The 41,646-nt window shown below is 68.4% G+C and carries 29 protein-coding genes and 6 pseudogenes (1 of these 35 only partly in view); 19 read left to right on the top strand and 16 right to left on the bottom strand.

Going from position 1 to position 41,646, the window contains the following annotated elements; translation table 11 throughout:
- Nucleotides 1-487 precede the first annotated feature (487 nt).
- The 3 genes from ACIQJT_RS33005 to ACIQJT_RS32995 all read left to right on the top strand — a co-directional run bounded on the left by ACIQJT_RS33005 (nucleotide 488) and on the right by ACIQJT_RS32995 (nucleotide 4,447).
- Entirely contained in the window at nucleotides 488-733 is a 246-nt protein-coding gene (locus tag ACIQJT_RS33005) for a hypothetical protein (RefSeq protein WP_402649474.1), read from the top strand.
- Nucleotides 734-1,050: 317 nt separating this feature from the next.
- The gene (locus ACIQJT_RS33000) at nucleotides 1,051-3,717 is read left to right on the top strand and encodes a Helicase associated domain protein (protein WP_402649473.1); all 2,667 of its coding nucleotides are present in this window, start codon (nucleotides 1,051-1,053) and stop codon (nucleotides 3,715-3,717) included.
- Between the two features lie 16 nt (nucleotides 3,718-3,733).
- Nucleotides 3,734-4,447: a hypothetical protein gene (locus tag ACIQJT_RS32995; RefSeq protein ID WP_402649472.1), complete on the top strand. Its 714-nt coding sequence runs from the start codon at nucleotides 3,734-3,736 to the stop codon at nucleotides 4,445-4,447.
- A 25-nt stretch (nucleotides 4,448-4,472) separates the two neighbouring features.
- Here the strand turns inward: ACIQJT_RS32995 and ACIQJT_RS32990 are convergent.
- Both ACIQJT_RS32990 and ACIQJT_RS32985 read right to left on the bottom strand, forming a co-directional pair.
- Nucleotides 4,473-4,984: pseudogene (locus tag ACIQJT_RS32990) on the bottom strand (transposase family protein); the annotation flags it as partial.
- 293 nt (nucleotides 4,985-5,277) lie between these two features.
- Nucleotides 5,278-6,459, bottom strand: coding sequence for a hypothetical protein (locus ACIQJT_RS32985; protein WP_365465617.1), 1,182 nt, complete (start codon nucleotides 6,457-6,459; stop codon nucleotides 5,278-5,280).
- Nucleotides 6,460-6,671: 212 nt separating this feature from the next.
- On the opposite strand from ACIQJT_RS32985, the pseudogene ACIQJT_RS32980 reads away from it, so the two are divergent.
- A pseudogene (locus tag ACIQJT_RS32980) lies at nucleotides 6,672-7,428 on the top strand (transposase family protein).
- A gap of 91 nt (nucleotides 7,429-7,519) precedes the next feature.
- Here ACIQJT_RS32980 and tpg read toward each other — a convergent pair.
- The 4 genes from tpg to ACIQJT_RS32960 form a co-directional block, all read right to left on the bottom strand.
- Nucleotides 7,520-8,077, bottom strand: a complete 558-nt coding sequence (tpg, locus tag ACIQJT_RS32975) for a telomere-protecting terminal protein Tpg (protein WP_365465620.1) — start codon at nucleotides 8,075-8,077, stop codon at nucleotides 7,520-7,522.
- Nucleotides 8,078-8,087: 10 nt separating this feature from the next.
- A complete protein-coding gene (gene tap / locus ACIQJT_RS32970; RefSeq protein WP_402649471.1) occupies nucleotides 8,088-10,301 on the bottom strand; it encodes a telomere-associated protein Tap in 2,214 nt (737 codons plus the stop codon).
- Nucleotides 10,302-11,418: 1,117 nt separating this feature from the next.
- Nucleotides 11,419-13,617, bottom strand: a complete 2,199-nt coding sequence (locus tag ACIQJT_RS32965) for a 2Fe-2S iron-sulfur cluster-binding protein (RefSeq protein ID WP_402649470.1) — start codon at nucleotides 13,615-13,617, stop codon at nucleotides 11,419-11,421.
- 404 nt (nucleotides 13,618-14,021) lie between these two features.
- Nucleotides 14,022-14,267 carry a hypothetical protein gene (locus ACIQJT_RS32960; RefSeq protein ID WP_402649469.1) on the bottom strand — a complete coding sequence of 82 codons (246 nt, stop codon included), beginning with the start codon at nucleotides 14,265-14,267 and terminating at the stop codon, nucleotides 14,022-14,024.
- A gap of 380 nt (nucleotides 14,268-14,647) precedes the next feature.
- On the opposite strand from ACIQJT_RS32960, the gene ACIQJT_RS32955 reads away from it, so the two are divergent.
- Nucleotides 14,648-15,268 carry a TetR/AcrR family transcriptional regulator gene (locus tag ACIQJT_RS32955; protein ID WP_402649468.1) on the top strand — a complete coding sequence of 207 codons (621 nt, stop codon included), beginning with the start codon at nucleotides 14,648-14,650 and terminating at the stop codon, nucleotides 15,266-15,268.
- Nucleotides 15,269-15,742: 474 nt separating this feature from the next.
- Here the strand turns inward: ACIQJT_RS32955 and ACIQJT_RS32950 are convergent.
- Nucleotides 15,743-16,495: pseudogene (locus ACIQJT_RS32950) on the bottom strand (transposase family protein).
- Between the two features lie 408 nt (nucleotides 16,496-16,903).
- Between ACIQJT_RS32950 and ACIQJT_RS32945 the strand changes: the two are divergent.
- The 5 genes and pseudogenes from ACIQJT_RS32945 to ACIQJT_RS32925 form a co-directional block, all read left to right on the top strand.
- Nucleotides 16,904-17,086: a hypothetical protein gene (locus ACIQJT_RS32945; RefSeq protein WP_402649467.1), complete on the top strand. Its 183-nt coding sequence runs from the start codon at nucleotides 16,904-16,906 to the stop codon at nucleotides 17,084-17,086.
- A gap of 30 nt (nucleotides 17,087-17,116) precedes the next feature.
- Complete coding sequence (locus ACIQJT_RS32940) at nucleotides 17,117-17,413, top strand: hypothetical protein (protein WP_402649466.1); 297 nt, start codon at nucleotides 17,117-17,119, stop codon at nucleotides 17,411-17,413.
- A 19-nt stretch (nucleotides 17,414-17,432) separates the two neighbouring features.
- Nucleotides 17,433-18,260, top strand: a complete 828-nt coding sequence (locus ACIQJT_RS32935) for a hypothetical protein (RefSeq protein ID WP_402649465.1) — start codon at nucleotides 17,433-17,435, stop codon at nucleotides 18,258-18,260.
- 100 nt (nucleotides 18,261-18,360) lie between these two features.
- Complete coding sequence (locus ACIQJT_RS32930; RefSeq protein ID WP_402649464.1) at nucleotides 18,361-18,762, top strand: hypothetical protein; 402 nt, start codon at nucleotides 18,361-18,363, stop codon at nucleotides 18,760-18,762.
- Nucleotides 18,763-19,018: 256 nt separating this feature from the next.
- Nucleotides 19,019-19,114, top strand: a pseudogene (locus ACIQJT_RS32925) (transposase); the annotation flags it as partial.
- Here the strand turns inward: ACIQJT_RS32925 and ACIQJT_RS32920 are convergent.
- Nucleotides 19,098-19,247, bottom strand: a complete 150-nt coding sequence (locus ACIQJT_RS32920) for a hypothetical protein (RefSeq protein WP_402649490.1) — start codon at nucleotides 19,245-19,247, stop codon at nucleotides 19,098-19,100. The pseudogene ACIQJT_RS32925 and the gene ACIQJT_RS32920 overlap by 17 nt on opposite strands.
- 26 nt (nucleotides 19,248-19,273) lie before the next feature.
- Here ACIQJT_RS32920 and ACIQJT_RS32915 point away from each other — a divergent pair.
- Together ACIQJT_RS32915 and ACIQJT_RS32910 are read left to right on the top strand one after the other, a co-directional pair.
- A pseudogene (locus ACIQJT_RS32915) lies at nucleotides 19,274-19,600 on the top strand (transposase family protein); the annotation flags it as partial.
- Nucleotides 19,601-19,880: 280 nt separating this feature from the next.
- Nucleotides 19,881-20,045, top strand: a complete 165-nt coding sequence (locus tag ACIQJT_RS32910; protein WP_402649463.1) for a hypothetical protein — start codon at nucleotides 19,881-19,883, stop codon at nucleotides 20,043-20,045.
- A gap of 263 nt (nucleotides 20,046-20,308) precedes the next feature.
- Here the strand turns inward: ACIQJT_RS32910 and ACIQJT_RS32905 are convergent, their stop codons facing one another.
- From ACIQJT_RS32905 to ACIQJT_RS32890, 4 genes are all read right to left on the bottom strand, one after another.
- On the bottom strand, nucleotides 20,309-21,124 hold the full coding sequence (locus ACIQJT_RS32905; protein WP_402649462.1) for a sulfite exporter TauE/SafE family protein: 816 nt from the start codon (nucleotides 21,122-21,124) through the stop codon (nucleotides 20,309-20,311).
- A gap of 1,158 nt (nucleotides 21,125-22,282) precedes the next feature.
- Nucleotides 22,283-25,735: a carboxylic acid reductase gene (gene car, locus ACIQJT_RS32900; RefSeq protein ID WP_402649461.1), complete on the bottom strand. Its 3,453-nt coding sequence runs from the start codon at nucleotides 25,733-25,735 to the stop codon at nucleotides 22,283-22,285.
- 1,040 nt (nucleotides 25,736-26,775) lie between these two features.
- Nucleotides 26,776-27,660, bottom strand: a complete 885-nt coding sequence (locus ACIQJT_RS32895) for a helix-turn-helix transcriptional regulator (RefSeq protein WP_402649489.1) — start codon at nucleotides 27,658-27,660, stop codon at nucleotides 26,776-26,778.
- A 41-nt stretch (nucleotides 27,661-27,701) separates the two neighbouring features.
- Complete coding sequence (locus ACIQJT_RS32890) at nucleotides 27,702-28,523, bottom strand: SDR family oxidoreductase (RefSeq protein WP_327579319.1); 822 nt, start codon at nucleotides 28,521-28,523, stop codon at nucleotides 27,702-27,704.
- A gap of 532 nt (nucleotides 28,524-29,055) precedes the next feature.
- On the opposite strand from ACIQJT_RS32890, the gene ACIQJT_RS32885 reads away from it, so the two are divergent.
- Nucleotides 29,056-30,246: an IS1380 family transposase gene (locus tag ACIQJT_RS32885; protein WP_402649460.1), complete on the top strand. Its 1,191-nt coding sequence runs from the start codon at nucleotides 29,056-29,058 to the stop codon at nucleotides 30,244-30,246.
- A gap of 201 nt (nucleotides 30,247-30,447) precedes the next feature.
- Here the strand turns inward: ACIQJT_RS32885 and ACIQJT_RS32880 are convergent, their stop codons facing one another.
- Nucleotides 30,448-31,368 (bottom strand): LysR family transcriptional regulator, encoded by a 921-nt coding sequence (locus tag ACIQJT_RS32880; RefSeq protein ID WP_402649459.1) that lies wholly within the window; start codon nucleotides 31,366-31,368, stop codon nucleotides 30,448-30,450.
- A gap of 179 nt (nucleotides 31,369-31,547) precedes the next feature.
- Between ACIQJT_RS32880 and ACIQJT_RS32875 the strand changes: the two genes are divergently transcribed.
- Genes ACIQJT_RS32875 through ACIQJT_RS32860 form a run of 4 tightly spaced genes read left to right on the top strand, consistent with a single transcriptional unit; the run spans nucleotide 31,548 to nucleotide 36,425 of the window.
- A complete protein-coding gene (locus ACIQJT_RS32875; RefSeq protein ID WP_402649458.1) occupies nucleotides 31,548-32,150 on the top strand; it encodes a (2Fe-2S)-binding protein in 603 nt (200 codons plus the stop codon).
- Nucleotides 32,147-33,133 carry an FAD binding domain-containing protein gene (locus tag ACIQJT_RS32870; protein ID WP_402649457.1) on the top strand — a complete coding sequence of 329 codons (987 nt, stop codon included), beginning with the start codon at nucleotides 32,147-32,149 and terminating at the stop codon, nucleotides 33,131-33,133. Before ACIQJT_RS32875 ends, ACIQJT_RS32870 begins: the two co-directional genes overlap by 4 nt.
- Nucleotides 33,130-35,310, top strand: coding sequence for a xanthine dehydrogenase family protein molybdopterin-binding subunit (locus tag ACIQJT_RS32865; RefSeq protein ID WP_402649456.1), 2,181 nt, complete (start codon nucleotides 33,130-33,132; stop codon nucleotides 35,308-35,310). Before ACIQJT_RS32870 ends, ACIQJT_RS32865 begins: the two co-directional genes overlap by 4 nt.
- Nucleotides 35,307-36,425, top strand: coding sequence for an XdhC family protein (locus ACIQJT_RS32860; RefSeq protein WP_402649455.1), 1,119 nt, complete (start codon nucleotides 35,307-35,309; stop codon nucleotides 36,423-36,425). The genes ACIQJT_RS32865 and ACIQJT_RS32860 overlap by 4 nt, the downstream gene beginning before the upstream one ends.
- 67 nt (nucleotides 36,426-36,492) lie before the next feature.
- Here ACIQJT_RS32860 and ACIQJT_RS32855 read toward each other — a convergent pair whose 3' ends face one another.
- The 3 genes and pseudogenes from ACIQJT_RS32855 to ACIQJT_RS32845 form a co-directional block, all read right to left on the bottom strand.
- On the bottom strand, nucleotides 36,493-37,677 hold the full coding sequence (locus tag ACIQJT_RS32855; protein WP_402649488.1) for a sensor histidine kinase: 1,185 nt from the start codon (nucleotides 37,675-37,677) through the stop codon (nucleotides 36,493-36,495).
- Nucleotides 37,674-38,336 carry a response regulator transcription factor gene (locus ACIQJT_RS32850; protein ID WP_365461422.1) on the bottom strand — a complete coding sequence of 221 codons (663 nt, stop codon included), beginning with the start codon at nucleotides 38,334-38,336 and terminating at the stop codon, nucleotides 37,674-37,676. Before ACIQJT_RS32850 ends, ACIQJT_RS32855 begins: the two co-directional genes overlap by 4 nt.
- Nucleotides 38,337-38,383: 47 nt before the next feature.
- Nucleotides 38,384-39,043: pseudogene (locus tag ACIQJT_RS32845) on the bottom strand (IS5 family transposase); the annotation flags it as partial.
- Nucleotides 39,044-39,272: 229 nt separating this feature from the next.
- On the opposite strand from ACIQJT_RS32845, the gene ACIQJT_RS32840 reads away from it, so the two are divergent.
- Together ACIQJT_RS32840 and ACIQJT_RS32835 are read left to right on the top strand one after the other, a co-directional pair.
- Nucleotides 39,273-40,544: an FtsX-like permease family protein gene (locus ACIQJT_RS32840; protein WP_402649454.1), complete on the top strand. Its 1,272-nt coding sequence runs from the start codon at nucleotides 39,273-39,275 to the stop codon at nucleotides 40,542-40,544.
- A 41-nt stretch (nucleotides 40,545-40,585) separates the two neighbouring features.
- On the top strand, nucleotides 40,586-41,646 hold the 5' portion of the coding sequence (locus tag ACIQJT_RS32835) for an ABC transporter permease (RefSeq protein ID WP_402649453.1). Its footprint extends 319 nt past the window's final position; only the first 1,061 of its 1,380 coding nucleotides appear in the window; the start codon lies at nucleotides 40,586-40,588; its stop codon lies off the right edge, out of view.

Raw genomic sequence — 41,646 nt, 5'->3', positions numbered from 1 at the left:
CCCGCGGAGCGGGTACCACATCGCTGCGCGATGTGCAAGCGAACACCCGTGCTGCGCACGGGTGTTGCGCTCCCGCTCCGCGTGAGCGCTGGCGGATGGCTGCGCCACCCGCGTCACCTTGCTTGCTGCGCAAGCAAGGTGACGGTCCGTCCGCTGCGCTCCCGGACCAGCGAGTCCTGCCCCGCTGGCCAGGCTTCCGCTTCGCTCCAGTCTGGCCGGCGGGTCCGCTGCGCTCCCCCGCCTGACGGTCCTTCCGGCTGCGCCTCCAGAACCGTTGGGGCCTGCTAGCGCGGGCCGGGCTGGCTACTGAGGTGGGGGGGCTCGTACGTGTCGGAATTTAGTGAAGTGGCTGCCTCAGATTGATGCAGCATGTACCATTAGTGAAAAAAGGAGACACCCCTTAGGCCTTTAAGGCCCTCGTATTCCGAAGCCAGGGCATCTAGGGCATAATTCAGGCATGGATTTTCGAATCGAGTGGCCTGCGCCCATGGACAAGTCTGACTGGGCGATGCAGGAGATGAAGGGATGGATCGGTGGCGTGACCGTCGTGTGGGACGGTGGCACCCGCGTCTTCGAGGTCTACGACCCAGTTCGACTTGCACAGACAGTAGCTTTGGAGATCGAGCAGATCGGGCGCTTCATGGCTAGGGACCTACTGGTGGTCTCAAGCGTTACACGCGAGAACATCGAAACAGTCATATCGGCAATCGCGGACGGGGGCTTTTCCGCTTAGATACGCGCAGTGAGAGGCGCCGAAGCCGTCGTCTCACTGGCCCTGCCCGGGAAGCCCGGGCCAAGCCAACTGGCCTCGATACCGTCCCCCTTCACCCGGCGGCGTGCAGCGCAGCAGTCCCCGCGGGGCGGGCAGATCGGTACAGGCGCTGACAGCCGGTCTGTCGTCAATACCGTTTTCTCCAGGGTGGCGCGGATGCAGGTTATGGGTGGTGCCAGCTCCCCCCATAAAGGTGTGTAGAGCCTTCCGAAGGTGAGAGAATCGTTGATGCAAATTCGAGAGGCGTGGCTCTCTCGCGTATCTAAAGGGGGTGGGGAATGAGCAGGGTTTCACTTAAGGAACATCAGATCGGCCAGATTTTGGCTTTCCGTAACTGGGTCGGGTTCCCTGCTAGATCATCTGTTCCCCCGCAGGGTGCCCGGGGCACGATCGTGTCAGCGACCGGCTCAGGCAAGACGATCACGGCCGCCGCGTGCGCGCTGGAGTCGTTCACGGGCGGTCGGATCCTCGTCACGGTCCCGACCCTGGACCTGCTCGTGCAGACCGCCCAGGCGTGGCGTCTGGTGGGTCACCGGGCCCCGATGGTCGCGGTGTGCTCGCTGGAGAACGATGCAGTGCTGAACGAGCTGGGGGTACGCACCACCACGAACCCGATCCAGCTCGCTCTGTGGGCCGGGAGGGGGCCCGTGGTCGTGTTCGCCACGTACGCCTCCCTGGTGGACCGTGAGGACATCGACGCACCGGACGGTCAGCGGAAGGTTCGCGGGCCGCTGGAGGCCGCTCTGGCGGGCGGAGAACGGCTCTACGGCCAGCGCATGGCGGGGTTCGACCTCGCGATCGTGGATGAGGCGCACGGAACCGCTGGTGATCTTGGGCGGCCGTGGGCGGCGATCCATGACAACGCCCGCATCCCGGCGGACTTCCGGCTCTACCTGACCGCCACGCCGCGCATCCTCGCCGCGGCCCGCCCGCAGAAGGGCGCGGAGGCCCAGGAGTTGGAGATTGCGTCCATGGCCGACGACCCGAACGGGACGTTCGGCGCGTGGCTCGCCGAGCTCGGGCTGTCGGAGGCGATCGAGCGGGAGATCCTCGCTGGGTTCGAGATCGACGTGTTGGAGATCCGCGACCCCTCCCCCGTTCTTGGGGAGTCGGAGGAGGCGCAGCGTGGTCGGCGCTTGGCGCTCCTGCAGGCCGCGCTCCTGGAGCACGCCGCCGCGTACAACCTGCGTACGGTCATGACGTTCCACCAGAAGGTCGAGGAAGCCGCTGCGTTCGCGGAGAAGCTGCCGGAGACTGCTGCCGAGTTGTACGTCAACGATGCCTCAGACGAGGACCTGGCCGCCGCCGGCGAGCTGTCGAAGTCTTCGATCGACGCGGAGTTCTACGAGCTGGAGGCCGGCCGCCATGTCCCGCCGGACCGGGTGTGGTCGGCGTGGCTGTGCGGTGAACACCTCGTGGCCGAGCGGCGAGAGGTGCTGCGGCAGTTCGCCAACGGCATCGACGCGGTCGGCCGCCGGGTGCACCGCGCCTTCCTCGCCAGCGTTCGCGTGCTCGGGGAGGGTGTGGACATCACCGGCGAGCGGGGCGTGGAAGCCGTTTGCTTCGCCGACGCCCGCGGCTCGCAGGTGGAGATCGTGCAGAACATCGGCCGTGCACTCAGGCTGAACCGCGATGGCAGCACGAAGGTCGCGCGGATCATCGTGCCGGTGTTCCTAGAGCCCAGCGAGGATCGGGCCGACATGGTCGCCTCTGCCAGTTTCAAGCCGCTTGTGGCCGTCCTCCAGGGCCTGCGCTCGCACGATGAGCGCCTGGTCGAGCAGCTCGCCTCCCGCGCCCTCAGCAGCGGAAAGCGCAAGGTTCATGTTCGGCGCGACGAGGACGGGCGGATCGTCGAGGCCGGCGGCGAGGTTGGCGGGGACCAGGAGCAGGACGACAATGACGGTGCGGTGGAGGCTGCCCTGCTGCACTTCTCCTCTCCCCGCGACGCGTCGACCATCGCGGCTTTCCTGCGCACCCGCGTCTACCGGCCGGAGAGCCTGGTGTGGCTCGAGGGCTACCAGGCCCTGCTGCGCTGGCGCAAGGAGAACATGATCACCGGCCTCTACGCCGTGCCCTACGACGTCGAGGTCGAAGTCGGGGCGACCAAGGCGTTTCCGCTGGGCCGGTGGGTGCACCAGCAGCGCAAGGCGCTGCGGGCGGGTGAGCTGGAGGACCGGCGCAAGGTCCTCCTGGACGCGCCGGAGGCCGGGATGGTGTGGGAGCCGGGTGAGGAGGCGTGGGAGGCCAAGCTCGCCGCGCTGCGGTCGTACCGGCGGGCCACCGGGCACCTCGCGCCGCGGCAGGACGCGGTGTGGGGCGAGGGCGAGGCGATGGTGCCCATCGGGCAGCATATGGCCAACCTCCGGCGGAAGGGCGCGAAGAACGGCCTGGGCAAGGACCCGGAGCGGGCGGCACAGCGCGTGAAGCAGCTGGCTGCAATCGACGCGGACTGGGACTGCCCGTGGCCGCTGGACTGGCAGCGGCACTACCGCGTCCTCGCGGATCTGGTTGACGCCGACGGCAGCCTGCCGGCCATCGAACCCGGAGTACTGTTCGAGGGCGACGACCTGGGCAAGTGGCTGAAACGGCAGAAGAATCCGGGCGCCTGGAAGCTGCTGTCGAGCGAGCAGCAGGAACGACTGTCCGCGTTGGGCGTACAGCCGCTTGAGGCGCCGTCTCCCGCCCCGGCGGCCACGCCTACGGGTCCGGGCAAGGCGCAGCGGGCGTTCCAGCGTGGCCTGGCGGCGCTCACGCAATGGGTCGAACGGGAAGGTGCAGGCCGACCCGTGCCACGTGGACACACCGAACACATCACGGTCGATAGGGAGACCGAACCGGTCGGTGTGAAGCTCGGCGTATGGCTCTCGAACACCCGTGCCAGGCGCGACAGGCTCAGCGCCGAACAGCTCGCCGCCCTCCGAGAACTGGGCGTGGAATGGGCGTAGACGAAGAGGGTGATGCATGGGAAACCGTGAAGAATCGCAAGATGAAGAGCAGCCGAAGCGCGGATTACAACGGATCCCATGGGTCAACATTGCAACCATGATCACGGTGATCATTGGTATCGGGAGCCTGGCGTTCACGGGCATTGCTACGTACTACGGGGCGGAAGTATCAAAGGATCAACTGGATCAGTCACGCGAAGACGCTGACCGGGAAACCCGGAACCAAGCCATGCGTGTGACCTACTGGGTCGATGCGGCAAGCAAACATCCAGGCGTGCATCTGATGAATAGGTCACCTGATCCCGTGTCCCGCGTGTCGCTAGCCTTCACCGCATCTTTGAGCGCGGAGCAAGGCCTCGTCTTCCCGATCTGGCTGAGTGAGCTTCCCCCATGCTCCGAACTGGTGATCTACAAAGAGTCGATGCGCTACCAAGATCGCGTTTCGTGGGATCGAGCACGTTGGTATTCCCCTGTGGCTGCAGATGTTGGCGGCCCCAAGTTCATGTCTTCACAGAAGCTGCCTGCCAGCGCGTTGATTACGGGAGTCAGTTTCGTGAGTTTCGCGGACCGCGACGGCCAGGACTGGAAACGAGAATCCGGCGTCCTGAGCATGGACGAGCCATCTGCCGTAGGGGGATTTACAGCGAAAGCATCGCCGAAGAACTGGCTCGGGCACGTCACACAGATCGACATGAAGTCTGCACCATTGTGTGGCGATTCAACGGGCTAAGGCACTCACTGAGCCTTTTCCAACCTCACGCTGACGCGTGGTGAAGGACAAGAACGGCCTGGACGATCGCGGTGATGCGGTTGGTGCTGCAGCGGAGCTTCCGCAGAAGGCGCCAGCCCTTCAGAGTGGCCATGGCCTGCTCGCCGAGGCAGCGGATCTTGGCGTGCATGCTGTTGTGCCGACGCTGCCACCGCTTGAGGCGACGGCCTCGGAACGGGACGCGGACGGGGTGGCCGGCTCCCTGGTACGCCTTGTCCGCCCACCACTTCAGCTCGGCCGCGGCGAGCGCGTCGATGATCCCGTGGGGCCGTGCGGCGGTCCGTCGTGAACGGACCCACGCAGGGCGGGTGACGTCCACAGCAGCCGTCCGAACGAATCGGTGAGGACCTGGACGTTCATGCCATGGCGCTTGTGTTTCCCTCAGTAGTACGCGGTGTCGGCGGCGATCTGGTCGATCGGCAGGAGGGTGCCGTCCAGGATCACGAACGCCTTGGTCCGAATGGTATTCATCGCCTCGGTCAGGGTCGGGGCGAGACTTCGGCGGGCTCGACGTCCTGGCCGGCGACCAGGGCCAGGATGCCCACCGCGTTCGCGGCTTTCTCGCCGAGTTGCTGGTCGGGCAGGTGGCATGTCCGCGAACATCTCAGCCGGGAACAACTCGCCACGGTGCTCGGCCAGGAACGCGACACTCTCCGCCGGGATCAGTTCCCGGCAGGTCTCCCACACGTCCGGACCGACGGTCTCACCGACCCATTCGCCCATCGCCACACAACGAGTCTGGCCCTGCTGCTGACGCGGCAGGGCCAGAACTCAAGATCTTCATGAGCCTTCTAGGACGAGTTTCCGCCCGTCAGCACCCGTTGTTCGCCCGCCGGAATCGCGCACGGTGTGCCGCCCGCGTTGGTGAGGCCTTCCGGGCTGAGGGACCAGGTCGAGATCTGGCCGCCGGAGTAGCCGCTGTGGATAGTGTTGTTGAAGAAGCGGTCGTGGTACGAGGCGCACTGCCGGGAGATCTTGTTGTCGATCGCGCACTGCGTGTCGCAGAACTCGCCACGATAGTACGACGCCCGCCCCGCGCGCGTGATGTCGTTGTACTCAATCGAGTTGTAGTTGCTCATGTTCCGTGACTTCACCACATAGCCGCTGACGTAGGAGAACTTGTTCCGCACCACCTGGTTGTTCGAGCTGAAGTGCGTGATGTACAGGCCGTGGATGTTCCCCTGATACGGGGCGGCGTTCTCGATGTTGATGAAGTGGCTGTTCTCCACCCGGTTGTTGGACGAGTTCGTGAGGACGATACCGCCGTAGCCGAAGGTGGAGCCGCCGCTCCACTCGCTGCCCAGGTTGCGGAACTGCATCCCAAAGAACGTGTTGTGGTTCAGGCCCTTACTGCCTCGCACCTGGAGTGGCGGGTTGTAGTTCTCGTCGGTGACGTCACGCTCGGAGTCGCCGTAGACCGAGACGCCGCCCGCTGAGTAGTACTCCACCCGCAGATAGCGGAAGTCGAGATTGCTGTCGCCGCCGCCGTACAGCGGGTCGCCGGTGTCCCTGGGCAGCCGCGGCTGCAGCCAGAAGCCGGCACAGTACGCCGTGCCGCATGTGGCGTTCTTGAAGAGCGGCAGCCCGCCCGCCGGGACCCCCTGCCCTGGCACGTAGTCGATCGGCATGAACGACACCTTGTGCCCGGGCACGTAGAAGCGCCACTCGTGGAACGGCGGCGCAATGTAGGTGCCCTGCTTGATGCGCACCTCGACGTCGGTGGTCGGCTTCTGTTGCTGCAGCACCTGCTGCACCCGCGGCAGCGTGGCCACCGCCTTGCCGGAGCTTAGCCCGTCGTTGGCGTCCGAACCGCCGGCGCCCGCGGGCGCCATGTAAACCGTGAAGGCGGCCGCCTCCGCAGCGGCCGGGGCTGCCTTCACCGTCGTGACCGTACCGGCAACCAGCAGCACGGCCGCGCCGAGCCCGGCCAGAATGCCGCGGGGGATTCTGGTACGTCTCTCCCGAATACCCATGATCACCTTCCTTGTAGGGTGATGCGCAGCGTCTTCGTCTCTCCGGCCGTCCCGGTCACATCGACCGTGAAGGTCAGCGGATTGAGCGAGCCGACCGTGAGCCTATTGCAAGCTGACGGCGTTGACCCCGAGTTGGACGGTCCTGCGCAACGACGAAGCTCCTGGTAGATGGGTCCTCGACCAAGATCACCCGTGTCCGCCAGGAGCTTCGCGTGCTTGTTTACCCATCGTCAATAGATCTGTCCAGCCGCACGCTGCGGTTCCTGACCGGGCAACTGACAGCCAGGCGGAGGGAGATCGGCACGCGGTGGCGGCGGCTTCCCGCAGCGCGACAGGCTCTGCTGGCCCTGGCCCACCTGCGGTGCGGTGACACCTACGCACAGCTCGCGGCCGGTTTCGCCATCGGGATCGCGACCGCCTTCCGCTACATACGCGAGGCCGTCGACATCCTGGCCACCCTCGCCCCGTCCCTGGCCGAGGCGATGAATGCAATCCGGGCGAAGGCGTTCGTCATCCTCGACGGCACCCTGCTGCCGATCGACCGGATTGCCGCCGACACCCCGTACCACTCCGGGAAACACAAGCGCCACGGCATGAACGTCCAGGTCCTCACCGACCCGTTCGGACGACTGCTCTGGGCCTCGCCCGCGCTGCCCGGCTCCACTCACGACCTCACCGCCGCGCGACAGCACGGGATCATCGAAGCCCTCGCTGAAGCGGGACTCAAATGCTGGGCTGACAAGGCGTATCAAGGTGCCGGCGGAACCGTCCGAGTCCCGTTGGGGCCGCCGTCTCAAGCGATGGAAGCGCCGCCACAACACCACCCACGCCAAGATCCGCTGCCTCGGCGAGCAGGCCATGGCCACCCTCAAGGGCTGGCGGCTCCTGCACAAGCTCCGCTGCAGCACCAACCACATCACCGACGTGGTGAAGGCCGTCCTCGTCCTTCACCACCACGCGTCAGCCTGAGGTTGGAAAGAGCTCACTGGCTCGGCAAAGCCTGGAGCAGCAGCAAGGGCTCGAACCCAGAAGGCGGTTCGGGCCCTTGTTGCTGGGCGATCTACAGGTCGAACTCGAGGTGCTCGATGTCCGTGAACCGGACCTCCTCCAGGCTTCCGGCCCGGCGGCCGCCGTCCTGGAAGTACACCTCCTTGAGCGCTTCGGCAGCGATCTGCTGGAGCTCCAAGTCGGTGGCGCCCTGCTGTTGGGCGTTGAAGAGGCGGGCGGCGTAGCGGGGCGGCAGGGCGACGGTCAGGTGGCGGAGGCGGTCTTCGTCGGTCGTGCCGATCGGTGCGGTGTAGCCGATGCGGGCGCGGGTGTCGAGGACGATGCCGTCGGTGGTCGCCGCCTTCTGCCGGGCCTGGGCGCGGATCTGCGGCTGCCAGCGCTTGTTCACCTCCCGCTCCAGGCGGGCGGCGAGGTCCGGGCGGGGCTTTTTGATCTGGTCTTTGACGTACCGTTCGACGGTGCGCTGGGAGATGCGCAGCATCTGGGCGACGGCCTTGGTGCTCTTGAGCTGCTTGACCAGGTAGCGCATCTGCGCGGGCGCGCTCTTGGGGGCTGGGCGGGTGAACGCCTTCTGCACCGCGGCGTCCAGGCCGTTGCCGAACAGGCTCATCGCGTTCTACCTACTCTCCGGTGTCCTGGTCGGTGACGGTGCCGTCCTTGATGTACCGGGCGAGGTTGAGCTGCGGGGCGTTGAACTGCTCGCGTACGCCCTCGCCCCACAGCACGCTCTGGGTGCCCTCGTGCTTGACCAGCCCGGGGTTGACTCCGAGTTTGAAGCCGCCGGGCAGCGGCTTGCCGTCCCGGTAGGGCAGGAAGTCCAGTGGGGAGGGTCCGTCGGAGGCGTAGACGGCGCAGTCCGAGAGGATGGCTACCGGGTACTGGCCGGTGAAGGCGGCGTGTTTGACGATCTTGCGGTGCATGTTGATGCGGGTGCGGGAGATGACGGCGGCGCGGATGTCGGGGCGCCAGGTGGGCCGGGCGAGGGCCCGCCAGGGCTGCCCGGGCTTCCAGCCCTCCCCGCGCGGGCGTTCGCGCAGCTTGCCGATGCCGCCCTTCACGGTCGCCTTGATCGCGGACACCACGATCGCCAGCTGGGGGTCACGCTGCCGGTAGCCGTCCATCGCCGCGAGGAAGTCGGCCGGGGGCAGGTCTGCGTGCACGCCGAGGTCGGCCATCGTGGCGAGGTAGGCGTCGCGCAGCCGGTTGTACCAGGCGTCCAGGTAGCGGCCGTTGTCGTGGCGGACGTACGCCTCGATCGGGCGGACGTCGTAGCCGAGCTCCATCGCGTACGCCACGGTCGGTGTCGCGTACCAGGCCGGACCTGTCGGTCGTTGGCCCTTCGGTGTGAACGGGCTCGGCAGCAGCTCGTCGTCCAGGTCCGCCCACTTGTCCTTGGCGACCTTTACGCGGGACAGGTCGACGTGGGAGAGGTCGACCAGCCAGGAGCCGGGCAGTTTCGGATCGAAGGCGGGGTTCTTGACGTGCGTCGGCGCGCCCAGGCCGACGTTCAGGCCGTTCGCGCCGGCCGCGAAGGCCATGTTCACGTCGATGCCCACCAGGTGGGGGCGCAGGCATTCGGCGTCGGTGAGCGGGCGCGCCCAGTCGTACGCCTCCTCCACCAGGACCTCCGCCGGGGTGCGCTGATGGAAACGCGGCAGATCGGCGAGGAGCGGGTGCCCGTCGGGGGCCTCGCACGGCGCGCAGTCCACCGGATCCTTGCCCAGCGAGCCGGGATTGTGCTCGGAATGCCGCCTGCCGTCCGCGTCCGGTTCGGAGGCGCGGGTCGGCGGGTGCAGCGCGGTCATCAGCTCCAGGCCTGTGACGGCGGTGGAGCCGCGCGGTGTCATCACCCGGGCCGCATAGGTGCCCAGGAGCCGTGCGAGGTCGGCCGGCGGAAGCTGGGCGGCGTCGGCCCAGTGCCGGGCATCGAGCGCATCCCACGACGGGATGCACAGCTGCACGCAGGATCGCTGCGAGCCCTGCGCGGGGCGGTAGATCCTCGCCCACGGCCCGAAGCCGCGCTTGGTCAGCTGCCAGTTGGCGCGCGTCAGCTGCTTGATGACCTTGTGGCCCTCCGGGATCCGGCCGGCCAGGCGCTCCTCCTTGGTGAACGTGGTGGGCAGGCCGTAGCGCTGCAGCGCGGACGGGGTGAGGACGATCAGGGGGTCGGCGTCCTTGCCCGGGCCGGCCAGCTTCGGCTGCCCGAGCTTCGCCTCCCGCAGCGTCCACTCCACCAGCGCGGGAAGCGACTTGGCGGGCACGTCCAGGACCAGGCCGCCGGTGCAGTACGCCAACGCCTGGCCGTCGGCGTCGACGACCGCCAGCGGGCCGTTGACGAAACGCGGATCGGTGCCGGCCTCCGTCATGGCTGCGGGGGCAGCCTTCCGGGCTGGACGGCGCGACGACGGCCCGGTCGTGGCCGCCGGACGCGGTGCAGCGGCAGGTCCGGCCAAGCGGCGTGCAGTGGGCACTGGTTCCGCGGTCGGGTTTGGGGGTGCGGTGCGGGCTGGGGCCGGTTCAGCTGCCGGTGGCGCGGGAGTGGCAAGGGCAGGTGTTGGAGGGGGCGCCGTGTCCTGAGGGGGCACCGGGGCGCCTGCGGGGTAGAGCTGGGCGAGCTGCTTGAGCATGCGGGCGTAGGCGTCGCGCTCCGGCGGCCGCGGTTCGGTCTTGCCGGCCTCCCAGCCGCTGACCGTCGCCCGCCGCACCTGCAGCGCGGCGGCCACCTCGTCCAGCGTCAGGCCGTGCGCCTGGCGCAGCCGTTTGCGTTCCGCCGGCGGCGGCAACGGGGAACGGGACGCGATGAGCGCGTCGACCGCGTCGAACAGCTCGGACATGCAGCACCTCCAGCCCCGACCCTAGCGTGAAGCGCACGAATCGCGTACGAAACACGTACTAAACGCGTACGGATGGCGTAAATAGTGTTCGGGTTGCGCGGTTGTTCCCGGAAGGGCGTCCGCGGGCCTGGGGTACTGCGGGTTCTTTCGCCGAGGGTCCGCAGTGGTGGCCTGGCTAGGCCTGAACCGGCCGGGCAGAGGGGCTCGGTATGGGAGATCCGGGAGAGCAGGCGGCCGCCGTGCACCAGCCATCGCGGAGGCGGCCCGTTCGGGGGCGGGCATGGGCGAGATCGTCGAGGGACTCGAGGGCGCGTTGCTGACCCGTCCCGTGCCTACGCGGGATGCCGCTGTGCGTTTCCTGCTCAGGGCGGAGAAGGGCGCCACGAAGAACGTGGCCGTCCTCCTGGGGGATCTGCCAGCGCACGGTACAGCGGTGGGTCACCGCCCGGCCGCACATGCGTCGCCGTCCCCGTGCTGTGCGTGCGGGGGGTGATCGAGGAGGCTGTCAGGGCACGGCGGCAGCCCCGGGGGCGCGCCCGTCGGCGGGCCCGGGCCGAGACCGGCGGATTCGTCTCCCGCACCAGGGCGCGGGGTTCGGTTTCGCCGCTCCGGCAAGATCGTCGGACGATCCGCGAGTACGGCTGATCACCCAGTGCCTGTCGGGAGAAGCGGCCCGCGAGCTGTTCGCCGCCCGGGACGCCGGCGGGGGCGAGCAACAGCCGATGGTGGTCCTCGCCCGCGCTTTGGGACATGCCTGCTTGTGGGACCAAGGTATGCGTGCCGGCGGGCTCGCCATCGCCTTCGCCGATGCGGAGGTCGCCGAGTTCTCCCTCGGCTGACCCGGCACCGGGTTCGGGCACACGGCGAGGGCGGGATCTGGTGCCGTGTCAGCATCCCGTCGCAGTGCAGTGCAGTGCTGTGCTTTCTTGCGTTCGCGCCAGTCCCCCTGGATACGAGCGGTACGCTGGCCGACGGGCGGCTGAGCATCCGAGGAACCCCCTGCCGCCCGGCTCTCCGTGCCCGAACAGCGGCCTGCCGAATCGGCCCTTCCCGCCCGGTCAGTGTCAGCGCATGCGAGCCTGGGTTCGGTGGCCGCGCACGGGCGGCCAGCCGGGGATCACAGGTCCGCGATGTCGAGGGTGACCTTGGACAGGGGGCAGCTCACGCACGTCAGGACATAGCCGTCGGCTTGCTGCTGGGGCGTGAGGCAGCTCGACGCGTTCTGCGTGACGTGTCCGCTGCAAAGTCGCACCATGCAGTCGCCGCAGTTCCCGACCGTGCAGGAGTACGGCATCGGCAGCCCCGCGGCGAGTCCCGCGTCGAGCAGTGTCTGGCCGGGCTCGACCACCACCGTGGCGACGGTGTGCCCGTCCTCCTCAACGGTCATCTCCCGCGGCACCGTCACCGCGGTCGCGGTGCCCGCTCCCCTGGCGAAGCGCTCCTGGTGCACCAGCTCGGCCGGGACTCCCAGCCCGGCCAGGACGCCCTGAACGGCGTCCATCAGCGGTTCGGGACCGCAGGTGTAGTAGTGCGCGTCGCTGGCCGGGGCCAGGGAGGTGATCCAGCGTCGTATCCCGTCCGCGTCGAGGCGCCCGTCGCGGCGGGTCAGGACGTGGGTGACCGAGAGCCGGCCGGGATGGTCCTTCGCCAGCCGGGTCAGCTCGCCGGCGAAGATGATCTCGTCCGTGCTGCGGCTGCTGTAGAGCAGCGCGATCCGGTCGCGGCCCGACCGGTCGGCGAGCCGGGTGCGGATCATGCTCATCATCGGTGTCACGCCGCTGCCCGCCGCGACGAGCACGATCTCGTCCGGGGGCTGTGTCTGGGTGTGGAAGGACCCCGACGGGCCGCGCACCGCCAGGCGGTCCCCGGCCCGCAGACTCCGGTGCACGTGGGTGGAGAACCGGCCGCCGTCGATGTGCTTGACGGTCACCTCCAGCCGGGACGCCCCGGGTGCCGACGAGGCCGAATAGGCCCGTCGTACCGGGCGTCCGTCGATGTCGGCAACGAGGGTGAAGAACTGGCCGGGCCGGAAGTCGAACGCTCCCGGGTTCGGGCCGGCGTCCTCAAGCACGAGGGTGACAGCGGTCGGTGTCTGCCTGCGCACTTCCGCGACGCGCACCTCGCGCAGCGGGCTCCCCGCCCCTGCGTCCCTCGCCCCACCGCCGTCGCCAGCACGTCGGCGCAGGAGGCCACGGCGCCGCCCCTGCTTGCCGGGCTCGACGTCCTCGTAGCCTTCCTTCCGCAGCCCTGAGCGGTACAGACGGTGTGTCGCCAGCCGGAGCAGCCCGGGCACCCCCGGGATCGCCCCGAGGAGCTTCAGCAGGAAGGCAGGCGGACCGTCCTGGGCATTGGCCGAACCGGCGGCGAGATGTTCTCCCGCGAGCGCTATCAGATCCGGCGCCGTGCTCCGGTCGAGGTGCGCGCCGGGGATCCACAGCCGTGAGCGGGCCACGGCGTCGTTGCCGGTCACCTCGGCGTGCTCGACGTCGATGAGCAGCGCCAGGTGCGGGGGCGTCCCGCGCAGCGCCATCGTCTCCAACAGCGCGGGATCGTCGGTGATCGCGCCGCGACCGCGGACATGCAGCACACCGCTGCGGCCCGGTACGAGCGCGGCGAACGAGAGCCTGTCGTCCTGCAGCAGGTTGTGGAGCGTGTCGGCGCGTTTGTTGCCCTTGCGGTCGGGGATGACGAGCGTGCGGCTGTCCAGGATCCGCGCCACCGTCTGCCGATCCCCGCGAGGACTGGTGTCACTGCCACCGGACGAGTCCCACGTGGACAGGGCGAGGAACGGGGCTGCGGTCAGGAACTCGACGACGCCGGGTCGGCACAGGGGGCCGTCCCCCGCGATCTCGGCGGCCGGCCCGGCCGGGGCGGGCGGCTGCCACAGGCGGGACCGCAGGACGGCCTGGGCGCAGTGCACGTACGCCTCCTCCACGTCGACGGTCGTCTGCGCGCCCTTGCGCGCGGCCACCGAACCGTTGACGCGCAGGATCTCCCCGACGCCCGGCAGCAGGAAGAAGAACGAGACCGGACCGTGCGGGTCGCCGGCCTCCGCCAGACAGAACGAGATCCGCGCAGGCGAGTGGACGTGTACGAACCCCGGTGTGCCGCCGATGAAGGTCGTTCTGCTGGTGCCGTCCGCGTCCCGGTAGCCGAAGGCCGCGATCGGGCACAGGGCGAGGACGGTCCGGCAGCCCTCGTCCAGGGCACTGATCTGCTTGAGCATGACCGCCGACGCCGGGCGGCCGACGCTGGCCTCGACCTCGTCCACCGTCGTCAGCCGGCCCGCGGTGTTCCACGGGTTTTCTGGTTGCACAAGGATTCCTTTCAGCCGGGGGTGACCGGCCCCGGCGTCAAGAGCGACCGGCCCGGACGCCAGTAGCGACCGGCCCGGACGCCAGTAGCCGAAGAACGAGATGTCCCGCTCGGGCACGCCACGGTCGTAGCCCCGATGCCGCCGCATCGCCGCGGCCGGCCGGGACTTGCCCGCGGCCCATGGGGGGAAGCGGCCGGACGGCCGCTGTGCAGAAGCGACCGGAGGGCAGCTGTATAGAGGCGGCCGGACGGCAGCCACGCGCGGCGCACCGCGACCAGCGCGACGGCGGCGGACCGCAGACCTTCGCCGTCGCGGCTCAACCCGTGGATGCGGACACCGGCGGGCGCCTCGACGGACCTGATGCCGGCCGCAGCCGCCCCTTCCAGGCAGACCTCCATGGCCCATCAGGGCGGTGTTCCGCCGAAGATCGAGATGGCGGGCAGCGCGGTCATCTCGCCGGCCGGCAGCCGCCCCTTCGCGTGCTCCGGCAGCCAGCCCACGGTGCCGATACCGAAGATCCCTGCCCGGTCACCCGGCTCGGCCCGGCGCGCCGAGGACGACATGGGTGGGTCACCCTGCACGGCGAACTCGATGTCGATCTCGCCGTCCGCGGGCCGCGCGCCAGCCAGACCGTCAGGCTGCGGACCCACGGGCGCACCGACTGCGGCGGCAGCATCGGCTGGGCGATCCAAGCCTCGTTCGAGACGGCCGGCATCCGCAACGCTGGCTGCCCCCCGCGGGGGAAGAACAGGCGAACCGCCCGGTCGTTGGTTGCCGGCGACGACCAGGTCCCGCAGGGCCGGGCCGCCCAGGGTGACGCACGCGTGCCCGGTGTCAGGAACTCACGGCGGCGCACCTCCAGCGTGATCAACGTGCGGGACCCGGGCAGACACACCCCGAGGATCACGGCGGCGCACTTCCCCGCCCACACACATCCGACACGGCCCTGTTTTTGCAGGTCATGGCACTATTGTGAGTAATAACTCAGCTCTTTGGCTACTCGCTTTTCATGCCCTGAGGAGGCCCCCGGATGCCGTCGGCCGACCGCCGTCTTCAGCCACGTCGCACACCCCGTCAGGTGCGCGCGGAACTCACCCGCGACCGCGTCCTCACCGCGGCTGCTCACGTTTTCGCCGAGCACGGCTACGCCGCGGGCACCACCAACCGCATCGCCGAGCGTGCCCGTGTCTCGATCGGCTCGCTCTACCAGTACTTCCCGAACAAGGACGCCATCCTCGCCGAGCTGATGGTGCGGCACATCGACCGCGGCCGATGGACACAGGCCGACCAACTCGACCTGTCCGCCGGAAGTTTGCAGGCGACGGTCCGAGCACTGGTCCGCGATGCGATCGACAACCACCGCGACGACCCGCAGCTGCTGCGGATCATGTTCGAACAGGCGCCGCTCTCGCAGGAACTGCGCGACACGATCACCCGGCACGAAAGCAAACGCGTCGACCAGGTGCGCGACCTCCTCGCCCGCCACCGTGACGTCCACGTACAAGACCTCGACACCGCGGCCCAGTTGTGTGTGTTCACCGTGGAGACGAACACGCACAAGCTCATGGCCTACCCGCACACCACCCCCGTCGAGACGTTCGAGAACGAACTGGTGGCCATGCTCACCCGCTATCTGCGCGGCGATCAGTAGCCGATCACACGCAGCGCCGCCGAAACCAACGGGAGAGCCACGGCGGTCGGGGCGACAAGCAGCCGTTGCCGGGACCCCACGCTCTTCAGCGCACCCGCCGCACGGGAACCCGTACCTCTCGCTCCCTGGACGGCTGTTGCCATACGAGATCCGGATATACGGGGCGATCAGGAATCCACGAACTCGTACGCTTCCGACCGCACGGCGCAGAAGACCCGCCGCCAGGAACAGGGACCCCAGCACGCCGAAGCACAACTCATCACGCTCGGAGCTCTGGTTCTGCCTGCCGGGTGCAACCCGGCCGGCAGGCTTCGGAAGGCCCTGGCCACTGCCGACGCCCGCAACGTACGCCACCACAGCACGCACCGCTTCTGCGGACAGGTCCCGCGTGGTGCCGCTTCGTTGACGAGGCGCCAGCAGAGCAGGGATGACTAGGGATGACTGACGTGTGCCAACAGTGAGCCTTTTTCGACCTCACTTTGAGCTGGTCAGATGAAGAGTGAGGACGGCCTGGGCGAGGCTGGTGATCCGGGTGGCCGAGCACCGTAGTTTGCGAAGGAGCCGCCAGGACTTGAGGGTGGCGACAGCCTCCTCGACGAGGGCCCGGATCGTCGTGTGGGACCGGTTCACCGGCTGCCGGCCTGCGGAAAGGGTCTCCCACCGTCCCCAGCACGGCATGCGGACCGTGCCGCCGGCGCCTCGGTAACCCTTGTCGGCCCAGCACCGGATGCCAGCTTCGACCGGAGCGTCGACAATCCCGTGTGCGCGGGCCGCGCGCATGTCGTGGACGGTGCCGGGCAGGGCCGGTGATGCCCATCACAGTCGGCCGAAGCGGTCGGCAATGACCTGCACGTTCATTCCGTGCTTCTTGTGTTTGCCCAAGCACAACGGCCGGTCCGCAGCCATGCCGTCGGTCGGCAGGAGGGTGCCGTCCAGGATCAGGTACGCCTGCACCGACACGGTCCGCACCGCGTCGGTGAAGGCTGGCGGCGAGAGCGGCCAGGAGTGCGACCGCTTCAATGACACAGCGGCAGGCCGTCGTGGTGCCGACGCCGAACCCGGCCGCGCGCTGGCATACGTGTGCCCCGTCCGCAGACGGGCGAGGGTGAGCAGGGCTTGGCGGCCGGCGGCCAGACGCCGCCACCGGGAGCCGATCGCACGGTGATGCTGCCGCAACCGCTGCGTGAGGAAGCAAAGGGCAGAGCTGGACACGTCGACACCCAACACGTCAACGCCCGACGCGCAGACAAGCACGTGAAGCCTCTGGTGGAGACGGTTCTCTTGGCCGAAAACCCATCCACCAGGGGCTTCACCACGTTGTCAGCCAACTGACGCACTCCACAGGCAGGTTGGAAAAGGCTCACTTCCGGAAGGGAAGAAGTCATCGGGCGAGGGTGATTGATCTGCCCTGTGCATCCGGCGAACCGGGCGCTCCCAAAAGCTCGTTGTACCGGGGGCGCTGCGGGTGCCGGAACGGCCGGATCCCCTGCCCGCCCGGTGGCGGATCGAATCTCCCGCCGCTGACTTTCGGCGTACGCCGAAACCGATTGTCGCCGCAACGCGGCCCCGGTGAGACTGCTCGGCAGGCCCGGCCCACCCGGCCGGACCACCACCGACAGAGACGGGGAACTCACCATGTGGACCTCGCGTTCACTGCGGTTGCTCGGCGCGGCGGCCGGCGGCCTGTCGCCCAGCGCACCGGACGCGGCCCACCCGGCCGCCGCGGGCCACGGCATGGGCGACAGTCCCGACGGGCGGATGTCCCGCCCTGCGCCGGTGTGCGGCGGCAACGTCCCCGACCCTACGAAGCGGTACTGAGCCATGGTCCGATGGAGCAGATGGCGTTCCGTGGCAGTGCTGTGTGCCGTGGTCATGGCCGTGATGACCGCCCTGCTCAGCCCCTCGGCCACCGCGGCAACGAACGCGGCGACGGACGCGGCGTCGTCCGCGCCACGAGAGGCGACCGGTGTCACCGTGCCGGCCGGTGTGACGGCGGGAGTCGCCGTCTTCGACCGGCAGACCGCCACCTTCACCGAGCAGCTGAACCCGGACATGCCGTTCCGGTCGGCCTCCGTGGTCAAACTGCTGATCGCGCTGGAACTACCTCTGGAACCGCGGCCCGGACTACCAGATCTCGTCCGGTGACCAGGCCAAGTGGAACTCCATGCTGCGCAGCAGCGACGACGACGCGGCCAGCGCATTCTGGGTGCGCAACGGCGGGGGCTCGATCGTCACCCGGATGGCCCGTGAGCTGTCCCTCTCCAGCAACACGACCCCGCCGCCGGCCGACCAGGACGGCATATGGGGCTACACGGCCTTGACGGCCGCGGACACGGTGAAGATCTACCGTTACCTGCTGGACACGGCACCCACCCGCGTCCGCGAACTGATCATGGGCAATCTGAAGCAGTCCACACGCTGCTCCGCCACCGACCACTTCGACCAGCACTTCGGTATCGCGGGCGCCTTCGACAAGCCGTGGGCCGTGAAACAGGGCTGGTCGGGCTTCGGCGACATCGAGCAAGGCACGTGCCGCCCCGCCACATCGGCCCTCAACGGCAAGGCAGCCACGGTCGACCTGACGAAACCGGCGCTGCACACGACCGGGACGGTGGGCTCCGGTGACCGCTCCATCGTGGCCGTGTACACCCTGCACGACGTCGGCACCCCGTACGGCAAGGCCTACACCGACCTGGGCAGGCTGACCCGTTCGCTGAACGTTCCCGGTGGCGTACGACCGGCGGGCACGTGGTTCGGCACCTGGAGCTTCGGTGTCAACGTCCGCCCCGAGCCCAACACCACCCGCGACCCGCTCCTCCAGCTCCCCGCCGGGGTCGAGGTGCTGGCCGGCTGCCAGACACGAGGACAGACCGTCTCGGTCCCGCCCTACACCAACGACTGGTGGGCCTACCTGCCTCAGTACCAGGGCTACGTCAGCAACATCTACATAAGCAGCCCGGACAACCAACTGCCCGGCGTCACACCGTGCTGAGCAGCACATCACCATGCTGCCAAAGGCCTGCGCGAAGAGCCCGACACGCACCCGGCACCTCCGGCCCAACTCGAAAACCAATTCAGAAAAGGACAGGCGGATGACCAGGACCAGGAAATACCTCTCCCTCTGGATGACAGCCCTCGCCCTGACGGCGGGCGGTATGACCGCCGCTCCCTCGGCCAGCGCCGCTGCCAGCGCCGAGTGCGGAGTCCGGGCCAGCGACGGCCGGCTGTGGTGCGGAAACTCAGCCCCCGCCATACTGCGCTCCGGCGCCTACCACGAAGCCAACATCACCGGACAGCTCTACTCCACCTTCAGCTGGTTCGACTGCTGGACCTACGGCGGACTGCACGGCGGCGGCAACACCACCTGGTACCACACCAAGGGCGACTGGACCGCTCCCGGCTACGACGGATGGGGCTACGTCCCCGCAGACTGGGTCAACACACCCTCCTCCTTCGACGCCGACCCGAGCGCACGCGGCCTACGCCACTGCTGAAAACAACACCGCCGAAAACAGCCCCGCCGAGAGCGGCACGCCCACGCCGGACCACTCCCCGATACCGCCGGCCTCCTCCACAAGACCGACGACAACGTCGCCGCAGCGCCCCACGTCAGCGCCCCAATCCCTCCCGCCAACAGCGCCCGACAGAACAGATCCAGAGTCCCCCGGAGACAACCAGCCCACGAGGCAAGAGGCAAAACACCCCTTCAGACGCAGAACAAGAACCAGCAACAGGCAGTAGCACCTACCCAAGACTGTGCTGACCGACGTGGGCCCGGTGCTGATAACTGTGCCACGCGACCACAAAGGCTCCTTCGAACCGAAGATCGTCAAGAAGCGGCAGAAGCCCTGACCGGCGTCAACGCGAAGTCCGCGCCACCGTCGCCAACGAGGACCTTGACCGCCACCTTGCGGTCGACCCGTGCATCGTGCGCCTTCCAGACCTGACCGAAGCCGCGCGCGCCGATCGGCTGAATCAACCGATAGCGGCCGTCCTACACGGCCCCTGCCTGCACGACGTCGGGAGATAGGCACTCGGTGGCGACGGCTGACGGTCGGTCGTCAAGCCCTGCTCGCCTTGGCCCACCTGCGGTGCGGCGACACCTACTCACAGCTCGCGGCCGGGTTCGGTATCGGAATCGCCACCGTGTACCGCTACATACGCAGGGCGATCGACGTCCTGGCCGCGCTCGCGCCCATGCACAACGAGGCAATGGCGACGGCCCGTTCGAAGGCGTACGTGATCCTGGACGGCACCGTGCTGGCAATCGACCAGATCGCCGCCGACCGGCCCTACTACTCCAGCAGGCAGCGGCACCACGGCATGAACGTGCACGGCGCTGAGCCTCGCGAGCCGGGCGACGGTCCCGAGCATCTGGCCGGTCAGTGCGCCGCAGGGGGCGAGCACGGTGACGACAGCGTCCGCGTTCTCGCAGGCGGCGGCCAGGACGGTGTCGCCCAGGACATCGCCCTGTATGTAGGTGGCGCCGGGAGTCGGGTCCGCCGCACGGTCCGGCTCAACGCGGTCGCAACATAGCCATAACGGTGATGCGAGCCATGAGCTGTCACTCCTGTGTGCGGTTCGGTGCCGGTCGGCAGGGGCGCGCCGGTGCGTGGCGCGCCCCTGCCGTGTCCTGGACGGGACCGGCCCCGCCAGCATCGAGAACCGGATCAGCGACCTGCGCGCGGCCACCCGAGAGCAGGCCCTGCACGCCTTCCTGCGCGACGTTCCCGTCCTCGCGACCCCGGAGGAACCGGCTACGCGGGCGGCTATATAGCGGCTGCCCCCGCCCCCGCGGGGCAGGACGGCCCTTCAGCGCCCATGTAACGCCCCGTCCAGGACCCCGGCAGCAGAGTTCCCCCTGGGACCTGAGCCGGGGCACGGGACCCGCGCGGTGGTGGTCCGCTGGGTGTGGCGGTCTCTTCGGGAGTCACGCTGGCTTCGGGAGCCTTTCGGTGACTCATCGGAAGGTCAACAGCGATGAGATTCGATGTCGCACGGATGCATGAACGACCGGCGAATGCCTTGCCGCGCTCGCCGTCAGTCGTGCCGGGCGAGTTTGACCGCGGACACGAGCAAGATCACGGATAGCACGGGGATGAGTACCAGCTCGGGGAACACCCCGAGCAGCAGCCCGCCCAGTGCCGCCCCGGCGATCGAGCCCGCGATCATGACCAGGGCGAAGCGTCGATTGGCACCCAGCACGGCGAAACTGCCGTCACGGCTGTAGCGGGCGAAAGCCACCAGCATCGTCGGCAGCGACACCAGCAAGGAGAGACTGCCCGCGGCCTTGATGTGCAGACCGAACAGCAGCACGATCGTCGGGATCAGCAGCTCCCCGCCGGCCACGCCCATAATGGCCGCGACCACCCCAATACCGAAGCCTGCTACCACCCCGATCGGCACCTGCGCCCACAACGGCAGCGCAAGCGTCCCCACGGTGCTGAGGTGCGTGGCCAGCAACGCCGTGGCCATGAGCACCATCAGGGCGGCCAGCACCTTGTAGAGGGTGGAGCTGCGCATCCGCACCGCCCACGTCGCCCCCGCCCACGCGCCCAGCAGACTCCCGGCCAGCAGGTTGACCGCGACCGACCAGTGCGCGGCTACCTCGCCGGCGGACACCGCCGCCAGACGGGCAGGCAGCGCGACCAGCACCACGACCAGGCTCATCGCCTTGTTCAAGATGACTGCGGACAGCGCGGCGAACCCGAACAAGCCGATCAGCAACGGCAGACGGAACTCCGCGCCACCCAACCCGATCATCCCGCCCAGCACACCGATGGCCGCTCCCGCACCGAACACCACCGGTATCGAGTGAGCGGACCGGAGTGGGGCAAGTTCCTGGTCAGGAGTCATGGCGTGCATCCTCGCCGCTAAGGCCCCCTGACCGCTACAACATCACTCCACCGTCACGGGCAGGGACGGGCGCACCATGAGGCCCCACCGGGATGAGCCCGCGACACACCTCCGCCACAAGCCCAACCCCAACCCCAACCCCACCAAGGAAACAATCCGGTCAGCGTCGGAGCCGTCGGAGCCGAGGTGGTCGAAGCCTTTGAGGTCGGGCGACAGTTCCTGCGCGCAGCCGCACAGCCGGGTGCCGGGATGCTCCGCCGCCTCCAGGGCCTGGCCCAGGTCCAGGACGGGTGCGCCGGTCGGGGCCGGGTGTGTGCAGGACGGAGCGGGCCGGCCCGCGCTCCTGGCGCAGTTTCTGCAGCACCCATCCAGACGGGCAGCGCTCTCCGAGGACCTCGCGGGCTGTCGACCGCGGTGTCCTCTCCAGGCGTTCGGTGTCGACCTGGTCGCAGTCGACGCCGTCGACCGGCCGCACATGCACGGGGGCGCGCACCCACACCCGGTACTCCCCCGTCTCCACACCCCCGTTCTCGCTGTTGAAATATGCGGGCAGCCCGACCTGGTAGAGCCGGCCCGTGGACGTCTGCTGCCGCTTGCGCAACCGCGCGACGACTTCCTGGCCGGGGGTGCCGAGCAGGGATTCGGCGGGCAGCACGAGACGGACCGGCACAGCGGCCGGCGTCGAGACGGAGTCAAAGGGCGAGGCCACCGCACCACCGGAGGCGGGCCGTCCTCGCGATGCGCAACGCACGGCCACCGGCGTCCCGGGCAGGCCTGTGACCGGCCTTGGACGGACACCCGTGGCCGGAGAAACAGCCCCATGCCACGAAGGACCAGGGCCGTACGCTCGCCAGTCAAGCCAGCCGTCAGCCGAACAACCCGCCATTGCTCGACGTCGATCACCAGCCGCCCACCAGGCAGCTGCGCGGCCTGGAGACCAACAGCCGCCGAAGGGAAGGCCGGCGCACACCGTGGCCTTGGACGGGTCCATGGTCGAGGGCGCTACCGGAGCCGGCGGGGGCGTAAGCATCCGTGTCAGGGAGCGTCGGGCGCCGACTCGGGTGGTGCCGGTTCCACAAGCTGCCGCGCGCCCTCGGCACGTCCTCTGCCCGTCACTGCCCATGAGAATCTTGGTCCGTCTGAAGCCCCCCACGCATGTCAGATCAGTTCGAGCAACCGCAGGTCAGCCGCGTACTTTTCGATCAACTGCGGCTCCACATGCGGGATTTCTCCATCCGCGAGCCCTGCTTTCCGCACCGCCTCCGTGAACCGCACCGCCGGGATCGCCGAACCGTTCAACGGCTCGTCGGGCCGACGGACGGTGTGCAGCAACGGCAGCAACGAGTACTGCCGCCGTTCCTCCGGCAGAGCACGCAGAGCCGTCTCGAAGCGGGCGAACCACTCGTCGTAGTCGGCGATACGACTGACCGGGTGCCCGGCGGCGATCAGCCAGTCCACGAAGGTGTCCAGCGAGACACCGTCGTCGTGCGGGTTGACCATGTTGAACGTCCGGTAACCGGTGGCGCCTGCGCCGCCGAGCGTGTTGACGGTCTCGGCGACGAAGTCTCCCGGCAGTCCGTCGTAGTGGGCCCGCGCCCGCTCGCCGTCGGCATCAGGGCAGTAGAACGACGACGGCGCGATCCCGGTGGTCAGGATGCTGAACAGCAGCCGCGTGAACATGTCGGGGACGTTCAACTGGCCTGCGTACCTGCGGTGGGCCAGGATCATGTCGGAGCGCAGAACGGTGACGGGGAGTCCATACAGCTCGTGCGCGCGGCGCAGCAGTACCTCGCCGGCCCACTTGCTGGTCGCGTACCCGGATGCGTATCCGTCGGTCAGCGCGCGGAGGCTGCTCGCCTCGCGGATGTCGGCGCTCTCGTCGAGCCTGGCCGGATCGAGACCGCCTGCCACGGCGACCGTGGAGAGGTAGGTGAACGGTTTGACCTTGCCGGTCAGTGCCAGCCGGATCAGTTCGGCGGTGCCGACGACGTTCGGGCCGAAGAGCTGTTCGTAGGGCAGGACGTGGTTGACGAGCGCCGCGGGGTGGAAGACGGCGTCGACGTCCATGGCGAGCCGCTTCCAGGTGTCCTCCTCGAGCCCGAGCCGCTCCGCGCTGATGTCGCCGGCCAGCACCTCAAGATGTCGATCCGCCAACTCCTGATAACGGGAGAGAAGCTGCTGGTCACCGCTGTCGAATGCGGCGTCCAGCCGACGGCGGGCGTCGGCGTCGTCGCGGCCTCGTATTACGCAGATCAGCCGGCCGCCGGTCGCCGACAGGCGCTCCAGCCAGTCCAGGCACATGAACCGGCCGAGGTAGCCGTTGGCGCCGGTCAGCAACACGGTGTGCGGGACGACGCCGGATCTCGGGCGGGCACTGCCCAGGGCCGTGACGTCAAGGAACTTCTCCAGCGTCAGCTCGTCCGCGCGCACCTCGGCGGCATCCGCGCCATGCACCGACACGGACGACGGACGCCCGGCAGCGCCGGCGCGGGCCGCCTCGATGTGGTCCGCGACCGCCCGAAGGTCATTGCCGGCGCTGAGCAACACCCCGACCGGAACCTCCACGGCGAAGGCGTCCCGCAGCAGTTGCGAGAAGGACAACGCCGACAGCGAGTCGACCCCGAGATCGGTGAAGCGTGCAGTGGGCCGCAACTCGGAGGCGGGGCAGCCGAGCAGCGCGCTCGCCGCTGCGCGGATCGCCTCGAACACCGGCTGATCCGGGCCCGCCGCACCCAGCGCGCGCAGTGCCTTCTCCCGGCCGCTCACCAACTCCTCGTACAACGTCTCCAGTTGATCACCGTAACGGTCCCTCAGGCTGGGGCGCAGGTTCTTGCGGACCTCCGAGAGGAGTCCGTTCGCCGTGCTGAACGGCTCGGTCTCGACGAGGAAGTCGCGCGGGATCTCGTACGGCTCCAACTCGGCGTACCGGGCGATCTCTTGAAGGGATGCGGCAAGCAGGGGCTTGAGCTCCTTGACACCACCGACCTGCGCGAGGGCGTCCTCGGTGGGGACGATGACCGCGAGGAGATGCGCGCGCTCGCTGTTGCCGTGGACGTAGATCTGCCGGATCAGGGGGCTGGTGGCGAAGGTGGTCTCCAGATGGGAGACGGTGACGAACTCGCCCTGGGCCAGTTTGAGTACGTTGTTGCGGCGGTCGAGGTAGACCAAGTGGTCCGGGGCGGTCTCGGCCATGATGTCGCCGGTGTGGTAAAAACCGTCCGTGTCAAAGACCGAAGCTGTCACGTCCGGCCGCTTGTAGTAGCCGGGGGTGATCGTCTCTGCGCGGATCAGGAGTTCACCGCGCGGATGCGGCACGTCCGACGTGTAGTAGCCGAGTTCGGGGACGTCGGCCAGTTTGTACTCGATGACCGGGGGCCGCTCGACCCGCCCGTCGATCAGGATGGGGCCTGTCTCGGTCGAGCCGAAGACGTCCCGCAGCGTCAGCTTCAGGCAGGACTCCACGAACCGCTTCAGCTCCGCCGCGATCGGCGCGCTGCCGCAGAGGACGTCACGCACCCGGCCGCCGACGAACTCCTCCCGCAGCTCCGCCTTGACGGCCTTGTCGGCCGCGTCGGGGTCTGCGAACTCCCCGGCCCTGCGCGCTGATCGGCTCTGGTACTCCTGGAGGAGCATGTCGCAGATCCTCGGCACCAGCAGCAGTTGGGTCGGACGGGCCTCGCGCATGTCGTCGAACAGGGTCGACATGTCGCTGAGTCCTGTGAAGTACACCGTGCCGCCCTGGACCAGCGTCATGTACAGCGACGCTCGCCCCGCGATGTGGCTCATCGGCAAGTAGCCCATGGTGACCGGCGACGCGTCGTCCTTCGGCGCGAACCAGCCCGCCCACAGGCTCTGGACCATGCTGTCCGTGTAGATCGCGCCCTTGGGTGCGCCCGTGCTGCCGGAAGTGTAGGTCAGCAGCCGCGTCGGGTTGCCCTCCGCAGCCTCGGGCGTGACCGGAGCCGGCAGGGTCCGGCCGCGCGTGATGACGGCGCTCAGCGCCTCGACGGCCGTGTCCCCGGCGTCCGCTAGCCGCACGCGGGCGGCCTCGAACCGTTCCCGCTCCTCGTCGGCCTCCGGGTGGAAGTCGAACACGACAAGGCGTGGCCGCGACGGCGCGGAGAGTGCCAACTCGACGGCGTTGTCAATGGATTCAATGGTAGTTGCGAGAACGCGCGGCGCGGACTCCGCGACGATTGGCTTCAACTTGTCCAGCGAAGAGCTGTATGGGAGTGGCACCGAGACTGCGCCGGCTCGCAGGCATGCCAGGTCGAGCACCGTGTAGTCGACGCTGGTGAACCCGTAGACGGCGACGAAGTCACCTTCGCCCACCGGGCGTTCTGCGTCCGCTGCCCACTCGGCCGCTACCGCGCCGGCTCGCTCCCACAGCTCGGTGTAGGTGACGGTCGTGTAGTGCCGCAGCAACCGCAGCTCGGTCCGGCCAGTCGCCGCGTCGGTCACCGACTCGCGGGCCCGCTCACCTAGGGCGGGGCGGTTGGCGTACCCCTCCATCACTGCGGTGACAGCCCGCGGCAGACCGGTGGTGTGGTCGCGCACGGTAGCCAAGATCGCGGGAGAGACCGAGCCGTTGGATACAGGTGTCAATGACACCGAATTCACCGACTTTCATAGACTGTGGGTTTATCAATGGCATGGCCGACCCGGGGTGGCATTCGGGTTACGGGTGGAGCGGTATGTGGGATCTGCCGGTCACCGCCCCCATGGGGGCAAGCCGCTTCCTCCTGATCGGATGCCTTCGCACGCTCAACAACTCCACCGCGTGCGCGGCCAGCACCGGCCTTGCCGCACGTGCCTACGCGACCAACGCTTCGGCCGCCTCCTGCGTGCTCCCATCTGTCTCTGGCGTGCGCTGTCCTCCAGCCTGGAAAGGTTTGCCGCGCCAAGCGGCATGTTCTGCCTCGTTTCTAACGTGTGTGTTCGAAGGTAGCCACGGCCTGGCGATCCCCCCTTGGGGAGCGCCCTGGCGCCGGGGAGGTGCTACTGCTGGCGTCACATCCGCCCTGAAGGAGGTCTTCGACGCCCACCAGGTTCGGCGTGAGGGCAGCGCCTCGCCCCCGGCTGCGGATGGCCCCAAGGCGAGAAGGAGAGCGGCGAGCTGCCGCAAATTCTGGAGGTCTATGGCCGGCCCCGCAGCCCTGCCACCCAAGTCGGTCCTCGGACGGCTGGGCGATCAACCGACCCGGGGCCCGCGCGACGACCTCGCAGATGAGCGTGATCATCTCGATCCAGGTGACCGAGTTGTCCCCACCGGGCACCGACCGGACCGGAGTGTCGGGGTCGTCGACATCGAAGTGGGTCCGCCCGGGCGTGTGGAGTTCAGTGAGGAGTTCCCGTAGGGGGCACCACTCAGCCCGGATCCACCGGCTTGCTGCCGTTGGATGGTTCACCAAGAAACGAAGAAGTGCCTTGCGATTTGCGATGATGAGGTTTTTCCAGGACCACATCAGGCACGATCGACAAGGCACTTCCGAGATGCGATCTTCCCATGCCGCGGCGGCGGTCTCATCCGCGTTCGATGACCCGAACGTGTCGCGTACGGCGGGATGGAGCCGGTGGTCATGCTGGCCGAGCGGTGCGGTCTGCCCAAGCTGGCCGGGAAAATGGACCCTAGTACGGCTGAAGGGGTTGCACTATCCGTTGTGTGCTTCGAGCTCGGTCGCCAGCGTCTGTTGGGTGGCCGCCCACGACGCCAAGAGCGCCAAATTGTCAGCGGTCGGTGTGCCCGCGGGTGCGGTGTAGATGTTGAGGTGCAGGCCGGGTTCGGCGGGCAGTTCCAGGGACTCGACGTCCAAGTCGAGCTGGCCCACGGCCGGATGGTGCATACGCTTACGGCCGGACCGGTGCAGCCTCACGTCCTGAGATGCCCACCGCTGCCGAAATAGCTCACTGCACGTTGACAGTTCGCCGATCAGCGCGATCAGCTCCTCGTCGTGCGGATTGCGGCCGGCTTCCATGCGCAGCTTCGCAGCCACGGCACCGGCGACTTGGTCGTAATCGGCAAAAAAATCTCTGGCCGCCTCGGGCTTCAGATAGACGAACCGCGCTGTGTTCGCAGGCCGTCGCGAATCGGCCAGCACCGGTGAATACAGCGCGCGAGCGAGTTGATTCATGGCGAGCACGTCATAACGGCCGTTACCGATCCAGGCCGGCGCATCGGAGATCGCGTCGAGCACCTGCTGCAGCGTCGAGCGCACCGCCACGGCAGGCATGCGCCGGCGTGGGCTGCGGGGCACCCTCGATTGGCGCGCGAGGTGGAACAGGTGGTCGCGCTCGGCCTCGTCGAGTTGCAGGGCAGAAGCCAACGCGTCGAGCACTCCGTCGGAGGCACCGGCGAGGCTGCCGCGCTCCATGCGTACGTAGTAGTCGACCGATACCCCCGCGAGCAGGGCGACCTCCTCGCGGCGCAGACCTTTGACCCGGCGGTTGCCGCCGTAAGCGGGCAGGCCCGCCTGCTCGGGTGCGATGCGGGCGCGACGCGAGCTGAGAAACTCCCGGATCTCGGTGCGTGGATCCATCGTGGCCATCCCCCTACCATAGGCCCGTTCAGCCGTACTAGTCAGTGGCCCATGACGGGGGGAGTACCCGTTGCAGTCGTCGCGGTGCCGCCATCTACCGGGATGATGGCGCCCGTGAGGTAGGACCCAGCCCGGCTGGCGAGAAACACAGCGGCACCCGCCATGTCGTCGTCGCGGCCGAGCCGGCGCAGTGGGGCCGCCGCCGCGATCTTGTCGCCGATGGCATCGAGCGTGGCCCCCATCATCTGAGACGGGAAGACTCCCGGTGCTACCGCGTTCACCGTGACGTGCTGTGGACCCAGCTCCCGGGCAAGCACTCTGGTGAGCTGATGGAGAGCCGCTTTGCTGCTGGCGTACGAGTAGGTGGGCGCCTGAGCGACGTGGATGGCGGCGATACTGCCGATGTTGATGATCCGTGCCGGGTCATCGGCGGTTCCCGCCCTGCGAAGTGCGGGAAGCAGTGCCTGCACCAGCCAGAACGGCGACTTGAGGTTGAGGTCGAGCACTGCATCCCAGGCCTCGTCCGGGAACGTCTCCAGCGGCTCGCTACGCATCGCTCCCGCGTTGTTGACGAGGATGTCCAGGCGTTCCGAGTCGGCCATGACGAGATCAGCGAGGCGCTGGCACTCGTCGTGCCTGGACAGGTCGGCGGGAATTGCTTGGACGTCGCCGAATTCGGATAGCAGCTGCTGTGCTTCCGCGCACGTGTCCGCATTACGTGAGCTGATGACGACGCGGGCGCCCGCCTGGAGAAGGCCGCGCGCAATCATCATCCCAATGCCCTTGGTGCCGCCAGTGACAAGTGCGTACTTCCCGCTCAGATCGAAAAGTTCCGTGTGCGTGGTGAATTGGTTGTCCGTCATTGGTGTCCGTTCCTTCTGTCGTGTCAGAACGCGCCGACACGGTCGCGCATTCGGGGCGGCAGCTGAATTGAGCTGATGGAGGTAAAGCTGCAGTGCGTGTCCATGGAGTGCGCTCGGCGCTTTCGAGTAACGCCAGGTTGACAGGCGTTGTGGACATCTGGGAGACCCTGGTGATACAGGTACTGTCAGACCCCCCTTCCTGGTGCGCTGAGTCCGGATCACCCCGGCTTGATGCCGGTGGGTGGTTCACCAAGAAACGAAGAAATGCCTTGCGATTTGCGATGATGGGGTCGGCGCCCGCGGCCATGCCGCCCACCAACGACATCAGTTTCGCCGCTGGGAAGGCGCCGGTGCCGTCCTTCGAGGCGGGCAGCCGGACGGGCTCGCCGACCAGCTTGGGCAGACCGCACCGCTCGGCCAGCCGGACCACCGGCTCCAGCCCGCCGTACGCGATCAGGTTCGGGGCATCGAACGCGGATGAGACCGCCGCCGCGGCATGGGAAGATCGCATCTCGGAAGTGCCTTGTCGATCGTGCCTGATGTGGTCCTAGAAAAACCCATCGACGACATGGACCGGCTGCGGCACGGTGCGATGGGCCGCCTGTTCTCCGGAGTGCGGGCCCCGTCCACGCCGGGGTCGTTCCTGCGCTCCTTCACCCACGGGCATGTGAAGCAATTGCACGCCGTGGCCCGCCGGTTCCTGCACGAACCGGCCCGTCACACCCCGCTGCCGCCCTGTACGGACCAGGCCGCATATGTGGACATCGACGACACCATCCGCCGCACCCACGGCTACGCCAAACAGGGCGCCGGCTACGGATACAGCAAGGGCAAGGGCCTGAATGCACTGCTCGGCGTCGTCTCCACACCCCTGTCCGCCCCCGTGATCGCCGCCACCAGGCTGCGCAAGGGACCCTCGAACTCCGCGCGCGGGGCGGCAGCGTTCGTCGCTGAGACCATCCGCACCGCACGCGCCTGCGGCGCCAACGGCCTGCTGGTGCTGCGGGCGGACTCCGCGTTCTACAGCGCCGACGTCATCAACGCCTGCCGGGCCCTGGATGCCCGCTTCTCCATCACCATGCGGATGAACGCCTCCGTCAAAGCCACCATCGCCCGCATCGACGAAGACGCCTGGACACCGATCAAATATCCCCAAGCGGTCTGGGACGAGGAGGGCCAGTGCTGGATCTCCGACGCCGAGATAGCCGAGATCCGCTACACCGCTTTCACTTCCAAGCCGAAGAAACAGCAGGTCACCGCCCGACTGGTCACGCGCCGCGTCAAGCGCCTGAGCGCCGGCACCGTCCCCGCCGGGCAGGGCACGCTCTTCGATACCTGGCGCTACCACGCCGCGTTCACCGACTCCCCGCTCGCCTTGAGGGATGCCGAGCGTGATCACCGCCGGCACGCTGTCGTCGAGCAGGTGATCGCCGATGTCAAGAACAGCGGCTTCGCCCACACGCCGTCCGGTCATTTCCAGGCCAACGCCACGTGGCTCGCCCTCGCGGCCCTGGCACACAACCTGACTCGCGCCGCCGACGCCCTGGCCCCCGCGTTCCATGCCAGGGCGACCACCGCCACCATCCGTGACCGCCTGATCAACGTGCCCGCCCGCCTGGCCCGCTCCGCCCGCCGCCTCACCCTGCACCTGCCCGAGCGCTGGCCGTGGAGCGAGGACTTCACCCAACTGTTCAGCACGGTGCATGCACCGCCGGCCCTCTGACGCTCCCTGACCGACCTGCCCGAAAGGGCCCGAGACCTGTGGACAGAGGGGAAGAGCTGGGCAGACCAGCGGCCACCCCATGCCCGAATCCGCAACTCAGCCCCAACACGGCCTGCACGACCCCGAAACGATCAACTGGGAATCAAGCCGGTGCATCCGGGCTCAGACGGCCCGAAAGACCCACCGCACCGATGGGATCATTCACCGGTCTGACCGGCACTCGGTCACCTGTGCGGTGGTTTCCCGCACGACCTGCCGCAGCCAACGGTGGGCGGGGTCGCTGTCAACGCGGGGGTGCCAGGCGATGCCGTAGGGGAAGGACGGGAGCTCCTCGGGGGCCGCAGCGACGCGGTAGGCGGGGTCGTCGCCGTACGCCAGGGCCGCGCGCCGCGGGAGCGTGGCGATGAGTTCGGTGCCGGACACGGCGGCCGCCGCCGCAGAGAAGTACGGTACGCGCAGGCCCGTGGCGCGGCGTAGCCCGTGCTCGTCCAGGCGGCGTTCAACCATGGTTTGGCCGCCGGCGAGGACGGTGATGACGACGTGCGGGTACGCGGTGAAGTCGTCCAGGGTCAGTCTCTCGGCGGTGACAGGGTGGTCGTGGGACAGCAGGCAGACGAAGTCCTCCTCGAACAACGTCGCCCAGCGCAGGGAACGGGGCGCCACGACGCCGGAGATGACCAGATCCGCGCGGCCCTGCTCGACATCGACGAAGGACTCGTCCCCCAGGGGTGCCACGTCCAGTGATATGCCGGGCGCCTCACGGAAGAAGCGGCGGAAGAGTGTCGGGCCGAGCAGGGATGTGGCGTAGTCGGTGCAGTGGATGCGGAAATGACCGTTCGCCGTCGCGGGGTCGAAGGCGTCGCCGCGTAGCAGCGTCTCCAGTCGTGGCAGGAGGTCGGCGAGTTCCGACTGGATCTGCTGACCGCGCGGGGTCGGCTCGTATCCGCGTTGCGTGCGCACCAGGAGTTCGTCGCCGAACGTTTCCCTGAGCCGTTGCAGGACTCGGCTCATCGCCGACTGGCTCAGATGGAAACGGTCGGCGGCGCGTGTCACGTGTCTCTCTTCGAGCAGAACCGCCAGCGCTTCGAGCAGATTCAGATCCGCGTTCCGAAGATGCGTCATAGACATACCTTACGCCGAATTCATGCAGATCAAGCATCAAGGTTCTGGATCCGACCTCACACGTGATCATGCATCCGATGCATAAGAGACATTCTCATTCTGCGTTGGACGAATGGCCGCGTCGACGTCAGGCTCATTCCCATCTCGCCGTATCGGGGTAGACGAGGAGTTGTTGACCCATGGCACAGCACAGGAGGCGCGACGTACTGAAGTCGGGGGGCGCCGCAGCGGCCGCTGTGATGGTCCCCTTCGGGGCAACCGAACCGGCCGCCGCGGCGCCGGACGCTTCGCAGGCGGCACAGCCCCGGGCGATCTCCGACCTCACACTGTCGGTGAACGGGACCCGGTACCGTCTTCCGGGGGTCGAGGCCCGGGTCACCCTGCTCGACGCGTTGCGCGAGCACGCCGGGCTCACTGGTACCAAGAAGGGCTGCGACCGGGGCGAGTGCGGCGCCTGCACGGTGCTCGTCGACGGGCGGCGCGTCAAGTCGTGCCTGACTCTGGCCGTGATGCAGGAGGGCCGCTCCATCGCCACCATCGAAGGACTTGCCCGAAGCGAGGAACTGCACCCCGTTCAGGAGGCGTTCGTCCGCCGGGACGCCTTCCAGTGCGGCATCTGCACACCAGGTCAGATCATGTCGACGGTGGCCTGCATCGAGGAGGGCCATACCGGCTCCGAGGACGAGATCCGGGAGTGGATGAGCGGCAACCTGTGCCGATGCAGCTGCTACCCGAACATCGTGGACGCGGTGGCCGACGCGGCGAAGGTGATGCGGCGATGAGGGACTTCGCCTACGCCCGCGCAAGCCGGGCCGAGGAAGCCGTGCAGCTTGTCGCCCGCCGCGCCGATGCGGCTTTCGTCGCCGGCGGCACGGATCTGCTGAACCTCATGAAGGACGGCGCCGAGGACCACGACCTGGTCATCGACATCAACCACCTGCCGCTCGCCGGCATCGAGGAGTCCGAGGGCAGGCTGCGCATCGGTGCCTTGGCCAGGATGGCCGACGTGGCTCTGCACCCAGTGGTGCGCAGGCGGCTGCCCGTGCTGTCCCAGGCGCTGCTCGCCGGCGCTTCCCCGCAGATCCGCCACATGGCCTCGATCGGCGGCAACCTCCTCCAGCGCACCCGCTGCTGGTACTTCCGGGGCAAGGACTTCGCCTGCAACAAGCGCGAGCCGGGAACCGGCTGTGCCGCACAGGAGGGCCGCAGCCGCTGGCACGCCATCCTCGGCGGCAGCGACCACTGCATCGCCGTCCACCCCTCCGACCTCGCGGTTGCCCTGCGTGTCCTGGATGCCACGGTCCACACCCTCGGCCCGGGCGGCACCCGGACCATTGCCATGGCCGACTTCCACCTGGAGCCCGGCCACACCCCGCACCTCGAGAACGCCCTGCGGCACGGCGAGCTCATCACCGCCGTCGAGGTGCCGCTGCCGGCACCGGACGCCCGTCAGCGTTACCTGAAGCTGCGGGACCGCGCCGCCTTCGAGTTCGCTGTCGTCTCCGTCGCCGTCGTGCTGCGCATGAACGGTCGAACCGTCGATGAGGCCCGCCTCGCCTTCGGCGGCATCGCCACCCGCCCCTGGCACTCACCCGAGGCAGAAGCCGCTCTGCGGGGCAAACCACTGACAGAGCGGAACATCGCGGCGGCCGGACGCCTCCTGGTCCAGGACGCCCAGCCGCGCGAGGACAACAAGTTCAAGGTCGAGCTGGTACAGCGTGCGCTCCAGGACGTACTCGGCCGTTTCAGCGGAGGTTCCCGATGAGCACCGACGTCGTCGGCCGCCCCCTGTCCCGCGTCGAGGCTCGACTCAAGGTGACAGGTGGGGCCGAGTACACCACCGACGTACGACTTCCCCGCCTGGTCCATGCCTTCATGGCGATGAGCACCGTCTCCCGCGGCCGGATCACCCGGATCGACACCCGCGCCGCCGAAGCCGTGCGCGGCGTCATCACCGTCTATACGCACGAGACCATGCCGCGTCTGCGGCAACCCACCTACCGGCCCTTCTTCAAGCCGTTCATCCCGATACAGACCCCGGACATCCACCACGCAGGCCAGCCCATCGCCTTCGTCGTCGCCCAGACCTTGGAGCAGGCGCAGCGAGCGGCAGAACTGATCGAAGTCGACTACGAGGAATCGGGCGATGCGCAAGGCGAGTTGGCCATGGGGGATGTGTTCCTGCCGCCCGACGGACCGGACGGCCCCAACACGTACAAGCGTGGTGACGTGGCGGCCGGCATGACGCAGGCGGACGTCCGGGTCAGGGCCGAGTACACCATCCCCATGCACCACCACAACCCGATCGAGCCCCACGCCACCACGGCCGTGTGGGAGGGCTCAAAGGTGACGGTGTACGAGACCACGCAGGGTCTGGGCAACACCCAGCACGTCGTCAGCGAGGCCCTGCAGGTCCCGCTCGCCGACGTCCGCATCGTCTGCCGCTACCTCGGCGGCGGGTTCGGCTCCAAGGGCCCTGTCTGGCCGCACACCGTGCTGACCTGCGCCGCTGCCCGTGCGTTGGGCCGCCCCGTCAAGCTCGTGCTGTCCCGTGCACACATGTACACCTCCAACGGCCACCGCGCGCAGACCCATCAGACGATCGAGCTCGGCGCCCACCACGACGGTCGGATCACCGCGCTGGACCACGTCATCACCCAGCAGATCACCCGCGACGACGTCGTGCAGTTCAACAGCAGCGAGCCGATCCGCATGCTGTACGACATCCCCAACCTGTCCAACGAGCAGCATGCCGTGCGACTGGACCTGCCCACCCAGAGCTTCATGCGCTCCCCGGAAGCGTGCACCAGCCACGCCCAGGAAGCGGCGCTCGACGAACTCGCCCACGCCCTGACCATGGACCCGGTCGAGCTGCGAAAACGCAACTGGAGCAGCCGGAACATGGAGAACGGTCAGGAATGGGGCAGTAACCACCTGCGCGAATGCTACGACCGCGCCGCGTCGATGTTCGGCTGGTCCCGGCGCGACCCGCGCCCCGGCTCCATGCGCGACGGCGATGAACGCGTCGGCTGGGGCATGGCCACGTCCGCCCACACCGCCGGCGGCCGGCCTGGTTCCGGCGCCCGTATGACCATCGGTACCGATGGCAAGGTGCTCGTGCAGGTCGGCACCCAGGACATCGGCACCGGCACATACACGATCATGACGCAGATCGCCGGTGAGGTCCTCGGGATGCCCCTCTCCGACATCACGTTCGAACTCGGGGACAGTTCCTTCCCGCAGAGCTACACCTCCGGCGCCTCCACCACCGCACCCGGCGTCGGCAGCGCCGTCAACCGCGTGTGCACCGCCGCACGCAAGGCCGTCATCGACCTGGCCGTCGCCCAACCCGGCTCGCCCCTGCGCGGCGTTCCCGCCGACCGCGTGGACACCGTGGACGGCTACCTGTACGACACGGCCAACCGCCGCTCCCGAGTCAGCTACCGCTCGGTCGTCGGCCACGGCGGTAAGCCCCTCGACTTCACGGTGGAACCCACCAACACACCGCTCGGCTACTCGGTCGGCGCCGTCTTCGTCGAGGTCCGCGTCGACCCGCTGCTAGGCCGGGTCCGGGTTACCCGCGTGGTCGGCTGCTACGACCCGGGCACCGTGCTCAACCGCAAGACCGCCCGCAGCCAGGTCCTCGGCGGCGTGATCTGGGGCATCGGCTTCACCCTCTTCGAACACACCCTCGTCGACCCCGCGACGGCCAGGATCGTCAACCCGAACCTGTCGGGCTACCTGATGCCCGTCAACGCGGACATCCCCGACATCCAAGTGCAGTTCATCGACAGACCCGATCCGGCCAGCGACGCCCTCGGAGCCCGCGGCTTCGGCGAAACCCCGATGACCGGCGTCACCGCGGCCATCGCCAATGCCGTCTTCCACGCCACCGGCAAACGCGTGCGCAACCTGCCCATCACCCAGGACAAACTGCTGTGACCGGCCACAACGACATCTGGAACGCCCTGTACGAGGCATGGTCGACCGGCGAGACCTCGGGGTTGGCCACCGTCGTGCGAACCTTCGGCTCGGCCCCACGACCCGTCGGCTCGTCGATGCTGGTCACCGCTAAGGGGCGTGTGGTGGGCTCCGTGTCGGGCGGCTGCGTCGAGGGCGACGTCCTCGAGCGAGCCCGCGAGACGATCCTGGACGGCAGGCCTCAGCGGACGACGTACGGCATCAGCGATGACGACGCCTTCGGCGTGGGCCTGACCTGCGGCGGCACCCTGGAGGTCTTCGTCGAACCCATCGACACCCGCACCTTCCCCGAACTGGCCGAGGTGATTGAGTCCGCGCGGGCCGGCATCCCCGTAGCCGTCGCCACCGTGCTGGACCATCCCCGGCCGGAGGCCGTCGGCGCCCACGTGGTCGTGCGCGCCGACGGCCACTACGGCAGCCTGCACCCGTCGGACACCCCGCCCGGCCTCATGGACGGCGCGCGGGAACTGCTCCGGAAGGGCGACAGCGGAGTGCTCGTCCACGACGCCGAGGCCGTGCGAGTCTTCGTCCGCCCGCTGGTGCCGCCACCGCGGATGCTGCTCTTCGGCGCCGGCGACTTCGCCGCGGCGCTCGCCGCGATCGGCCGGACCATGGACTACCGGGTCACGGTCTGCGATGCCCGGCCAATGTTCACCACGGCTGACCGCTTCCCGGACGCCGACGAAGTCGTCGCGGCTCGGCCGGACCAATACCTGGCCCAGGAAGCGGCTTCCGGACGGGTCGACACGCGAACGGTCATCGTGTCCTTCAGCCATGACCTCAAGTTCGACATCCCGTTGTTGGAGACGGCACTGGAGCTCGATGTGGCCTATGTGGGCGCCATGGGCTCACGGCGTACGCACGTGCACCGCGCCCAGGCACTGCGCGAGGCCGGCGTGCGCGCGCACGCTCTGACCCGGCTGTACTCCCCCGTCGGCCTCGACCTAGGCGGCCGCTCCCCCGCGGAGACGGCCGTCTCGATCGCCGCCGAGATCATCGCGACCCGGTACGGCGGCCGAGGGGAACCACTGTCCCACCGCGCCGGCCCGGTCCACGCTCTGCGCGCGGCGGGATGACCACGCTGGTCGACAGTCGAGGCCAAACCCGCCACCGATCTGCTGGTGCTCGTACCATTCCAAGCCCTCAGGGGAAGCGCAGAGCAAGGACGAGTCCGCCCTCGGCGCCCGGTTGCGCCGTCAGCGTGGCGTGGTGGGCCTCGGCAATGGAAGCGGCGATGGATAGTCCCAGGCCGTGGCCGGTCGTGGCGGTTCGGTCCGTGTCGAGGCGACGGAAGGGCTCGAACAGGCCGGGGATCAGTTCGGCAGGCACGCGGACGCCGGTGTTGGTCACCGTCAGGGTGGCGACGTCGAGTCGCACGCGGACGTAGCCACCGGGGTGGTTGTACTGGATGGCGTTGCGCATCAGGTTCGTCAGCAGGTGGCGCAGCAGGACGGCGTCGCCGCGAACCACCAGTGGGGTGTACGCGCTGAGGTCGATGTGCACGCCGCGGGCCGCTGCCTGTGGGGTGAGTTCTGCCGTCACGAGCCGCGCGGTGGCCGTGAGGTCCACGCTCTCGGTCTCGTCCAGACCGCGGTCGCTACGTGCCAGCAGCAGCAGCGCGTTGATGAGTTGTTCGGCTTCGCGGTTGGTGGTGAGCAGATCCTCGCGGACGTCGGCGAGGCTCTTGGGGAGGGGGTCGGCGAGGCCGACCTGGAGGGTGGTGCGCTGGGCGGCCAGGGGGGTCTTGAGCTCGTGGGACGCGTTGGCGACGAAGCGGCGCTGGCTCTCGAAGGCTCGCTCCAGCCGGTCCAGCATGGTGTCGAAGGTGTCGGCGAGGCGGTGGAGCTCGTCGTTGGGGCCGGTGAGCGCCAGGCGCTGATGCAGGTTCTGTTCGCTGATGCGGCGGGCGGCTTCGGTCATGGAGGCGACGGGACGCAATGCCCGTCCCGCGAGCCACCAGCCCAGCAGTCCCGCAAGCAACGCCATCACGAGGATTGCGACGGCGGACCAGAGGACCATCTGACGCAGCGCTGTGTCCTGGACGGCCTGCACGGTTTGGTCGATCTTCTGGATCAGGGCGACGCCGCTCGTGTCTGGAGTCGTGCCTTCCGGCCGAGTGGGGTGCACGGGCTCGGAGGGCGTCGCAGGGCCGCTCGGCGCATCGCCGTACTTGACCGACAATCCCTGGACCTGCTGGGCCGTTCCGTAGCGCGCGAGCAGCACCACGAAGGCGAGCAGGGCTATGCCGGAGAGCAGGAAGAGTCCGGAGATGGCCGCTGCCAGGCGGGCGCGGAAGGGCAGCCTGCGCAACAACGCCCGCCAGTTCATTCGCACAGCCGGTACCCCTCTCCCTTGTCGGCGGCGATCAAGCCGGGGTCGCTGAGTTTGGCTCGCAGCCTGCTGACTGTGGCGCGGACCGCGCTGGTGCGCGGGTCGAGGTGCTCGTCCCAGACAGTGCGGACGAGTTCGTCGTGCGGCACAGGCGCACCACCGGCGGCGAGCAGCCGGCGCAGGACCCCGTACTCCTTCGGGGTGAGCTCCAGCAGGTGGCCGTCCACGGACACCTCGCGCCGCGCCTCGTCCAGCGAGATGCTCCCGAAGCGCAGCACAGTGGGGGACGGCTTGTGCGCGCGACGGCTCAAAGCACGTACACGTGCCACGAGTTCGGGGAACTCGAAGGGCTTGGCGAGGTAGTCGTCGGCGCCGAGCGTGGTGAGGCCATAGATCTTGTCCATGAGCTCGCCAGCCGCGGTCAGCATCAGGATGCGCGGAGGGTCGTCGCGTTCTCGTAGTCGTCTGCACACCTCGTCCCCGGTCATGACCGGCATGTCCCGGTCGAGGATCAGCACGTCGTAGGCGGTGAGCAGACACATCCGCTCGGCTTCGTAGCCGGTGGCGGCGACGTCGACCGCCATCGCCTGCCGGCGCAGACCGGTGGCGATCGTGCGGGCGAGAACACGGTGGTCCTCGGCTACCAGAACTCTCATGCCCCCATAAGACCAAGTTCACGATTGCAGCCGGATAAGAAGTCATCTCATGTGTCGAGTCCGCGGTAGCAGACGAGGGTCCAGGCGATGCCGGTGAAGGCAAGGAAGTGGTCGGCCTTGCGTTCGTACCGTCGGTGGAGGCGTCGGCAGCCGGCGAGCCACGACATCGTGCGTTCTGGTCCGGCGGTGGCGGCCCAGTCGAGTCGAGGATTCGATGCCTTTGCGGGCGATACGGTGCCGGATGCGGCGCCCACGTAACCATCGCCGCAGGTGGTCGCAGTCGTATCCCTTGACGGCGTGGAGCTTTGCCGGTCTGTGCCGCCGACGTCCGCGCCGTGAGCGGATCGGCGGTATCCCCTTGACCAGCCGGATCAGCGCCTGGCTGTGGTGCAGGTTCGCCCCGGAGATCCCGACGGCCAGCAGCAGACCGGTCCGCTCGGTGATCAGGCGGAACTTTGAGCCGTACGTGCCTCGATCGACAGGATTCGGGCCTGTCAGCTCCCCCTTTTCAAGGCCCGCATGTTCACCGAGTCGATCGCACAGCGGGACCACTCCAACTCGCCGCACGAGCCGAGTTCGTCAAGGACCAGGCGGGCGAGTTTTGGCCCACACGCGGGCCTTCGTCCACTCGGTGAATCGTCGGTGGCCGTCGCACCCGATGGCCCCAACGACGCGGACGGCAACTGCTGCCACGTGCAGCCCGGCGTCCGGTGGTGGCAGGGATCGTTGAGCGGCTGGTGCCGGACGAGTTGTGCAGCTTACCCAGCCACATGAGATGACTTCTCAAGAGATGGCGCAGTGAATTGCGAACCAGCCGGTGCAATGGGCCACGGAGCGCAGTCGGCGCCCTCGACCCAAGACCAGGGCCAGGCGCGTCCTTATGCCGCTGTAACACGCTTATCCTGCTGCAAAGAGCGGACTGCTTGTGTCTGCGCCATGAACTTCGTCAAGCGCGCCGGAATGAGCCTTGGTGCCAGAAAGTCCAAGACCGCCGCCCTCCTGGCGATCTTCACGGTCATCTGCACCCTGCTCTTCGGCGGTTTCCTGCTGCAGTCCGCCGCCGCCCACCACCAAGCCGACGCGCAACGCACCATCGGCGTCGACGTCACGGTCAAGCAGAAGGGCCTCACCTCGGCCCTGGCCGACCGGCTCGGCGCCTCAGACATCGTGAACCGCTACACCCCGCAGCTTCCGATACGTGCCGCGGGGCATGGGTTCTCGCCCCTGACATCGAAAGCGTCGAAGCCTGGCGGCGAAACCAGGGACAAGGATCCGGGCCCGCTGGCGGTGAACGGCGTCCGTGACTCGGGCATGCTGCTGCCCTTCTCGTACGGTTCGATGAAGATCGTGGCGGGGCGAGGCATCACCCCCGAGGACAGGGGCCAAGGCGTCGCGCTGATCGAGCAGCGCCTGGCCGACGAGAACCACCTCGAGGTCGGCGAGACCGTCCAGGTGCGGTCGGCTGACGGCGAGCGCACCGCGGCCCTGACGATCGTCGGCGTCTTCCAGGACCCGACGCAAAATCCCACGGGGTGGACGCCGCCGCACGAGCTTCCCGGCAACGCGCTGTACGTACCGATGGACACGGCGCAGGATCTCGGTACCCGTGGCGCAACGGTCAGCGAGGCGGTGTACAGAATCGGCTCACCGGACCAGGCCGAGCATCTGCACGCCGCCGCCGAGCGGCTGCTGGGCGCGGGCAGCTTCGACTTCCGCGTCAACGACAAGGCGTACCAGGACCAGGTCCGCCCGATCCAGCAGGTCGGCACGTTCGCGCGACTGATCGTCTGGGTGATCGCTCTGGCCAGCGCGCTGATCCTCGGCCTCATCGTGACACTGCAGATTCGTGAGCGACGCGCCGAGCTGGGGGTCCTGCTCGCGATGGGCGAGAAGAAGTGGAAACTCATCGGCCAGCATGCCGTGGAGGTGGCGGCCGCAGCCCTGCCCGCCGTCGCGCTCGCTTCTCTGGCCGGCCCACTTGCAGGGCAGCCCGCGGGGGACGCACTCCTCGGCCGACAGGACGACAAACCGCCCTCGGCGGCCCCTGCGCCGCACTCCGAGATCGTCCCGCTCACGGTACGCGTCGAACCGGCCACCGTCGTCAACGTCGCCGGCATCGGCCTCGGGATCTCCCTGGTCTCCACCGTCATCCCGGGCATCGGAATTCTCCGCCTGCACCCCCGCTCCATCCTCCTCGACACCGAATAGTCCCGCCCGGCACAACCGCAACTGCCAGAAAGCCAAACGCCATGAACTTCGTCAAACGCGCGGGGCTCAGCCTGTGGGGCCGCAAGGGCCGCACCCTGATCACCCTCGCCACATTCCTCGTCATCACCGTGATGGTGCTGGCCGGCATCCTGATCAGCGACGCGACGGCGCAGGCCGAACAGGACGCCAAGCGCTCCGTGGGAGCCGAGGTCAACCTCACCATGGACATGGACCAGTTGGTCGGTGGCGGCGGTATGCAGGCTCCACGTATCGACGCCGCGACCGTCGACAGACTCGGAGCTCTGCCCCAGGTACAGAAGTACACCTACTCGATGTGGGACCGCGCCATCCTCAAGGGCAAGTACACGCTGGTCGGCGGCGGACCGATCGATCCCATGGGCCCCGGCGGAACCGTGGGCACAGGCGTCCTCGACACCTCGCTGCTCCCCGACTTCCGCAGCGGCAAGTTCACCCTCCTGTCCGGTGAGCACCTCACGGCCGCCGACAAGGACAGTGAGCAACTCCTGATCGAGGAACGGCTGGCCAAGCAGAACGGCCTCAAGGTCGGCGACAAGATCCCCCTGACAGGTAACGACGAGAAGACCACGGCCGACTTCACCGTGGCCGGCATCTACCGCGACCCGCGCCCCAGCACCGAACCCGACCCCCAGTACGAAATCAACCCTGCCAACATGCTGTACGGAGCGGTGGGCGGCCTCTCCGCACTGGGCTCCGACGGGAACGGTCCGCTGCAGGTCGGCAAGGCGACCTTCCTCCTCAAGGACGCCGACGCACAGGCCGCGTTCAAGGACGAGGCGAAGCGAGTCACGGGCTCGGCGCTCGACGGCTTCAAGCTGGACGCCAACGACAAAGCCATCCAGCAGATGACGGGCCCGCTCAAGAGCATCCGCTCCACCGCCACCCTCGCCATGTGGCTCATGGGCACCGCCGGCGCGGCCGTCCTGGCCCTCCTGGTCAACCTCGCCGTCAAGCAGCGCCGCACCGAGTACGGCGTCCTGCTGGCCATGGGCGAGAAGAAGAGCAACCTCATCGCCCAACAAGCCCTGGAGACCGTCCTCGTCGCGGCCGTGGCCATCGGCCT

This window comes from Streptomyces sp. NPDC091972 (genome assembly GCF_044756385.1).
GTDB lineage: Bacteria > Actinomycetota > Actinomycetes > Streptomycetales > Streptomycetaceae > Streptomyces.
Note: the sequence above shows the minus strand (reverse complement) of the source record. Positions and strands in the feature narration are given on the sequence as shown.

What these genes read in the sequence shown, in the direction of transcription:
- ACIQJT_RS33005 (WP_402649474.1), top strand. Translation starts at nt 488, where the DNA reads ATGGACAAGTCTGACTGGGCGATGCAGGAGATGAAGGGATGGATCGGT.
- ACIQJT_RS33000 (WP_402649473.1), top strand. Translation starts at nt 1,051, where the DNA reads ATGAGCAGGGTTTCACTTAAGGAACATCAGATCGGCCAGATTTTGGCT.
- ACIQJT_RS32995 (WP_402649472.1), top strand. Translation starts at nt 3,734, where the DNA reads ATGGGAAACCGTGAAGAATCGCAAGATGAAGAGCAGCCGAAGCGCGGA.
- ACIQJT_RS32985 (WP_365465617.1), bottom strand. Translation starts at nt 6,459, where the DNA reads ATGGGTATTCGGGAGAGACGTACCAGAATCCCCCGCGGCATTCTGGCC.
- tpg (WP_365465620.1), bottom strand. Translation starts at nt 8,077, where the DNA reads ATGAGCCTGTTCGGCAACGGCCTGGACGCCGCGGTGCAGAAGGCGTTC.
- tap (WP_402649471.1), bottom strand. Translation starts at nt 10,301, where the DNA reads ATGTCCGAGCTGTTCGACGCGGTCGACGCGCTCATCGCGTCCCGTTCC.
- ACIQJT_RS32955 (WP_402649468.1), top strand. Translation starts at nt 14,648, where the DNA reads ATGCCGTCGGCCGACCGCCGTCTTCAGCCACGTCGCACACCCCGTCAG.
- ACIQJT_RS32945 (WP_402649467.1), top strand. Translation starts at nt 16,904, where the DNA reads ATGTGGACCTCGCGTTCACTGCGGTTGCTCGGCGCGGCGGCCGGCGGC.
- ACIQJT_RS32935 (WP_402649465.1), top strand. Translation starts at nt 17,433, where the DNA reads ATGCTGCGCAGCAGCGACGACGACGCGGCCAGCGCATTCTGGGTGCGC.
- ACIQJT_RS32930 (WP_402649464.1), top strand. Translation starts at nt 18,361, where the DNA reads ATGACCAGGACCAGGAAATACCTCTCCCTCTGGATGACAGCCCTCGCC.
- ACIQJT_RS32905 (WP_402649462.1), bottom strand. Translation starts at nt 21,124, where the DNA reads ATGACTCCTGACCAGGAACTTGCCCCACTCCGGTCCGCTCACTCGATA.
- ACIQJT_RS32895 (WP_402649489.1), bottom strand. Translation starts at nt 27,660, where the DNA reads ATGGATCCACGCACCGAGATCCGGGAGTTTCTCAGCTCGCGTCGCGCC.
- ACIQJT_RS32890 (WP_327579319.1), bottom strand. Translation starts at nt 28,523, where the DNA reads ATGACGGACAACCAATTCACCACGCACACGGAACTTTTCGATCTGAGC.
- ACIQJT_RS32880 (WP_402649459.1), bottom strand. Translation starts at nt 31,368, where the DNA reads ATGACGCATCTTCGGAACGCGGATCTGAATCTGCTCGAAGCGCTGGCG.
- ACIQJT_RS32875 (WP_402649458.1), top strand. Translation starts at nt 31,548, where the DNA reads ATGGCACAGCACAGGAGGCGCGACGTACTGAAGTCGGGGGGCGCCGCA.
- ACIQJT_RS32870 (WP_402649457.1), top strand. Translation starts at nt 32,147, where the DNA reads ATGAGGGACTTCGCCTACGCCCGCGCAAGCCGGGCCGAGGAAGCCGTG.
- ACIQJT_RS32865 (WP_402649456.1), top strand. Translation starts at nt 33,130, where the DNA reads ATGAGCACCGACGTCGTCGGCCGCCCCCTGTCCCGCGTCGAGGCTCGA.
- ACIQJT_RS32855 (WP_402649488.1), bottom strand. Translation starts at nt 37,677, where the DNA reads ATGAACTGGCGGGCGTTGTTGCGCAGGCTGCCCTTCCGCGCCCGCCTG.
- ACIQJT_RS32850 (WP_365461422.1), bottom strand. Translation starts at nt 38,336, where the DNA reads ATGAGAGTTCTGGTAGCCGAGGACCACCGTGTTCTCGCCCGCACGATC.
- ACIQJT_RS32840 (WP_402649454.1), top strand. Translation starts at nt 39,273, where the DNA reads ATGAACTTCGTCAAGCGCGCCGGAATGAGCCTTGGTGCCAGAAAGTCC.